This window comes from Pseudoalteromonas sp. SWN166 (genome assembly GCF_015864485.1).
Taxonomy (GTDB): domain Bacteria; phylum Pseudomonadota; class Gammaproteobacteria; order Enterobacterales; family Alteromonadaceae; genus Pseudoalteromonas.
Map to the genome: position 1 here is coordinate 1 of NZ_JADYXB010000018.1, position 57,671 is coordinate 57,671.

The 57,671-nt window shown below is 39.3% G+C and carries 56 protein-coding genes (1 of these 56 running past the window's edge); 25 read left to right on the forward strand and 31 right to left on the reverse strand.

Annotated features, from left to right (window positions below; translation table 11 throughout):
• Positions 1-349: 349 nt before the first annotated feature.
• From I6F49_RS20365 to I6F49_RS12025, 14 genes are all read right to left on the reverse strand, one after another.
• Complete coding sequence (locus I6F49_RS20365) at positions 350-556, reverse strand: hypothetical protein (RefSeq protein WP_231615090.1); 207 nt, start codon at positions 554-556, stop codon at positions 350-352.
• 52 nt (positions 557-608) lie between these two features.
• On the reverse strand, positions 609-962 hold the full coding sequence (locus I6F49_RS11965; RefSeq protein WP_197180678.1) for a substrate-binding periplasmic protein: 354 nt from the start codon (positions 960-962) through the stop codon (positions 609-611).
• A gap of 144 nt (positions 963-1,106) precedes the next feature.
• Complete coding sequence (locus I6F49_RS11970) at positions 1,107-1,316, reverse strand: cold-shock protein (protein ID WP_002959120.1); 210 nt, start codon at positions 1,314-1,316, stop codon at positions 1,107-1,109.
• A gap of 235 nt (positions 1,317-1,551) precedes the next feature.
• Positions 1,552-2,268 (reverse strand): hypothetical protein, encoded by a 717-nt coding sequence (locus I6F49_RS11975; protein WP_197180680.1) that lies wholly within the window; start codon positions 2,266-2,268, stop codon positions 1,552-1,554.
• A complete protein-coding gene (locus I6F49_RS11980; protein WP_197180682.1) occupies positions 2,265-3,005 on the reverse strand; it encodes an iron transporter in 741 nt (246 codons plus the stop codon). The genes I6F49_RS11975 and I6F49_RS11980 overlap by 4 nt, the downstream gene beginning before the upstream one ends.
• Positions 2,992-3,345: a cupredoxin domain-containing protein gene (locus tag I6F49_RS11985; RefSeq protein WP_197159957.1), complete on the reverse strand. Its 354-nt coding sequence runs from the start codon at positions 3,343-3,345 to the stop codon at positions 2,992-2,994. The genes I6F49_RS11980 and I6F49_RS11985 overlap by 14 nt, the downstream gene beginning before the upstream one ends.
• Positions 3,338-4,651, reverse strand: a complete 1,314-nt coding sequence (locus I6F49_RS11990; RefSeq protein WP_197180685.1) for an ATP-binding protein — start codon at positions 4,649-4,651, stop codon at positions 3,338-3,340. The genes I6F49_RS11985 and I6F49_RS11990 overlap by 8 nt, the downstream gene beginning before the upstream one ends.
• Positions 4,652-4,677: 26 nt before the next feature.
• Complete coding sequence (locus I6F49_RS11995) at positions 4,678-5,337, reverse strand: response regulator (RefSeq protein ID WP_197159953.1); 660 nt, start codon at positions 5,335-5,337, stop codon at positions 4,678-4,680.
• Positions 5,338-5,344: 7 nt separating this feature from the next.
• On the reverse strand, positions 5,345-5,992 hold the full coding sequence (locus I6F49_RS12000) for a hypothetical protein (protein WP_197159951.1): 648 nt from the start codon (positions 5,990-5,992) through the stop codon (positions 5,345-5,347).
• A 23-nt stretch (positions 5,993-6,015) separates the two neighbouring features.
• The gene (locus I6F49_RS12005; RefSeq protein ID WP_197180687.1) at positions 6,016-6,786 is read right to left on the reverse strand and encodes an SDR family oxidoreductase; all 771 of its coding nucleotides are present in this window, start codon (positions 6,784-6,786) and stop codon (positions 6,016-6,018) included.
• On the reverse strand, positions 6,783-7,472 hold the full coding sequence (locus I6F49_RS12010; RefSeq protein ID WP_165728806.1) for a TenA family transcriptional regulator: 690 nt from the start codon (positions 7,470-7,472) through the stop codon (positions 6,783-6,785). Before I6F49_RS12010 ends, I6F49_RS12005 begins: the two co-directional genes overlap by 4 nt.
• On the reverse strand, positions 7,465-8,934 hold the full coding sequence (locus I6F49_RS12015) for an AMP-binding protein (RefSeq protein WP_197180689.1): 1,470 nt from the start codon (positions 8,932-8,934) through the stop codon (positions 7,465-7,467). The genes I6F49_RS12010 and I6F49_RS12015 overlap by 8 nt, the downstream gene beginning before the upstream one ends.
• Positions 8,931-9,584 carry a thermostable hemolysin gene (locus tag I6F49_RS12020; protein ID WP_166421351.1) on the reverse strand — a complete coding sequence of 218 codons (654 nt, stop codon included), beginning with the start codon at positions 9,582-9,584 and terminating at the stop codon, positions 8,931-8,933. Before I6F49_RS12020 ends, I6F49_RS12015 begins: the two co-directional genes overlap by 4 nt.
• A 369-nt stretch (positions 9,585-9,953) precedes the next feature.
• Entirely contained in the window at positions 9,954-11,900 is a 1,947-nt protein-coding gene (locus I6F49_RS12025) for a TonB-dependent siderophore receptor (protein ID WP_231615091.1), read from the reverse strand.
• A gap of 302 nt (positions 11,901-12,202) precedes the next feature.
• Between I6F49_RS12025 and I6F49_RS12030 the strand changes: the two genes are divergently transcribed.
• The 5 genes from I6F49_RS12030 to I6F49_RS12050 all read left to right on the forward strand — a co-directional run bounded on the left by I6F49_RS12030 (position 12,203) and on the right by I6F49_RS12050 (position 16,435).
• Positions 12,203-12,826, forward strand: coding sequence for a fused MFS/spermidine synthase (locus tag I6F49_RS12030; protein WP_197180691.1), 624 nt, complete (start codon positions 12,203-12,205; stop codon positions 12,824-12,826).
• Complete coding sequence (locus I6F49_RS12035) at positions 12,819-13,703, forward strand: spermidine synthase (RefSeq protein ID WP_166421354.1); 885 nt, start codon at positions 12,819-12,821, stop codon at positions 13,701-13,703. The genes I6F49_RS12030 and I6F49_RS12035 overlap by 8 nt, the downstream gene beginning before the upstream one ends.
• A gap of 132 nt (positions 13,704-13,835) precedes the next feature.
• Complete coding sequence (locus I6F49_RS12040; RefSeq protein ID WP_166421355.1) at positions 13,836-14,303, forward strand: MarR family transcriptional regulator; 468 nt, start codon at positions 13,836-13,838, stop codon at positions 14,301-14,303.
• An 8-nt stretch (positions 14,304-14,311) separates the two neighbouring features.
• Complete coding sequence (locus tag I6F49_RS12045; protein ID WP_197180693.1) at positions 14,312-15,376, forward strand: HlyD family secretion protein; 1,065 nt, start codon at positions 14,312-14,314, stop codon at positions 15,374-15,376.
• 9 nt (positions 15,377-15,385) lie between these two features.
• On the forward strand, positions 15,386-16,435 hold the full coding sequence (locus tag I6F49_RS12050) for a DUF2955 domain-containing protein (RefSeq protein ID WP_166421357.1): 1,050 nt from the start codon (positions 15,386-15,388) through the stop codon (positions 16,433-16,435).
• A gap of 85 nt (positions 16,436-16,520) precedes the next feature.
• Here I6F49_RS12050 and I6F49_RS12055 read toward each other — a convergent pair whose 3' ends face one another.
• Positions 16,521-17,678 (reverse strand): benzoate/H(+) symporter BenE family transporter, encoded by a 1,158-nt coding sequence (locus I6F49_RS12055; protein ID WP_166421358.1) that lies wholly within the window; start codon positions 17,676-17,678, stop codon positions 16,521-16,523.
• Between the two features lie 379 nt (positions 17,679-18,057).
• Between I6F49_RS12055 and I6F49_RS12060 the strand changes: the two genes are divergently transcribed.
• Both I6F49_RS12060 and I6F49_RS12065 read left to right on the forward strand, forming a co-directional pair.
• Entirely contained in the window at positions 18,058-18,762 is a 705-nt protein-coding gene (locus I6F49_RS12060) for a hypothetical protein (RefSeq protein WP_197180695.1), read from the forward strand.
• 139 nt (positions 18,763-18,901) lie between these two features.
• Positions 18,902-19,645, forward strand: coding sequence for a zinc-dependent metalloprotease family protein (locus tag I6F49_RS12065; RefSeq protein WP_166421360.1), 744 nt, complete (start codon positions 18,902-18,904; stop codon positions 19,643-19,645).
• 89 nt (positions 19,646-19,734) lie between these two features.
• Here I6F49_RS12065 and I6F49_RS12070 read toward each other — a convergent pair whose 3' ends face one another.
• Positions 19,735-20,955, reverse strand: a complete 1,221-nt coding sequence (locus tag I6F49_RS12070) for an alkaline phosphatase family protein (RefSeq protein WP_197180697.1) — start codon at positions 20,953-20,955, stop codon at positions 19,735-19,737.
• A 185-nt stretch (positions 20,956-21,140) separates the two neighbouring features.
• Between I6F49_RS12070 and dgt the strand changes: the two genes are divergently transcribed.
• Positions 21,141-22,607, forward strand: a complete 1,467-nt coding sequence (dgt, locus tag I6F49_RS12075; RefSeq protein WP_197180699.1) for a dGTPase — start codon at positions 21,141-21,143, stop codon at positions 22,605-22,607.
• 83 nt (positions 22,608-22,690) lie between these two features.
• Positions 22,691-24,391: a cell surface protein gene (locus tag I6F49_RS12080; protein ID WP_197180700.1), complete on the forward strand. Its 1,701-nt coding sequence runs from the start codon at positions 22,691-22,693 to the stop codon at positions 24,389-24,391.
• A gap of 554 nt (positions 24,392-24,945) precedes the next feature.
• Here I6F49_RS12080 and I6F49_RS12085 read toward each other — a convergent pair.
• The 3 genes from I6F49_RS12085 to I6F49_RS12095 form a co-directional block, all read right to left on the reverse strand.
• Positions 24,946-25,824 (reverse strand): bile acid:sodium symporter family protein, encoded by an 879-nt coding sequence (locus I6F49_RS12085; RefSeq protein ID WP_197180702.1) that lies wholly within the window; start codon positions 25,822-25,824, stop codon positions 24,946-24,948.
• Between the two features lies 1 nt (position 25,825).
• Positions 25,826-27,817 (reverse strand): AMP-binding protein, encoded by a 1,992-nt coding sequence (locus tag I6F49_RS12090; protein ID WP_197180704.1) that lies wholly within the window; start codon positions 27,815-27,817, stop codon positions 25,826-25,828.
• 130 nt (positions 27,818-27,947) lie between these two features.
• A complete protein-coding gene (locus I6F49_RS12095; protein WP_197180706.1) occupies positions 27,948-28,754 on the reverse strand; it encodes a class II aldolase/adducin family protein in 807 nt (268 codons plus the stop codon).
• A gap of 90 nt (positions 28,755-28,844) precedes the next feature.
• Between I6F49_RS12095 and I6F49_RS12100 the strand changes: the two genes are divergently transcribed.
• Positions 28,845-29,774: a LysR family transcriptional regulator gene (locus I6F49_RS12100; RefSeq protein WP_197180708.1), complete on the forward strand. Its 930-nt coding sequence runs from the start codon at positions 28,845-28,847 to the stop codon at positions 29,772-29,774.
• On the opposite strand, the gene I6F49_RS12105 is transcribed toward I6F49_RS12100, so the two are convergent.
• From I6F49_RS12105 to I6F49_RS12115, 3 genes are all read right to left on the reverse strand, one after another.
• A complete protein-coding gene (locus I6F49_RS12105) occupies positions 29,758-32,157 on the reverse strand; it encodes a TonB-dependent receptor (protein WP_197180710.1) in 2,400 nt (799 codons plus the stop codon). The two genes, I6F49_RS12100 and I6F49_RS12105, sit on opposite strands and share 17 nt — an antisense overlap.
• A gap of 260 nt (positions 32,158-32,417) precedes the next feature.
• Positions 32,418-33,005 carry a uracil-DNA glycosylase family protein gene (locus I6F49_RS12110; protein ID WP_197180712.1) on the reverse strand — a complete coding sequence of 196 codons (588 nt, stop codon included), beginning with the start codon at positions 33,003-33,005 and terminating at the stop codon, positions 32,418-32,420.
• A 156-nt stretch (positions 33,006-33,161) separates the two neighbouring features.
• Positions 33,162-33,512, reverse strand: a complete 351-nt coding sequence (locus I6F49_RS12115) for a VOC family protein (RefSeq protein WP_197180714.1) — start codon at positions 33,510-33,512, stop codon at positions 33,162-33,164.
• A gap of 222 nt (positions 33,513-33,734) precedes the next feature.
• Between I6F49_RS12115 and I6F49_RS12120 the strand changes: the two genes are divergently transcribed.
• The 3 genes from I6F49_RS12120 to I6F49_RS12130 are packed head-to-tail and all read left to right on the forward strand — an operon-like array spanning position 33,735 to position 36,006.
• A complete protein-coding gene (locus I6F49_RS12120; protein WP_197180716.1) occupies positions 33,735-34,076 on the forward strand; it encodes a hypothetical protein in 342 nt (113 codons plus the stop codon).
• On the forward strand, positions 34,073-35,674 hold the full coding sequence (locus I6F49_RS12125) for a PepSY-associated TM helix domain-containing protein (RefSeq protein WP_197180718.1): 1,602 nt from the start codon (positions 34,073-34,075) through the stop codon (positions 35,672-35,674). The genes I6F49_RS12120 and I6F49_RS12125 overlap by 4 nt, the downstream gene beginning before the upstream one ends.
• The gene (locus I6F49_RS12130; protein WP_197180720.1) at positions 35,671-36,006 is read left to right on the forward strand and encodes a DUF3325 domain-containing protein; all 336 of its coding nucleotides are present in this window, start codon (positions 35,671-35,673) and stop codon (positions 36,004-36,006) included. Before I6F49_RS12125 ends, I6F49_RS12130 begins: the two co-directional genes overlap by 4 nt.
• 222 nt (positions 36,007-36,228) lie before the next feature.
• Here the strand turns inward: I6F49_RS12130 and I6F49_RS12135 are convergent, their stop codons facing one another.
• Positions 36,229-36,759: a lipocalin family protein gene (locus I6F49_RS12135; protein WP_197180722.1), complete on the reverse strand. Its 531-nt coding sequence runs from the start codon at positions 36,757-36,759 to the stop codon at positions 36,229-36,231.
• 97 nt (positions 36,760-36,856) lie between these two features.
• Here I6F49_RS12135 and I6F49_RS12140 point away from each other — a divergent pair, with 97 nt between their 5' ends.
• From I6F49_RS12140 to I6F49_RS12160, 5 genes are all read left to right on the forward strand, one after another.
• Positions 36,857-37,312 (forward strand): YaiI/YqxD family protein, encoded by a 456-nt coding sequence (locus tag I6F49_RS12140; protein WP_165727905.1) that lies wholly within the window; start codon positions 36,857-36,859, stop codon positions 37,310-37,312.
• Between the two features lies 1 nt (position 37,313).
• A complete protein-coding gene (locus I6F49_RS12145) occupies positions 37,314-37,874 on the forward strand; it encodes a DUF6942 family protein (RefSeq protein ID WP_197180724.1) in 561 nt (186 codons plus the stop codon).
• Positions 37,875-37,972: 98 nt separating this feature from the next.
• Positions 37,973-38,530 (forward strand): sugar O-acetyltransferase, encoded by a 558-nt coding sequence (locus tag I6F49_RS12150; protein ID WP_231611834.1) that lies wholly within the window; start codon positions 37,973-37,975, stop codon positions 38,528-38,530.
• Between the two features lie 371 nt (positions 38,531-38,901).
• Entirely contained in the window at positions 38,902-39,294 is a 393-nt protein-coding gene (locus I6F49_RS12155; protein WP_197119027.1) for an ACT domain-containing protein, read from the forward strand.
• 225 nt (positions 39,295-39,519) lie between these two features.
• Positions 39,520-40,815 carry a KAP family P-loop NTPase fold protein gene (locus I6F49_RS12160; protein WP_231615092.1) on the forward strand — a complete coding sequence of 432 codons (1,296 nt, stop codon included), beginning with the start codon at positions 39,520-39,522 and terminating at the stop codon, positions 40,813-40,815.
• 97 nt (positions 40,816-40,912) lie between these two features.
• Here I6F49_RS12160 and I6F49_RS12165 read toward each other — a convergent pair whose 3' ends face one another.
• Both I6F49_RS12165 and I6F49_RS12170 read right to left on the reverse strand, forming a co-directional pair.
• Positions 40,913-41,377 carry a hypothetical protein gene (locus tag I6F49_RS12165; RefSeq protein WP_197180726.1) on the reverse strand — a complete coding sequence of 155 codons (465 nt, stop codon included), beginning with the start codon at positions 41,375-41,377 and terminating at the stop codon, positions 40,913-40,915.
• Positions 41,378-41,504: 127 nt separating this feature from the next.
• On the reverse strand, positions 41,505-42,386 hold the full coding sequence (locus I6F49_RS12170) for a LysR family transcriptional regulator (protein ID WP_197180728.1): 882 nt from the start codon (positions 42,384-42,386) through the stop codon (positions 41,505-41,507).
• Positions 42,387-42,537: 151 nt separating this feature from the next.
• Between I6F49_RS12170 and I6F49_RS12175 the strand changes: the two genes are divergently transcribed.
• On the forward strand, positions 42,538-43,143 hold the full coding sequence (locus I6F49_RS12175; RefSeq protein ID WP_165727910.1) for a short chain dehydrogenase: 606 nt from the start codon (positions 42,538-42,540) through the stop codon (positions 43,141-43,143).
• A 99-nt stretch (positions 43,144-43,242) separates the two neighbouring features.
• The gene (locus tag I6F49_RS12180; protein WP_165727911.1) at positions 43,243-43,413 is read left to right on the forward strand and encodes a hypothetical protein; all 171 of its coding nucleotides are present in this window, start codon (positions 43,243-43,245) and stop codon (positions 43,411-43,413) included.
• A gap of 9 nt (positions 43,414-43,422) precedes the next feature.
• Here I6F49_RS12180 and I6F49_RS12185 read toward each other — a convergent pair whose 3' ends face one another.
• From I6F49_RS12185 to I6F49_RS12205, 5 genes are all read right to left on the reverse strand, one after another.
• A complete protein-coding gene (locus I6F49_RS12185) occupies positions 43,423-44,079 on the reverse strand; it encodes a class I SAM-dependent methyltransferase (protein WP_165727912.1) in 657 nt (218 codons plus the stop codon).
• 18 nt (positions 44,080-44,097) lie between these two features.
• Entirely contained in the window at positions 44,098-47,748 is a 3,651-nt protein-coding gene (locus I6F49_RS12190; RefSeq protein ID WP_197180730.1) for an AAA family ATPase, read from the reverse strand.
• Entirely contained in the window at positions 47,745-48,992 is a 1,248-nt protein-coding gene (locus I6F49_RS12195) for an exonuclease SbcCD subunit D C-terminal domain-containing protein (protein WP_197180732.1), read from the reverse strand. Before I6F49_RS12195 ends, I6F49_RS12190 begins: the two co-directional genes overlap by 4 nt.
• 78 nt (positions 48,993-49,070) lie before the next feature.
• On the reverse strand, positions 49,071-49,307 hold the full coding sequence (locus I6F49_RS12200; protein WP_002959190.1) for a hypothetical protein: 237 nt from the start codon (positions 49,305-49,307) through the stop codon (positions 49,071-49,073).
• A 134-nt stretch (positions 49,308-49,441) separates the two neighbouring features.
• Positions 49,442-49,678, reverse strand: a complete 237-nt coding sequence (locus I6F49_RS12205) for a hypothetical protein (protein WP_166421454.1) — start codon at positions 49,676-49,678, stop codon at positions 49,442-49,444.
• 294 nt (positions 49,679-49,972) lie between these two features.
• On the opposite strand from I6F49_RS12205, the gene I6F49_RS12210 reads away from it, so the two are divergent.
• From I6F49_RS12210 to I6F49_RS12225, 4 genes are all read left to right on the forward strand, one after another.
• Positions 49,973-52,420: a M1 family metallopeptidase gene (locus I6F49_RS12210; protein ID WP_197180734.1), complete on the forward strand. Its 2,448-nt coding sequence runs from the start codon at positions 49,973-49,975 to the stop codon at positions 52,418-52,420.
• The gene (locus tag I6F49_RS12215) at positions 52,420-52,914 is read left to right on the forward strand and encodes a DUF6702 family protein (RefSeq protein ID WP_166421452.1); all 495 of its coding nucleotides are present in this window, start codon (positions 52,420-52,422) and stop codon (positions 52,912-52,914) included. The genes I6F49_RS12210 and I6F49_RS12215 overlap by 1 nt, the downstream gene beginning before the upstream one ends.
• Before the next feature lie 319 nt (positions 52,915-53,233).
• Complete coding sequence (locus I6F49_RS12220) at positions 53,234-53,851, forward strand: HAD family hydrolase (protein ID WP_197180736.1); 618 nt, start codon at positions 53,234-53,236, stop codon at positions 53,849-53,851.
• A gap of 133 nt (positions 53,852-53,984) precedes the next feature.
• The gene (locus tag I6F49_RS12225) at positions 53,985-54,710 is read left to right on the forward strand and encodes a YebC/PmpR family DNA-binding transcriptional regulator (protein ID WP_002959197.1); all 726 of its coding nucleotides are present in this window, start codon (positions 53,985-53,987) and stop codon (positions 54,708-54,710) included.
• Positions 54,711-54,910: 200 nt separating this feature from the next.
• Here the strand turns inward: I6F49_RS12225 and I6F49_RS12230 are convergent, their stop codons facing one another.
• On the reverse strand, positions 54,911-57,100 hold the full coding sequence (locus tag I6F49_RS12230; RefSeq protein ID WP_197180738.1) for a malate synthase G: 2,190 nt from the start codon (positions 57,098-57,100) through the stop codon (positions 54,911-54,913).
• 241 nt (positions 57,101-57,341) lie between these two features.
• Here I6F49_RS12230 and I6F49_RS12235 point away from each other — a divergent pair, with 241 nt between their 5' ends.
• Positions 57,342-57,671, forward strand: partial view of an isocitrate lyase gene (locus tag I6F49_RS12235; RefSeq protein WP_197180740.1) — the beginning only. Its footprint extends 1,272 nt past the window's final position; the window shows 330 of its 1,602 coding nt (coding positions 1-330); its start codon is at positions 57,342-57,344; the stop codon falls past the right edge of the window.

Here is a 57,671-nt window from a genome sequence, read left to right on the forward strand (position 1 = left end):
ATGCCAATCCATAACTGGAATCTGACATTGTCGCAATTGGCCATCCACTTCGAAGGTAGGTTAGATGGTGTGCTAGATATTTAGCAATTTAGGCTGACACAGAATTCTGAACGCCCTCTTATCTTTCATTTTTAACTTTTTATATTCTTCATAAAATCGCTTTATAACACGCTCAGCTACTGACTTATTAAATGCTATATAATTGCCAGCAAACTTAGGAAGAGGCAATTCTTGCACTTAACTACTTCATTTGCTCTATATCCAAAGAGTTCTAGCTATACTTTATTGTAACTTTTGAGCCTAAAATTAGATCAATTTTTCTTTTTAAAAACAAATCTATATATTGTTTTTAGTCTTCAAAAACTAGTAAGTATTCAACCATTCTAAAACCAATTTCATCTACAAATGATTCGTATATATCCCCTATTACTATTCCTAAAGAAAACTGCTTTGCATCTTTTAGATTATTTATACCAATCCCAATAAATAGCTTATCTATTTTACTTACTAAAACAACCCATTTCTTTGTTGTAAATTTCGCAAAGGGAACAACCATTTACATCAATTTACGCCTAGAACTGAATTATTTTTTCAGCGTAAAATTTAGATCACATACTTAATGGAATTGGTATAACTTGCTTATTAGCTTTGAGTTTATAAAAGAAAGTTTGGCTAGATGCCAGCGGCCCAATCCAATTAAATAGAGGTTCACGTTCGGTGTTTTTAGCTATTGAAACAATGCCAGAATGAGGGTCTTTTTGAACTAAGCTATAAGCCCGCTTCCAAGGAAGTAATTTAAACTCGCAGGTTATAGCAATAATTGTACAAATATCTTTTACAATATCGAGGTTAATACCAACAAGCTGATCGTTGTCGTTTTTAAAATTGTAAGGGGAGAAATGATCGGTATAAATAACAAGCTTAAACTCATTTGCATTTGCACAATGACTAAGAAAAATCAAAACAAATATTAAGAGAGACTTGATAAGAGCAATACCATTTTTAGTTAATTTACATTAATAATAGGCGTTGCTTGGTTTGAGTCAAATTTCAGACACAAAAAAAGCGCCTTAAGCGCTTTTTTTCATTTTACTTAAAAAGTAAAATTATACAGCTGTGATGTTATCAGCTTGTGGACCTTTTTGACCTTGTGAAAGAGTAAACTCTACACGTTGGCCTTCAGCTAAAGTTTTGAAACCTTCGCTTTTGATTGCTGAGAAATGTGCGAAAACGTCTGGGCCATTTTCTTGCTCGATGAAACCAAAACCTTTAGACTCGTTAAACCACTTAACTGTACCTGATACGATGTTAGACATTGTAATATCCTGAAATAAAAATAAAAATATGCTCATAAGAGCGGGTGTAGCAAAAAATGAGATGGTACTTTAAAAACTTCAGGACGGTACTACAAGTATTACTTATATCGAAATGGAGATTTATAGCTTACATGCTTTCTTTCTAGCTGCGGCTTACTATATAGAGTTTAAAGAATATGTCAAGTACACATTTATGATCGGAGTGATAAACAACCAAAACTGCTTTTATTCATTATTAAAATTCAAATTCTAATGCGAGCCTAAAACTATGGTTTTTTTCTGATTGGCTTATTTCAGTGATGAAGCCCGCTTCCCATTTTAATTGTTTTTGTCCATCAAAACGTTGCAAACCTATAAAGCCTGGGCCAATTCCTACAAAATCTTCACCTACGTAAACCTCTATAGAAGGTTGAAAAGCAGAACGATACCGGTAGCGATATTGCGCTCTAAACTCACTTTCCCATTCGTTTTTAATATCCTGCCCCCATTCATAAACCAAAAAAGCGTTTAATGTTAGGCTTGTTTTTCCAAATTCTTTTTCGATAACAAAACCCGAGGTTGCCTCAAATACATCTTCGTTATGCTTTTTCTCAAGCTCAAATAATGCGCCCCAATCAGCCCATAACTTACCTTGCTCAATTAATTGCCAACGTAGCTCAAGCTCGTATGCTTCTAAGCCAAAATCGCCGTTATCGTCTCGCTCACCAACTATGTAACCTTCTAGTGCCATTGTATCGTTAATAGCACCACCGCCACCCAAACGCTGCGCTAATATATTGCCACTATCAGTTTGATGCGACACTAATCGCCACTCAAACTCACGCTCAAAAGGCAAAACATAGGGGTGATATACCTTATCAACAACAATACCATCAGCATTCGCTTGGGTTGGGAGTAACAACACACAAAAAGCGGTAAAACTAAGCGCTAAATATAAGTTGAGTGCTTTCATACACGTTCCTTAGTTATTGAAGCCGGAATAACATAACAAAGTAATAAAAATAACATGCTGCTTGTACTATATATAAGTACACTCATTAAATCAGGAGTGGCCTCGTAACCAACAAGCGCACGCAGTACGCGCCCAAGTTCAGAATTTTCACTTAGCACATCACGTAAATCCCACACTGTTGATGTGTTTGTAATTAAATCTATTTGGCTTGCCAAATCCAGTGCAACTAATAACTTAGCCGCGCTGTTAAAAGCAAGCAAAGTAAAAAGCGGATACATACCAAAGCGGTACTTAATTGTATTCATTAAAAAGTACAGCAATACGCTAAAACTTAAGCAAATCCCACTGCCTAATAAAGTGCCAATAAATAAGCTTTGCCCTGCATCACTATTTTGCCAAAAACTGGTGAGGTAAATAATATAGTGGCTTAAATAGAGCGTTATTGTGCTTATAACTGCGATATAAAATGCCGCTGACTTTTGCTTTAGTGCAAATACCAACACAGCAATAAATATAGTAATACATAGCCCTATTTGTGAGTACTCTAACCCTTGGTGTTCAAACCACTGGCTCACCCATGATGCGCTTTGCATGTACAGAAACGACATTACCGCGCCAATTAACACAGCAGAGCATATTCGCAAAGAGCTCTGTTTTTTTACTACTTGTAGCAGCACTAATAAAATAGCCACAGGTAGTAATTGATTAAGGCTCATGACTAAACTAGTTATTAACATGCTGCGCCTCTTCATCGCCAACTATTACAACGCCCCTTGCTGTATTTGGCGAAAACTCACCAAAAAACTCGTAATGCCCTTTACTTAGCGGTCCTATATAAATAATGCTTTTACGGTTTGGGTAGAGCACTTTTTCTCTGTTTAGATCAAAGCTATCAAACTCTTCTGGTGTGCTATCTTGGTTTTCTATTAATAGTTTTACTTTTTTATTCACGGGAATGGTAATTTGTGAGGGATAGAACAAGTGATCTTTTAAAATAATAAGGTACTCTTTACTCACCGCGTTAAACGATAAAAACAGTAAACAACAAAGGCATTGATTGAATAAACGTTTAGTCACTTTTTACTCCTGTAAAAGTAACCTTAACGGTTAGTCCACCTAAAGAGCTATTCGCTAAATGAATCTTTGCGTCATAAATAGCAATTATGTGTTGAACAATCGCCATACCTAAACCGGCACCTTGCTCGCCTGATGGATGCTGATCGCCCCCCACGCGATAAAAGCGATTAAATATTCGGTCTTTTTGCTCATCAGTCATGCCTGCACCAGAATCATCTATTTGCCAACTATAGTCATTATTACTTGATGCTAATTTAATTATAATTTGACCGTTACTAGGTGTGTATTTAATCGCATTACTGAGCAAGTTAGCGATGAGTGTGGTTAATGTAAACTCATCACCATTAATTACAAAATCATCACCTTCGAGGCTAATCGTTTGGTTTTTTTCGTCTATTTTATCGTATTGCTCCGACACAGCTTGTTGAGTAATAGTTAGCAATGACTGTTCACTAAACTGCTTTTGCCACTGTTCTGGCTGAGTGCGCCCTAAAATTAGCATTTGTTCAACAATATTACTTAAGCGATTAATGCCTTGTGACATTGCTTGTAATTCTTGATTATTTTGCGAGTTACTTTGCTTATTAGCTAAATTATGTACATTAATTTTTAAGCTACTGAGCGGGGTACGTAATTCGTGAGCTGCATCTGAGGCAAAAAAGCGCTCTCGTAAGTAAGCGGTTTCTACTCGTTTAAATAAGTCGTTTAAACGATTAATAACAGGTTTAATTTCTTCGTCGGTTACTTGCCAGTTAATTGGCGTAAAATCGTTTGCTTGGCGAGAAGCCAACTGCCTAGATAGTCGGGTAAGAGGGGCTAATGCGTATTTAACAAAAAAGCTTATAAAAATAGCAAGCAGGGGAACTGCCCATAACATAGGTAACATTGCCGATAAAATAACGGCTTCAGCTAATTCAAACCGCTTTGCTATAGGCTCAGCAATGATGACTTTACGAGTATTTTTGCTCATTACAAACACTCGCATACGCTGCCCTGCTAAATTTGCAGTTTGAAAGCCCTCGCTAAAACTAATTTGGTTATTTGTTAAACTAGATGAACCACTAAGTAAATGATTATTTTGCCAAATTTGATACAATAACTGAGCACTATTATTACTTACTTGCGCTGCATTTGTGGTTAGTGCCAATGGTTGTTCAATTAAAACGCCAGCCACTATTTTAAGCTCATTATCAAGCAAGTTTTCGCCGTGGTGCATGCTTTTTTGATAGCCTTTTACTAATGCTAAAAAACAAGTAAGCACCATCATTGAAAGTAAAATTAAGGTCAGACGTTTACGAATAGACATTTTCAACCTCGAAAAACAAACACACTCTAACGCTTACCAACCACGTAGCCAATGCCACGTAAGGTTTTAATAAAATCGCTAGGGAATTTTTTACGAAGATGATGAATATGCACCTCTATGGCATTAGAGCCAACTTCTTCACCCCATTGGTAAAGTTTGTTTTCGAGTTGTTGTTTTGATTGCACCCTTCCCTGATTTTCCATCAGCGCTTTTAAAAGCATGTACTCTTTTCGTGGTAGCGTAAGTGATTGCCCACTTAGTGTAACTGTATGAGCAGAAGTATCCATTACTACATCACTACAACGCAATAAGCTTGATTGCGTTTGGTTAATGCGCCGACTTGCTACACGTAAACGGGCAAATAACTCAGCGGGGTCAAACGGCTTTGCAAGGTAATCGTCTGCTCCCATATCAAGCCCTTGGACTTTGTCGTCAATACTGCCGCGAGCAGTTAAAATAACCACCGGAATAACTTTTTTTTGCGATTTAATATGCTTTAAAACTTGCGAACCATCGCCATCAGGTAATCCTAAATCGAGAATAACAAGCTCAATTTCACCACTAGAAAGGCACTCTAAGGCGTGCTTTACTGTACCACTATGCTCTACGCTGTAGCCCTCTTGACGCAAAGAGCGAATAAGCCCTTGCGCCACTAAATGATCGTCCTCAACGAGTAATAAATGCATTATGTGTTTATCTTTTTAGTTTTTTATCTACTTTTACCAATAGCTGGCTTATTGCTTGTTGACGATATTTATCTGCTTTTGCACGAGTATCACGAATGCCCGCAGCTTGTGCTACAAGTAGTCGTGCTTTAGCTTGTTTATAATCGCCTTCGTCATACAAGTATTCACCGTATAAGTAATTAGTATCAATGCCTTCGAGATTAAAAGCGAGCGCTTGTTTAAATAATTTTTCAGCTTTGTCGTCATCACCAAAACCAATTGGCCAACCAGGTACTTTACTGTAAAGCGTTGCAAGGCTTGCGTAAGCTGACCCATTTAATGCAGTACCATCTATTGAGAGTGCATTTTCAAGTGACACTTTTGCCTCTTTTGCTAAACCAAGTGCACCCAAGCCCCCTTTTGCACCTGCAAAGCTAGCTAACACAATTCCATTCCAAATATGTGTTTGTGCTGAGCTTGGGTAGTTTTTAACAAATAACGCGCTTTGCTCACTTAGTTGCGTAAACGCGTCTATTTGCGCATCGTCTTCAAGTTCGTAGTTGGCAATTGCCCACTTTTGTTGAATTGAGGTTAAGTCTTGCGCTTCATCTGCCTGTACTGCGGTCGTAAATACAGCCGTTAATATTAAATATAATGCGAGTGTAAATTTATACATAATTTTGCCCTTGTGTGTGTTTGTTAACTTAAAAAGCGTTTGATTTTAGGAAGTTGTTTTGCAATAGCGTTATCAACAACGCTTGGGAATGCGCCATTTATGCGTGCAAATAATTTTTCAGGAAAACCAATAAAGCGCCTTGTTTGGTTCGAACTTATAAGTGCTAATAACTCTTGAGCAACTAATTCTGGCGAGTCCATTTTATTACCGAGCTCTTTATTCATTGCCCGCGCTTTACTGCTATTAATAGAGGTATCTGTTGCTCTTGGTGCTAAATAGGTCACTTTAACGCCTGAACCATTTAACTCACGCGATAACGCTTCACTAAAACCACGTAAACCAAATTTACTGGCGCAATAAAGCGTTTGAAACGGATAGCCAATACTGCCAAACGACGATCCCACGTTAACAATGGTGCCTTTGGTATATTGTAACTGCCCTAAAAATAGTTGGCATAATTTAATAGGCACCGACAAATTAGTAGTCAGCATATTATCTATTTGCTCATTACTTGTGTGCTCAAGGCTTTGCATCGTATTTACGCCAGCGTTATTAATAAGTAATTTAACGCCACCGAGTTGCTTGGCTTTTATGGCTAAGTTAATGCGTGTTGTATCGTCGGTTAAATCGCCAGTAAATGTTTCACTGTCTGGGCATTCACGGCTCAGTTTTTCAAGAGCTTGCGTATTACGCCCTACAAGCAGTAACGTCCACCCTTTTGCATATAGGGCTTTAGCAATTGCTTGCCCTATTCCGCCTGTTGCACCAGTTAGCACACATAAAGAGCTGCTCATGCCGATTTGCCTTGTGCACTTGCTTTAAAAAACGGTTCATCATCGAGTCCACGAAATATATCGCCGTATAAACGATAAAAGCGCTTTGCACCATGAAGTATGGCTTCTTGATCCGCCTCATCTGTTATTTGGTTCATCAGGTTTTCAAAAAACTTTACATGCTCTATATCAAGTGCGCCGTGAGAGGTTAAATAACTAAATGCTTTTTTAGGTAAGCCCACAGCATTAGCAATGTTTGAAGCCGCACCATCAGCAAGCGCTATCGAAGTACCTTCAAGTACATGCACCATGCCAAAAAAGCTCAAAGGATTTTTACGTGCAATGGAGTCGTACGCATACGACACCATCATTTCGGTAGCAAATTGCGGCTGACTGCACCGCACTGTTTCTTTGTCAAAACCACAGGCTGCAATATCGTTAAGTACCCACTCTTGATGGCCTATTTCTTCTTCAATGTATTCTGCGACCGCTTCGCGCAGCCATTCTTGATCGTCAGTTAATCGCGAACCAACCGACATCATTAATGGCACTGTGTGTTTAACATGGTGATACGCTTGTGCTAAAAACGAGGCGTATTCTTCAAGTGATGCTTCGCCTTTAAAAACACGCTGGATAATAGGCGCTGCAAGCAGATAGTTTTGTTCTTGTTTAGTTTGCTCTTTTAGGGTGTTAAAAAAATCACTCATTAATTACTTCTCCAAGTCGGTAAAATTGCTCAAACACAGCATGGTACTGCTTACTTATGGCATCTCGTTTTGGACGATTATTTGTTGTTAATAATCCTTGTTGCACACTTAATGGGGCAGTTAAACGATGCCATTTTTGAATTCGTGCATAGTCGGGTAGTTGTTTATTAATTGCGTTAATGTATTGCTCTAACACTGGGTTACTTAGCTTTGTATCGGCGTAAATAATGGCACTCAGAAAAGGTTGCCCCTCACCAAATACAACCGCTTGTAAAATACCGCTTTGACTAAGTAATAGTGATTCAGGCCACTCGGCACTAATGTTGCGCCCCATACTGGTAATAATTAGGTTTTTTAGGCGGCCTTTAATAAATAGAGTATTTTGACGCTGCTCGACCAGATCACCGGTTGCATACCACTGGTTTTTGTCGTGTGGTTGATGATTTAAGTAACCTAAAAATAAGTCACCTTTTATAAAAAGCTGACCATTTTCAATTTTGGTTTGAATATGAGGTAATACAGAACCTGCACTGTGGAGGTTATCGTTTGTGGGTGTATTTAAACTAACGACAGATGCGGCCTCAGAAAGGCCATAACCTTGGTATACAGGTAAGTTTAAGCTACGCGCTTTAACTATTAGCATTTCGCTGACAAGCGCACCACCTACTGCAATAAACTGTAACGAACTAGGCGGTTGCCACCCATCTTCTGCAAAAGTAACTAAGCATGCTAATAGTTCTGGCACTAAAATAAGCGTATTTGGCTTAACTTTATCAATCGCAGCAATAAGTTGTGCGGGCTGTTTTAATGCAGTTCCAACAAAGCCTAATTCATTTAATGGCATTAAGTGTACTGTACCGCCACTTTTTAAAGGGGCATACACGCCAGCTATATTTTCAAGCAATACAGCAAGGGGCAATAAACATAAATGCACAGGCTTTTTAATATTAATCTTATCGCAAAGAGATTGAGCTACCTGCATTTGGCTCTTTGCAGATAAGCACACGCCTTTTGGTTGCCCAGTCGAGCCTGATGTAAACGTTACTTTTTGAGTTTCAGGAAAATAACTGACGGGTTTAGCTACAACAATTTCGTAAATATATAATGTGTAACACTCAAATAAATTGATTGATGCGGTCGGCTCCCCAAATAAAGGGTTTAGCGTGTCGCTCATAAATACATTAGCGCCGCATTGCGCTAGTACATATTGAGTTTGTTGTTCACTAAAAAAGTGAGCAATTGGCACAGCCACTTTATTAGAAACCGCAGTAGCGGCATCAATAACAAGCCAAGCTGGCGTATTATCGAGCTTATAAGCGACACATTTGCCGTTAAAGCTTTGTAGTATTTTTACTACTTTTTGTATTTGCTGGTTAAACTCATCACCGTTAATTTCACGTGTTAGATCTTTATTATGGGCAATAATTAATGGCGATACTGAATGAGTATTATAGTAGTTCATACATTCACCAATGCGTTTACCAAAGAATTGATATTTGAGTGGTTTTGCTGCATCAAACTATAAAGCATTGGGGTATTTAATACTTGTTGGTGAGCTTGCTCTAGGCTCACAATGCATACTGTTGGTTGGTTGGCGTAATAGCTGCCCCACTTTAATGGGTTCTCAACTACAAAACTGCTCGCAAGTGCAATTTCGGTACACGTAACACCAAGTAAGCGCAATAAAGCACGCACTTTGTTGGTTGCACAAAACACTAAATGTTTTGCCCCCACACTTTGCAGAGCCTCGTTAACAATAATGAAATGTGCCAGTGTTGCTCTTCGATTTGTAGAGCAGAGATTACCAAGTTCAAAAATTTTATTACGAGAAATACTCTCATCTAAAAAATCTTCAACAGGTGATGCTAAATATTGCTCAATAAACAATGGCGAAGTTGCTTGCCTTAGCCCTAACGTGCACTTTCCTTGCTCGGTAACATATTGGCAAAGTAGTGGCATAAAAGAAGTAAGCTTAGCGTTATAGGCAACTAAAAAACCTTCTTTTACTGTATTTTCGAGATTTTTTCGATGCACATCATTAATACGAGCACTAATAAACTGAGTGTTATTTTGTGTTAAACCTAATGATGTAGAAGTGTGGGCTAATTGCATAAGCTCGCTCGTTTAAACCTGTTTATATTTCAGGATTTAAACTTAACGAGTGAAACTTAAAGAAAACTTAAGAAATTTAATTTAAATGAAAAAAGCGCCTTAACCACTACATTAAGACGCTTTTGGATGAAAACAGTTTTATACCAATCCGCAATAATACTTAATCATTTTCGGGGTTAAACGTGTCGCTACCTGCGTTAAAAAATTCTCATTTACAACTGCATGAATGCAGAAGGTAGAGCAATGCAGGAGCAATTGCCGAGAACAACTAAATAGCGAATTTTTTGCCTAGCTATCAACACGTTTTTCCAGCCTCAAAATAGATCACTTAATTAAGCGAATTGGTATTAGTTTTTTATTAGCTTGCTGTTAAAACTTATAAGCTAATGACATTTTAAATTGCGTTGGTGCGCCAGGATAAACCCATAAAGCGTTATAGCTACTTTGAGCGTACTCTTCATTAAAAATATTATTAACGCTGATATTAAGCTCAGTTTTTTCAGTTAAGTTTAACTGTCCGAATACGCCCACCAATTGATAGCTTGGCAACCTAAAACTTAAATCGGCGGCATCACCTAAACGGCTGCTGGTATATTGGTAACTTGCACCAAACTCAAGCTCTTTACCCATTAAGGCTGCTTGATGGCTAAGCGTAAGGTTTAAGTTGTTTTTTGGTACATTTACCAGCGGGCTTCCCTTTTCAATTGGCACGCCCCAATCAGCATTAATAATATCGTTTGCGGTTGTTGCATCTATATACGCGTACGATAAGTTAAACGCTGTTGCATCGGTAATGTAAGTGCTTAAATCAAGCTCAAACCCTTTGCTATCGGCTTTACCTATGGGCGCTGAAAAACCAACGTTAACTGGATCTGCCACTAACATATTACTTTTAGAAGCATCAAAAAATGCCACGGTACCGTTTACGCCTTTGTATTCAAATTTAGCGCCAACTTCAAACGAGTCGCTGTATTCAAAACCAAACGGGTCGCCGCTTGCATCAGTACCGCTCAGTGGTAAAAAGCCTTCGGAGTAACTACTGTAAAAGGTTATTGCATTATTTAGCTCGTACACTACGCCAACACGTGGGCTTATTTGACTCTCAGAACTGGTTGAAAAAACACCGCTGTTAGTTTCTAAAATGTCTTGGTCAACGCTGTCAAACCTTAGGCCAACTAATAGCTTAAATTTATCGGTAATATCCATTTGGTCTTGAACATAAATACCGTATGCCTTTTGCTCTTCATCATTTTCGTAAAGTAGGCTTACTTCTGGGCGTTCACCATCGTAATTTGGCTCAAAAATATCAACCGTATACGTGCCGTTACCGCCACGGTAGCGTGAAAGCGCTGTACGTAAATCGTATTTATACGCATCGGCACCTATCAATAAATGATGCGTAATACCTGCTGTATCTAAACTTCCGCTAAGCTCAAACTTAATGCTGGTGTCTTCTACTTCGTAATCGCGATAGCGTTGTTGGCGGGTAAGTGTACGGCCATCGTCAAATAACGATTGGCGCGATGGAGCAAGTTCAGCATCTGACGAAAAACCAGTTAATGTAGAGCTGCGGTAGTTTGCACCTACTACTATTGCCCAATCATCATTAATATCGTGGTTTAAAGTTATTTGGTGACCACGAGAATAAACCTGCGTATCGCCATCGTTTGGATTACCCAAGTAGCGCGAACTTGGCACTGTATCAAAGTCGTTATCAAGTACTACAACGCCACGGTCGAATAACTGGGCTAAATCTACGTATTCAAACTCGTAAGTGACACTGGTCGATGCGTTTATTTGATGATAAATAGATGGCGTAATTACTTTCTTATTGGTGTAAACCTCATCGCGGTAGCTATCGCTATCTTGCCATGCGCCATTTATTCTAAATGCAGTAGTCTCATTAATACCTTGAGTGTAATCGCCTTCAACACGGTTAAAGCTGTCGCTACCTAGGCTTAGTTTTAGCTCACCTTGGGGTTCAAACTGTGGCTTTTTTGTTACAATATTTACTGTGCCGCCAGGCTCCGAGCGCCCATAAAGCGCTGAGCCTGGGCCTTTTAATACTTCAATGTATTCAATGTTTGATACATCACGTGGGCCGCTAAAACCACGACCACCACTAAAACCATTAACTAAATAACCCGATGGCATGTTTTCGTTACCCGAAAGGCCACGAATCGAAAAGCTATCCCAAAGTGCACCACTGTTGTTTTTACGCGAAATACTCGCTGAAAAATCAAGCGCATCTTGTAATTGAGTAATCCCTTTTTTATCAAGATCCCCACTATTTATACTGACAATAGATTGTGGCATTTGCTTTTGAGGAATATCGCCACGATAAGCTTGTTTATAAGTGACAGATATTTTTCGATTTCTTCTTTTTGATCTTGCGCAATACTTGGCGCACTAATACCTAGGCAGGCTAAATAAATTAATGAGTACTTCATGATGATTGGTTAACTAAGCAAGCGTTATAGTATAACAAAATTGTAGCATGTGTTACTTTATAACAAAACTTCTTTTTTTAAATTAAACTCAGGTTAATTATTACCCTAGCAGCTTTGTATGCATCACGTTAGTATAGTGTTCTACTTAAGTTACATAACGATAATTACATGACTTTAAAAACAAACGCGTTGATTTACTTTTTAGCTTTTTGCAGCGGCTTTTGCATTATGGGTATTGAGCTTTTAGGAGGCCGAATTCTCGCTCCCTTTTTTGGCAGTAGCGTACATATTTGGGGCAGTATAATCACTGTGTTTATGCTTAGTTTATCTTTTGGGTATTTGCTTGGCGGTAAACTAAGCACAAAAAATGCTTCCCTTACCAAATATGGTTTAATATTTTTGATTGCCAGTATTATGGTTGTGCCTATTACATTATTTTCGCAGCCAATAATGGAATTTATATTTACCCATATTGAAGATAGCCGCTACGGCTCGCTCTTAGCGTCGAGCGCTTTATTTTTTATACCCACCGTTATTTTAGGCATGATTTCGCCTTACTCTGTACGCTTACTAGTAACCGATAGCGATAAAAGCGGGCAAGTAGCAGGGCGTTTATACTTTGTAAGTACGCTAGGTAGCGCTTTAGGCACCATTATTACCTCTTTTTACTTTGTACTCGCGTTTGACGTAAACACAATTATTAGCGCCTTTGCTTTAACGCTTGGCTCACTCGGCTTAGTCGCTATAGCTATTAATACCTTGGTTAATAATAAGGAGCTTGCCCATGCTTAAATATTTATTGTTAGCTGCAAGCGTCTTTTCGGGCGCAGTAATGAGCGAGGTTATTCATGAAGAACGCTCGCTTTATCGCAATATTATTGTTGAAGAGACTCGCGACTTACGCTGCCTTAAATTTAATACTAAAAGTAGCCAAACAAGCCAAAGCTGTATGTATAAAAACGCTCCCGACAAGCTCGTTTTTAATTACACAAAATTGACGTTTGCTAGCCTTTTAGTAGCCGACAACCCTAAAAATGTACTTATTATAGGCTTAGGTGGCGGCACGCTTTCTAACGTTATTCATGAGTTATACCCCACTGCAAAAATTCATAATGTTGAAATAGATCCCGCAGTAACTAAAGTGGCACGCGATTACTTTAACTTTATAGAAAACGATTTAGTAACATCAAGCGTACAAGATGGCCGTATTTTTATAAAACGCGCCGCTATTAAAAAACAAAAGTACGATTGGATTATTTTAGATGCATTTAACGGCGACTACATTCCAGAGCACTTACTTACCAAAGAGTTTTTTGAGGAAGTGCAAAGCGTATTAGCCGATGGCGGCGTAATTGCAGCAAATACTTTTTCAAGTAGTAAGTTATACGAGCATGAGTCGGCAACGTACCACGCCGTGTTTGGCGATTTTATTAACGTAAGCCGTGCTAATCGAAGTAATCGTATTATTTTAGCGGGACTTAAATCAATACCGAGCGAAGCGCAAATTAACACGCGTGTAAATGATCTCGCCCCTAAATTAGTAAAATACGGTATAGATATAAAAGCGATTAGCCAATTTATGCAATTTACTAAAGACGACCAAGATTGGCCTGCAGATACAAAAGTACTTACCGATCAATACTCCCCCGCTAATTTACTTAACTTTTAAAACCTCGCTAAACCTCACCACTTTTACAGGTGTGGTTTAGCAGAAAATCAGTTAACCCCCATCAGCATACATTTACTTAGCGAGCTAAGTAATGATAAAATAGTTAGCTTGCTAACTATGTTGAGATGGCTAATGCCTACACAAAAACCTTTTCACGAGATGCTCGATTTAACAGTTATCGGTAATATGGGCCGAGTTCATCGCTTATGTCGCGAGGCGGTAACCATTGCCGTTGAGCCTTTGGGGCTTACTCAATCGCGCTGGACTGCACTAGTGCATATAAATATGCGTGGTGAAGGGCTAACACAACTTGAACTTGCTAATAGCTTAGGGATAGAAATGCCTTCACTTACTCGTACGCTTAAGCAATTAGAGGAGCAATCGTTAATCGTTCGCCGTATAGACAAACATGATAAGCGTAGTAAAAGACTCTATTTTACTGAGCAAAGTGATGCCATTTTACATTCATTGCAAGAGACTATTTCCGATATAAAAAATCAATTATACAGCGGTTTATCTGTTGAGCAGCTAGATGCCATTGCATTTGGTTTGATCAAAATAGAGCAAAACGCCCTTAAATGTATTCAAGTTAATAAGTAAGGCTAAAAATGACACCGGATCAAAAGTTTGCACGCTATGTAAGGTTTTCTCTCATAGGGTTTATCTTAGTATTTATTTACTATTTAGTGGCCGATATGGTTTTGCCTGTGACACCACAGGCACGTGTATACCACCCTGTTGTGCAAATATCACCGCAAATTAGTGGCCGAGTCACTAGTGTGCAAGTTAATAATAACCAATCTGTTAAAGCAGGCGATATACTATTTAGTATCGATGAAGGCCCATATAATTTAGCCAAAGAGCAAGCTCAACTAGCGCTTGATGATGCTAAATTACAAAATAAGCGTCTTGATACCAATGTTAAAGCGCTTGAGGCACAAATAAGTGCTGCAAACGCTAAACAATACGAGCAAAAACTATTAAAAAGCAGAGGCGAAAAGCTTTACAAGCAAAAGTCTATATCGGAACAAGAACTTGAAAGCATTCGTGCAAACTTTGAGGCCAGTAAAGCAAATGTTGCATCGCTTGAGGCGCAATTAGCTGAGGCTATTCTTGCTCGCGGCGAAAGCGGTTCTCAAAACCTTGCCATGCGTCATGCAGCTAACCAGTTAGCGCAGGCTGAGTTAAATTTATCCTACACCCAAGTGCGTGCACTAAGTGACGGCGTAGTTGCTAACTTACAATTATTAGATGGCGCGTATGCTGTTGCAGGTAGCCCATTATTAGCTATTGTCGCTAAAAAAGCCGATTTAGTTGCCGACTTTAGAGAAAAGTCACTCTCAAATATGAAACAAGGGACTCAAGCACGCGTAGTCTTTGATAGCCACCCAGGTGAAGTTTACGACGCAATACTTGAAACATTCGAAGCAGGTGTTAGCAACGGTCAACTTAGTGCAAATGGTTTACTAAGTACCACTGAGACCAGCAATCGTTGGGTACGCGATGCACAGCGCCAACGTATTCATTTAAAACTCGTAAATCATCAAGACTTAATAGCAAACATGCCAAGTGGTTCTCGTGCAACAGTACAATTATTGCCAGAATCGACTATTGGGCAATGGTTTGGCTCTGCACAAATTAGGTTTATTAGCTGGTTACACTACATTTATTAGGGAAGCTTTATGACTCAAATTGTTAGCCAAGGCCCACAATTAGACTCTAATGGCCTTCGCCAAGCATTGCGCATTGCAGGTGGGTGCACCCTTGGCTTTACTATTAGTAAATTAATGAACTGGCCAAATGGTATATTTTTTACCGTTTATCCTATGCTGCTATTAGGTATGGTACCTACGTTAAGCCGAGGGGTTATAAATCAATTTATAGCATCAGCGGCATTTAGTGCTTTTGTAGTTTTAATAATACAGGGGTTATTCTCCCATTTGCCAGTCGTTATGACACTGTTAGTGTTTGGTGTTTTTTGTATTTTATTTCATCAAATGAGTAGCGGTAGTGCCTTTTTATTTGGTGCTTTAGGTGTAGTTAGTCTTTCTATTCAACTGCACTTTTCGAGCTATGTGGATCAAGGAAGTAGTATTTATCCGTTAATTTTAACTAACGGTTTGGCTATTTTTTTAACCGTTATTATTGCAGCATTAATGCATGGCTTATTTCCTGATGTAACCGCACGTCCAGGGCGAGCTATGCCCGAAAAAGCAAAAGAAAGTATTCGCCATGAAGTATTGTTATGCTCAACCGTGGCTACGCTCTCCTTTGTGGTTTTTCAGATACTTAATTTACAAGACTCAATATCGGCGCAAGCAGCCTCTGTACTTATTTTATTTTCACTGTGTTGGAAAGCCGCAGGTATGGCTGCTTGGCAACGAGCAATAGGCACGCTTATTGGCTGTAATGCAGCGTTGCTATCGCAATTATTTTTGTATAGCCACTCAGACTTTTTACTTTTTCCGATGGCTATTTTATGGATACTTTCGTTTCTTTTTGCGCGTTTTCATATTTTAGGTGGAGGCATACCGGGCATTGGTTTTGGTGTGTTGACTACGTTTGGTATTTTATTTGGGAACTCACTAGCGCCAGGCCAAGACTTAACTTATAGTGCAATGTATCGGTTTAGTTCGGTATCTGTTGCTATAATATTAAGCCTGTGCGCCGTGTATGTTATGCATCATATACTTAATCGTTTTAGCGTTACTCGCCACCATACTTTTGATTAAATGAATCTTGTTTTATAAAACTAAAGGCTGCAATTGCAGCCTTTAATTTTATTTTTTAAACCTTATTTTTAAAGCAATAGTCACCTTAGTCTTTTCGGGTGATCATTACCGTAAATACACCTGCTATAATCCCCCAAAAAGCAGACCCTACTGAGAGCATGGTTAAGTCAGACGCAGTTACTAAAAACGTGACTATGGCAGCCTCGGTATATTCATTACTACCAAGGGCTTGCTGTAAACTATTAGCAATAGTGCCAAATAGCGCAATGCCCGCCAAAGCTAAAATAAGTGCCTGCGGTAAACTTGCTACCAACCCGACTAATGTAGCCGCGCACAGCGCCATTAAAATATAAAACACACCACCGGCAATGCTTGCCCAATAACGTTTGTCAGGATTTTTATCAGCCTCATCACTCATACAAATAGCAGCAGTAATAGCAGCTAAATTAATAGAGTAGGCTCCAAATGGCGCTGTGAATATATTCACAAAACCAGTCACGTTTAAGGTAGCCGATATAGGCGCTTTATATTTATGCGCTTTTAAAACAGCAATGCCCGGTAAATTTTGCGAAGTCATGGTAACTATATAAAGAGGTAAGCCAATGCTAATGCATGCCTGCAAGTGGAATACGGGTTCGATATAAGCAAATTCGCTCATTTTCCAGTGCAGTGCGTTGGTATCAATATGGCCCATTTGCCAAGCAAGTAGTACACCTATAATAAGTACACTTAACATTGCAAAACGAGCAAAAAAACGTTTACCAATAAAGTACATAACAACCATTAAGCCAATCACTAACGGCATGTCGTTCATAAAATTAAACACGTCTATGCCAAAGGTAACAAGTACACCTGCCAACATGGCACACGCCAGTTCACTTGGGATACGGTTCATTATTTTTTCAAACCAGCCCGTAACCCCCGATAAAAACACCAGCAATGCACTAAGCATAAATGCGCCAATGGCCTCATTTAAGTTATAGCCCTGCGCACTTGAAATAAGTAATGCGGCTCCGGTGGTAGACCACGCAATTAAAACAGGTACTTTGTAATAGTACGATAAGCCAATTGACGTTATGCCCATCACTAAACCGAGCATTAAAATCCAGCTAGCCACTAAATCTGGCGTACCGCCAAGAGTTATCACTACTTGATAAATCAGTGCAATAGAACTCGAAAAACCAATAATGACAGCCACAAGTCCTGCTGTAATTCGGTTGAGCAACTGATCAGACACTTTCATATATCCCTCTTAATTCCATTTATGCAGTACACAACATACGTGCCCGATAATGGCTTTGCAATTAGCGATTAGTTTACAAAGAGTGAAAAAAATTCACCTTTTATTTTTCATTGTAATTAGGACCAAAAAGACACTTTTAATCATTGTATTTAACGAAACAAATAAGTACCCATAAAACAGCCAAAGCCCGCATAGCCTCTACAAAAAACCAATACCAAAAAGAACAAAAAACACACCAAAAATAAATATCCTTATATTTTATAGGGGATTGTAAAATAGAGAATTAATTCTTTTCGGTTACATTTATTATCTTGATCTAATCTAATTAATAATATAAAAAGTAACAAACAGTTAACCAAAAACACTAAAAGAGAAACAAATGAAGAGATCTGTCATCTTATTAATTGCTATTCCATTATCGGCATTTGCCGTTTATGGGCTATTTTTTGATACAGATAAAGCGGTAGAGCCTATAGCGCCCGTTGCAATTGATTTTGTTCCTATTGATTTACAAAAAACGCGCAATACACACGCCCCAGCACCTATTGATATGAGTAAAGATCCTATTACCGTTAAGCCGGTTGTAACACCTGACAACAGCGTTCCATTTGAAGAGTTTGATGCCATAAATCGCCTATCCGACAAAGCAAAGCAAGTGCTTATAACCGCCAAGGTTTTACCTACCGATTTACATAACGAAGCCTATGTTGAATTTGATTTAGACTCTTTGCAGGCGTTAGAGACTGGCGAAAACTTTGATTTAGCTATTCCGCAAACAGCCGAAACATTTACCGCCGAAGTAACCAATGTGGTTGAGTCTGAAAACGGTGATAAAAGCGTGTTTGGCAAAATAGTGGGTGTTGATGGACGCATGCACAATACTGTTTTAACGGTAGGTAATGATGCCATATATGGTCAATTTACTGCCCCCTCTGGCAACTATGTATTCGAAAGTAAAGGTAAGTACGGATGGATTGCGGCAAAACGCGATTTATACAAAAGCCATATAGAGCATGAAGTAACAGCCCCAAAACCAAAATCAGATAAAAGCATCGATATATTTGCACCAAAAATTGATGACTAACCAAAAATTAGTAGCTAACCAAAAAATATAAAAAACAACCAAAGCCGCACTATAGGGCAGCGTTAGTGTGTCTGCTTTTCAGACAACCAAGCAAATTAAAAACAAGTTCCAACCACAACAAGAGTAAGGAAATACAACAATGAAAAAAGTAATTACTACAACCGCACTGGCTGCGGCATTATGTGCAGCAAGTATTGCTCAAGCAGAAACCATCGATATTGGTATTTTATATACCGATCAATCAGCGGCTGCAACTAGCAATATTGATACTAAAATCAATCAACTAATTGCCTTTAGTAACCAGGTATACAGCCAAAATGGCGTTGATATAACACTACGCTTAGCTGGTAAGCAAAACCTAGGTGACTACGCAGTAACGCCGTCTGAAGATTGGTTAGATTCAATTACAAATAGTAGCTACGTAGATGGTTTGCGCAGCGATTGGAAAGCCGACATGGTTGCCGTATTAGGCACTGGTCAAAGTGCTGGTAATGGGCTTATTTCATGTGGTTTAGCATGGGTTGGTCAAGGTGCGAATGGCAACCTATACAGCTCAATGAGCAGTCGTATGTACTCAATTACTGCTATTGATTGTGGTGCAACTACCTTCGTACACGAACTTGGCCATAATCAAGGTTTGGCGCATTCACGCAAACAAGGTGATACGTCTGGCGGTGTATATGTAGATGGCATGGGCCATGGCGTACAAAATGAGTTTGCAAGTATTATGGCTTACCCGCACGTATACGGTAGCGCTACACAGTACGATTACTTCTCTAATCCTAATTGGAGCGTAAACGGAACTGCATTTGGTATTACAAACCAAGCGTATGCAATTCGCACTGTTACTGCTACAAAAACAAGTATTGCTAACTTTAAATAAGTAGCCAATAAAAAGTGAGCTAAATAGCTCACTTTAAAGTTTTAACATGTTCTTCCCTGCAGAGCGCTTACGCGCTCTTTTAGATTAAGCTAATGCACAACCATTTTTTGCTTAATTGCTGGCATTAATGTTTTACCATCGCCATCTACTTTGTTTAATAATTTTAATCCCATCACCTTTGCAAGTACTGGGTAAATATCAAGGTTACTTACTTCCTTAAGGCTTACACCTTGTTTAAACGCGGGGCCAACAGCAATAAATGATGCTGCCATATCATCAGTATATGCATAACCATGAGTGCCTAAATAGGTTGGCTTTTTACCATTAGTAAATACCGCTGGCGCTGTAGTTTGCACCACAATATCGCCTACACGCGTACCTTTATTGTAATGATACGCTGCTAATTGCTCGTCAGTTAATACTGTATAACGACCGTTTGACGCATCTCGTAAACGTGCTTTGTAACCTTCAATATCAGCGTTTTTAGCATCAGGCTGAGTATAAATAAGTAAACGTGGGCCAGTATTTTTAACTAAAAAGTTTTCATCTTGAGGCAGTGTGGTTGTATCAATACTTTTATCTGGATCTATACTCGTCATACCGTGATCCGACACAATAACTAAGTTTACCTCTTGCTCTAATTTACTTAAGCGAGCTTGTAATTGCCCCATTAATTCATCAAGCTGTTTAACAGCATCACGCGTTTGCGGTGCGTCTGGTCCAAATTCATGGCCCATGCTGTCAACTAGCGAAAAGTAACTCGCAATAAAACGTGGGCGCTGTGCTTTTGGTAAGCTTAACCACTGAATAATTTGATCAACACGGCTTTGGTAATCGCTGTATTTAGAATAGTGATAAAAGTAATCTGGTGTTATGCCGTTAAATAATGCATCTGACTCAGGCCAAAAATAAGTAGCCGATTTAAGCCCCTGCATTTTTGCTAAATTCCAAAGCGGAATACCCTTTACCCATGTGCTATCGCCCAATGCTTTGCCCATGCTGTAACAGTCGTTTTTACGCGCTTTATCACAAAAGTTATTATCTACAATGCCATGGTTTACCGGCAGTAAGCCCGTAATAATAGAAATATGATTAGGAAACGTTTTAGTTGGATAAACAGGTATTAGCTTTTGTGCGCGAACACCGCGCTCGGCCATTGCTTTTAAATTTGGCGCGCCGTGTTTTTCAATATAATCCCAACGCAGGCCATCAATTGATACAAGCACCACAGTTTGCTCTTTTGCAGCAAATGCGCTGTTCATTCCTAACATTAGGCAAATTGATACTGCCTTTAAAATCCACTGTTTCATTATAAACACCTATAAATGCACAACAATTACTCAAAAAATTATTTTAAAGCAAGTTGTTACTTTATGATACAAACTGATAGATTAAACCCTGTATATTAAAGACGAATGACAACCGGTTACAAAAACAAATGACGATGTGCTAAAAATTATGCCAGTCATCAATGTAAACAAGGATAAAAGCAAAGATGACCATAGATTTTAGTAAAAAAATAACGCCAGCACGTATGTATCGCACCACCTCTAACTTACAAATGGCGCTAGAAAGCGACCGTGGTCGAATAATAAATAGTGCCGCTATTCGCCGCCTACAGCAAAAAACTCAAGTGTTTCCGCTTGAACGCAACGCAGCTGTTCGTTCGCGCTTAACTCATTCGCTTGAAGTACAACAAGTTGGCCGATTTATAGTGCAACGTATTTTTGCCAACTTAAATTATCAACAACAAAAAAGTTACGGCTTAACCGACCTAGAACGCCCGCTAGAAAGCCTAGTAGAAATGGCCTGCCTAATGCACGACATAGGCAACCCACCGTTTGGACATTTTGGCGAAGCAGCAATAAACCACTGGTTTAATAACAACCTAGCAAGCGTTACACCCGAGCGTTGTAAAGAGCCAAATACCGGTATTGGCGTTATTTTTAAACACCTTGCGCTTGATATTTGTAACTTTGAAGGCAACGCCCAAGGCATACGTATAATTCATTCTTTGCAAACGCTTAATTTAACGTATAGCCAAAGTGCCGGTATTTTAAAATACACTCGCCCTGCTGGACTTGATGTAAAAGACATTCCGCAAAATAAAAACTATTTAATGAAAAAAGTAGGTTACTACTACAGCGAAAAAGCCTTTGTTGATGCACTCCAAAATGAGCTAACTATAGAGCCTTACTGCCGCCACCCGGCGAGTTATATAATGGAAGCAGCCGACGACATTTCGTACTGCTTAGCCGATATAGAAGACGCCGTTGAAAAAGATATAATAAGCACCGAGCAATTATGCCAAGCTCTTAAAAGCCATTATAAAAAAGCATTAATAAACCTAACAATAGACGATACAGAACATCTAAACTTTGTAGATAAAGCCGTAGATTACGCACTCGATCGCGCCAAAGCACAGCCATATAATTTTAACAGTGAATTTTTTATATACCTACGCGTAGCACTTTTACACCCATTGGTTAATCATGCTGCTAAGCGCTTTATCGAAAATATAGAGCCTATTTATCATGGCGATTTTAACCACGCACTTTTAGAAGACAGAAGCCACTTACACGCTGTAACCAAAACGCTAAAACAGGTGGCGCTTGAGCATGTTTTTTCAAATAAAGAAGTCGAAAAACTAGAGCTACAAGGCTATCGAATAATCAACGGCTTACTCGATTGCTACAAACCGCTACTGCAATTAAACAGCGATGACTTTAAGCGTGCACTCAATGGCGATTCACGTTTATTAATAGAGTCGCGACTTGTTAAAAAGCTCTCTAAAAAGCACTTAAATAGTTACCAACACGCAATAGATGCGATGCAAGAAGAGCCCGATCACTTTGCTGCATACGAGTTTTATTATCGTTGTAGATTAATTCAAGATTATATAAGCGGTATGACTGACCAATTTGCTTACGATGAATATCGAAGCTTAATGGTCATCGATTAGCGGAACTTAAGTTAACTTACCCTAGATAATTTTCAATTTTGCGCTTAAAATCAAACTATTAATATTTAAGCGCACATAACTTTATGATATCAAAATTAATACAATTTACTCTTTGCTTTACCTTATTTTACAGTACGCAAAGCGCCGCCTACAACGAAGCTATGTGCATTTTAATTAAACAAGAAATGCAGCAAAATAGTAATAATAAAGCGAGTCAAAAGTATCGTAAAGCAGCGCGTGATTATAAAAACAACTGTAATAAGCCAAAAGAAATTCAAGTCCAACCTAAACCACAAATAATAGAGCAAGAACCCACTATTGTTATTCAGCCGCAACCTCAAGTTGTTGAACCTGCCCCCGTTATTGAACCTACTGAAGAAGCTGTTAAAGATAGCATAAACGAGCAAACGCTTAATTTAACTAATGATCAAAAACAACAAATAAACGATCAGCTAAATACCAACAGCAACAAAATAGTAATAGATGCTGAGCCAACAAAGGTAACAACCGAGCAAGTAATAACAGAGCAAAAAAGTGAAGATGTAATAGAACAAATAAAACCGGCGACGCCAGAGCAAAACGTTCAACCTACGTCTGAAAAGCCTATGCCTGTAAAACCAGCACCTGTGGTAACTAAACAAGCACCCGTTACTGCACCGCAGCCTGTAGCACAAAGCCCAAGCTCGTTACTTTTACCCACTTTAATACTTGTTATAGTGGTACTTATTGGCGCTATGGTTGTAGTGCGCCTGCGCCGCGCAAAACAAAGTAAAGCAACGGCAGCACCCGTTATGGCGATTCAACCTGAAGTTAAATCAGAAAAAACTCCTACGCCAGCTAAAGCGGAAATTAAAACAACCGCACCTGTAAAAACAACAGAAGAGGTTGATGCTGAGCCTGCTGAAATTAGTAAAGTAACCCAAGTAGATAAGATAGTTGAGAGCAACATAGCAGTAAACAAAGAGTCAGAGCCTACGGATATGGCGCAAAATGTTGATACTGATGTTGATGTTGATGTTAAAAGTACAGCTACACCAAGTACAAATGAGCCACACACCGTAACTGCTCAAGCGCAAACAAGCGAAGTGGAGCCTACACAGCTTGACTCAACACCTCTTAACCCAACTGATATATTAGAGCAAGCAAGTACCGCTACGTTTAACAAAGTAAAACAAAAACCTGAGCCTAACACTGCCGAGTTTGAAGCCGCCGCTAAAACAACCTTAGAGCGTATTAAAAATGCCAGCAGCTTTAATGAGCCAGAGGTACGCGACTTTGACCCAGATGCAAAACCAGTAAAAAAACAACGTAAACACCATGCTGCCCAAATAACGGAGCCTGCGTCAATAGAGGCTGAACATAACACTGTAGAGCCAGTTATTAGCACTCCTGAGCCAGTAACAGCGAGTGAACCGGTTGTAGATTTACATACGCCAGAGCAAATATCTGACGCTCAATCGACTTTGTATACAACTGAGCAAGACTTTAAAGAACCAGAAGTGCGTACATTTAACCCAGATGCACCATTACCTGGTGAAAAGCCAATGCCTAAAAAAGAAAACGCGGAGCCTGAGCAAGCACAAACAGCACAGCAAATTGATGAGCCACAAAATGAGCCTAAAAAAGCAGACAGTAGCAACCCATTTGCAAACTTATCGCTAGATTCAAGTTGGGATCCTGACTCAGCTGAAAAGCCTAAAATAGAAGAGAAAAAACGCGCCCCTAAATCGCAAGCATTGATAGATGCAGAAGAACGCGCTAAAAACATGCAAACCAAAGAGTAAATTTACTGTAGCGCCTTACAAAGTGAGGCGCTGTTTTAGTAACTAAATAATTAACTGCTTTTTCATCCCGTACTACTTACACTCTTGTGCCATCCTTAAATACGCTTTAGTAATTAGAAGCTTCGCTTCTCGCGCGAGCAAGCTGGGCGCCTACCGTAATATTCAAGCTTGCGAGTCTTTTGTAAGCGTATAACTTGTTGATGCGGTGGGCGTAGCTCGTAATTTATATGTTTTGGTGCCTTCTCATTTGCCCCTCTTTTACTTCTCTTTGTACAATAAGATTTTAAGTAACTTATTCACAAAGAGGTTAAGAGGACGCTGCGCTTTAGAGAAGCCAAAAGTAGGTAACAATCAGCTTTAAATATTAAAAGCTTCGCTTCTCGCGTGAGCAAGCTGGGCGCCTACCGTAATATTCAAGCTTGAAAGTCTTTTATAAGGGTTTAACTTGTTGACGCGGGGGCGCAGTGCATACATTTAACTGGTGGTATTTTTAGGCTGGAGTTTACAGCTACGTTATCCGTAGCCTTGAATTAAAATAACTTGGTCAACAGGTCTTAGTTAACAGCATGTGTTGTGCGCTTATTTTTAAGCTTTAACCCGCCAATTAATAGCAGTGGCCCTATAAACATAGCAAGGCCATACACGCCGCCAGTGACTGCATATTCGGGTTTATTTAAAAAGCTAATAGCAATTAATATGGCAAGCGATGCATTTTGAATCCCGACCTCAATAGAAAGCGTCAGCGAGTCGGTTACATCAAACCTAGAAAACTTAGCGATAAACCACCCTACTACCATAGAACCTATATTTAACGCTAGGCATGCCCAAAATACATCATCGAATGAGCTAATTAATAAAGCTCGCTCTTTTATTACCAGTGCGGCAATCATCATGAGCATAAAAAACAACGAAAAGCGCCTAAAAAACGGCTCTGTTTTAATGGCAAAATCACTCTTAAAATGACGTAGCCAAATCCCAATAGCCACTGGCACTAAAGTAATAAAAAACAGCCCGAGTGAAGTGGTTAAAATTGAAAAACTAGCATCGTCTGCTGGTGCAAATTGGTTTATAGCAAAGCCAATAATAAACGGCGTGGTTATTATGCTAATAGCTGTAGAAGCCGCGGTAAGGCTTACCGAAAGGGCTAAATTAGCTTTAGCGAGCTGACTCACTACATTTGACATAGTGCCGCCTGGGCACGCTGCTAATATCATTAATCCTATTGCTATTGGCGTGGGTAAATTAAGTAAATAGCATAAGCCTAAAGCAAGCAGCGGCATGGCAATAATTTGGCCAACCAAACCCATTACAATCGCAAGAGGCTTTTTAAAAAGCCGAGTAAAGTCATTTACAGTAAGTCCAAGCCCCATGCCAAACATAATAAGTGCTAGGGCGAGTGGAAGTACAACCTCTGTTAAAATTGATGCATTCAAATTAGGCAACCTCGTTTATTTTTGTTTTTATAACGAGTACTTCGTAATTAAATGAATAAGGCGTTAGTAGCGTTTTTATTTGCTCTTGTAGTGCACTAAACTCATCTTCATTTACTAAAATATTCGCTTTGATGCCTAACTTTTTATCAGCAAATACGTTTACCTGCACGGTTTTATTTTTTAAATTTGTGCTAATTATCTCTGTTATCGTTTGTTTAATTTCAAGACAAACTAGCTCTGGCTTATAAATTTTACCTACAGCGGTCAACGGTATTTCATCAATAATATAAATAGCTTTTGGTACTGCTGCACGTTCAGGTACGTTAGCACTAACGTACTCGGTAAGCTCTTCCAGAGTGAGTACACTTTGTGGTCTTAATGCCACGTAAAGTACCGGCACTTCGCCTGCGTAGCTGTCAGGGCGAGGAACTGCTGCTGCAAGTGTTACATCACTATGGCTTGTTGCAGCGTCTTCAATCATTTTAGGGTCAATATTATGCCCGCCACGAATAATCAGCTCTTTTTGCCTGCCGCATAACGATACATAGCCGTTGTCATCAATTTTTCCTAAATCACCGGTTCTAAAATAATTTTGGCCATTTTCGTCAACAACCCATGCATCTTGATTATGTACGTCTTCAACGTAGCCCGGAAATACGTTATTTCCGGTAATAATTATTTCGCCAACATCGAGCGTGTCGCATACTTTTATAAGTTTGCCTTGCTCGTTTATTTCGGCAATTTTAAGTGTAATGCCAGGTATTGGTAGCCCTACTGATGCCTCGGTATTTATTGGATTTACTGGCATTAAGGTACTTACCGAGCTGCCCTCGGTTGAGCCATAGCCTTCAACGAGTGGTGTATTAGTGAGTTTAGTAAATAACGCTTGTAGGTCTGATGAAAGCGGCGCTGCACCACAAATAGCAAACTTCATTTTAAGAGGCGGTACAGTAATTTTTTGCGAAGTAATTTGCTCAACCATGGCTGCGTATACCGTAGGTACTGCCGTCATTACGGCTACATCGTAATTATTAATTATAGTGAGCAAGTTTTGTATTATATTTTTACCCCTAAAGCCTGAAGGGCTTGCTAGTAAAATTTTACAGCCTTTCATTACCGAGGCGATGCCCGTTGCCACTGCCGCATTTACATGAAAAATAGGCAAGCCAACCAGCATGGTATCACCCGCATTTACCGGCGAAAGTAAATTAACTTGGCCTGCGTTTGTGAGCTGGTTTAAGTGTAAGTGCTTGGCAAGTTTTGGTAAGCCAGTTGTACCACCTGTATGAAAATACGCACACACGTCGCTTTGCTCAGGCAAAATAAAACTAGCCGTTTGAGTATTTTGCGCCGCTAATAACTTTTTAAAACCATACACCGGTACTTTATTATTTTGCGAGCAAGCAATGTCCTCACCAAATAAACTAATGACCGCTTTTAAACCGGGTATATGCTCTTTAATCGCCATTACTTTTTGCCAAATATCGCTACCTGGCACAGGCCCTAGAGCAATAATTACTTTGGTATTAGCAGAGATCATAATTTCTTTCATTATGCTTTCATCTAATAACGGATTGATTGGATTAGCAATACCAGCAGCTTCGGCTGCCCACAACGATACATACGTTTCAGGAAAGTTAGGTAGCACAAGTGAGGTAACATCTTTTTTAGTAATACCTAACGAATACAGACCATTGGCAAGCCCCGTTACGTTATTAGCAAGCTCTTTGTAGCTCATTTTACGATGCGGGTTTGCAAAACTCTTACCTTTAAAGGTCATTAAAATACGATGAATAAGCTTTTTAGAAAATGGAATTTGCGCTTCGCTGATACAATCGCCATCTAAAATATATTCAATTGCAGTGGCTTCACCAAAGTTTTTTGATGATTGTAAAATGGCATGATAAGTGGAGCGAGGAAGTTGCTCTGGGGATATTTCAGCAAGATTTAAATTGCCAACATCGGCGTGGTTTTTAATTGTTGTTATATTCATAAAACCCTCAACGTATTTTTATAATGTGTGTGTTTGTATGTGAGTGCATAGTTGTATAAACGCGACTGTGCTGTGTGGGCAACAACCGCGTAAAATTTAGTCTATCAAAAAATAGCTTACTGCCTATGGATTAATCTAAAAAGCTGTTGTCTTTTGCGGCAACCACCTGATACATAGGCTGAAAATTCCCCCATGTTACAAGTTCTGAACCATTGGCTTGTTTTGTATGTAGCGCTACGTCATGTGAAATTAGTTTTGGCTCGCCTGCAGCTTGCGCTAATAACTGGCTTTGGCAGCAGCTATCTAGCAATACAAAATGGGCGACTGCGGCATCAACCGACGAACCCGCAGTTAGCAAACCATGGTTTTGTAAAATAACAGCGCAGTTATCAGCAAGTGATTTTGCAATCATATCGCCCTCTTCGCTGTCGGCTACTACACCGCTAAATACATCAAACACACTATGGTTTTCGTAAAATACGCAGGCATCTTGCGAAATAGGTTTAAGTAGCTCACCTAATGCTGAAAATGCACGGCCATAGCGAGTATGTGCATGGGCAACTGCATTTACACTTGGATGCGCCATGTGAATACGCGAATGAATTGCAAACGCGGCATTATTAATGGGCGTACTGCCTTCAATAATATTACCTTTATGATCGACCCTAATTAGGTCAGACGCTTTAATATGCGCAAAGTGCATACCAACAGGATTTACCCAAAAAGTGTCAGGCTCAATGCAATCACGAAGTGTAATATGCCCGGCAAGGCCTTCATCAAAGCCATACATAGCAAAAACCCTAAATCCAGCGGCTAGTCGCTGTTTTTCGTAAGTGCGTTGTTGTTCAAGGTTCTCGAATTTAGGCGGCATAATAAGTTTAAATTTATCGCTGCCTATGGTCATTTTTGCGGCTTGTTGCTCAAGTGTACTGCTCATAATAATCCTAAATTAAACTCTGTTGACTTTAGTTTAGTCTCGCTTATGATAAATAGAAGTGATGTTAATTAATGGTTAAACATAAATACTATGCATGGAAAGATAGATTTAAACCTGTTTGTAATTTTAAAAACAGTATACCAAGAAGGCAATATTACCAGTGCGGCCGACAAACTACATTTAACACAACCTGCTGTTAGTCATGCACTTTCTCGCCTTAGGGATAAGTTTGACGATCCTTTATTCATTCGCCACGGCAGGCGTATGGTGCCCTCTCCTTTTTGCCAAAAAATAATACTGCAAGTTATTGAGTCGGTACAGGTGTTAGAGGCCACTATGAATAGCGAAAGGCTATTTGATATTGCCGCTTTTAAGCGTGAAATTAAATTTGGCTTTAGAGATATTTTAGAGTCGATATTTTTTCCACCACTCATGAATGACTTACTTACTAATACCCCTAATATCACTATTAATAGCCGTCAGGTTTCTCACGTTGATATGGAAAAGTCACTCGAAAATCAAGATCTCGATATAGTCATTGATGTACTTACGCCAACCAGCAACCACATAAAAAACACTTTTATTTGTAACGAACACTTTTCACTTATTTGCAGACGCGATCACCCAATATTAAATGATTTAACCATAGAGAATTACGCAAAAGCGTCGCATGCGGTTGTATCGTTAAAGGGGGCACAGGTAGATTTAATTGATATGGCGCTTGCTAAACATGCATTAGCGCGCAACGTAGTACTGAGGTGTGAGCATTATTTTGCGGCAACTAAAGTAATAAGCCAAAGCGACATGATAATGACCATGCCAAACTCGTACGCGCAGGTATTAAAACAACAATTGCCAGTACATGTAACCAGCTTGCCGTTTGATGTGCCGCTAATGCCTGTACACATGTATTGGCACGAACAAGCACAAAACGACTTAGTAAACAGTTGGATGCGAGATAAACTACTAGCTTTAGCGCAGCAGCTTATCCCAAAAGAAAAACTTAAAAACGGTAATTAAATTGAGCGTGATAGCTACGCCCGCGTTCAGACAAAAAACGATGTGCGTAGCTAATTACAGGCACGTCGTTCGCTTGCGAAAACGTTTGTTTATCGGTTAGGTTTTTAGCTAATAACGATACCGACCAATTCCCTTCACTGCTACCAAGCTCTACGCGTAAATTAAGTTTTTCGTAGGCGCTTTGCTGCGCTATTGGGTCAAGATCTTGTTCTAAAAAGTAATCATCACTAAAGTTAAGCGCCAAATTACTGCTTAGAGTAAGGTTTGAAAATACCTCTGTATTGTAATCAATCGCTATATTGCCTGAATAATCGGGAGCAAATGCGCCGGTTTTTCCTGTTAAATCTTGAAATTCCTGTCCAAGTAACTCACCTTGCATAACCGTTGGTGAAGCACTGGCGTATTGCTCGTATTCAAAATCAAGTAACGCAAGATTTGCCGATACCTGCCAGCTTTCATTTATTGCCCAGCGCGAGTCTACTTCAATCCCTTTTACTTTAGTTTCGGCAGCATTTTTAACCACAAACGCATTACCATTAAATTCAGATACTTGTAGATCGTCGTACAGGGTGTAAAACACTGTCGCGTTTACTTCTAATACATTTTTAATTGGCTCGGCTTTTATGCCAAATTCAAAGTTTGTGGCTTTTTCATCATCAAACTCAAAACCCGAATTTTCATCAACCGTATTACCTTGTGAGGCATTTAGTCCTGAGCCATCAAAGCCACCGGCTTTGTAACCTATGCCTGCGCTTGCAAATAGCATGGTGTCGTCAAACCCTAAATACTGCACACTAATATTAGGTGATAAGTGCGACTCATCACGCTTAGCAGCAAGGTTATGTACACCCGCTCCCGAAAGCTGCCCTGCAATAGTGGGCGCGGCCACATTAGCAAATTGCTGTACGGCTTGCGGTGTATTAGGCTCAAATACGCTATATACACTTTGCACACTACTCACTTCTTTTTCTTCTTTTTGATAACGCAGGCCAAAATTAGCGCGCCATTGCTCGTTTACATTCCACGTAAGGGCTGTAAATGCTGAGTAGCTTTCTTGGTCTTGATCAAACAACGCATTTACGCCCAGTGATGTGCCAGGCAACTCTGGAATAAGTAACGATGCGCCAAATAAAATATCGTTTGGGTGCTCAAGCTCGCTGCTCATATAAAAAATACCCGCAACGTATTCAAGCGTGCGTCCTGTTGGCGAACTGACCCTAAACTCTTGAGTAAACTGATTATAGTTTTCTAAGTAGTCTTGTTTTATAAGCGGGATTTCTGAAAAGTCGGCATCAAAAGTTGAGTCCCAATCATACTCGCTATAAGTGGTAACTGAGGTAAATTCGTATTCGCCATGATTATAGGTTAACTGTAATGAGGCATTATCAAGCGTGGTTTTACTTTGTTCATTAAGACCACCTGGGTGGCCATCTCCCGATACCGAACTTGTGTAATCAAGGCCCGTATCGTCACTAAGTAAAAATGAGCGATACCCCACATTCCCTGGGTTTGTAGGATCGCTTGCTATTTGTAAATCGCGGTTGGGTGTATCAATAATATATTGATAGCGCGAGCCATGCGATTCAAACTCACCGTGTTCCCACTTAAACAATGCGTTTATATCATCGTTTATTTGCCAATCTACAGACAAACGCGCCCCCGATGAATCGTTAGATTGCTCATCGCTTTGGCGCGCTTGGTTATATAAAAAGCCATCAACCGAGTGATCAAATGCGGCAATGCGTATGGCTAAATCATCATTTATAGGAATATTTATAACGCCGGTAAAACGCTTTTCGTTATCTGATCCAAACTCTGCCGACACATTGCCCTCAAACACATCGGTTGGCGAATTTGAAATCATACTAAATGCGCCTGCAGTGGCATTTTTACCAAACATAACCGACTGCGGGCCTTTAACAAGCTCCAGGCGCTGCATATCTAAAAATGGAAATTTAGCCTGGTGTCCGCGCCCTAAATAAACGCCATCTTTGTACATAGCAACCGATTGTTCAAAACCCGAATTAGTGCCTGAGCCAATACCGCGCACAAAAATACGCTTACTGCTTGAGGTTTCGGTTATATGTACGTTGGGTAGGCTTTCGCTTAGGTCGAGTAAATCGTCAACGCTATTTTTATCGAGGTAATCGCCAGAAAGTGCTTGAATAGAAGTAGGAATGTCTTGCAGTGATTGCACCCGCTTTTGAGATGTAACGGTGATGGTTTCTAGCTCGCTTTTATTTACTTTATTCTCGGCGGCTTGTGCCATGCCCACGCTTAATGCACTGAGCGTAAATAAAGTAAGTGCTTTGTGCTTTAAAAAAGAGTGTTTTAAAAAAGAGTGTTTTAAAATTGTGTGTGACTGTGTGTGTTCAGTTGTCATAGCTGCAACTCCATTATAGAGGTTATTTTTATTGGATAATTTTGCGTCTATTTCATACTGACGAGTCTTAAAATAAATAACAGTGATGTTTATTTATTCAGCACTATTAGTAATATTTATAGTTGCTCTCGTTTAGCAGGTAATCAAAAAAATAATTAAAGTAAAATTTATAGAGTTTAAAACCACTAATAATGTTTTATTTACTTAAAGCAATTCTGTAAAGCCCCTTTACAAGCGCCAGCCTTTTATAACTAATTTTACTACAGCTCTTTATTTAATATTGTAGCTACGCGCTCACTAAGCTCGGGGAGTACTGTTTGCTCAAACCATGGGTTCTTTTTAAGCCAAATATTATTACGAGGGCTTGGATGTGGGAGCACTAAATAGTTTGGCCAATACTCACGCCACGATTTTACCAACTCAGTAAGTGGCAACTTTTTAGTGTCAGGTAAGTGATACGCCTGCGCGTATTTACCAAGCACTATTGTCAGCTCAATATTTGGTAGTGCAGCTAATAATTGCTCACGCCATGCCGGTGCACATTCTTTTCTAGGTGGTAAATCACCCGACTTACCCCTACCCGGATAGCAAAAGCCCATTGGCAAAATGGCTATATTATTGGCGTTATAAAACTCATCACGTGTTAGCCCAAGCCATTCTCGTAGCCGGTTGCCGCTTGCATCGTTAAATGGCACTCCGGTTTCGTGAACTTTTATACCAGGTGCTTGGCCCGCAATTAAAATACGTGCGTTTGGGCTAAATTGTATTACTGGGCGAGCACCCAAAGGTAAATGAGGTTCACAGATCACGCATTTACTAACTTGATCCATTAATTGGTGACTATTCATGTTTATTTGGCCTTAAATGCTTAATATTTATCCTAAATGGCCATTTAGGATAAATGAGTTGGTAAAAAATCGGTTTATTTTATCTAAAACGAGCGTTAGTTAGTAAAATCGTGATCTTTAAGCTAAATCGAGCTACAGCCCTCATAAAACCTAATGCTAGTCTGCCCATACAGCAAACTCGTTCCCGCTTGGCTCAGCAAAATGAAACCGACAACCACCCGGAAATTCAAAAATGGGCTTTAATATTGTGCCGCCATGCAGTTCTATTTTTTTGTAGGTATCGTGAATATCATTACTATAAAAAACCAAGAGCGCAGCCCCGTTTTGAGTAAGCGATTTAAGCGGTGCGTTAAAAAACCCACCATCGAGCCCTTGGCCGCTAAACGCCGTGTATTCTGGGCCGTAGTCAGTAAACTGCCAATTAAATACATGACTAAAAAAAGCTTTAGTAGCAGGTAAGTCACGTGCTGGAAACTCAACGTAATTTAGTTTTTCGTGATCGCCCATCGTTATTTCACTCTTTATTTTTACTCAGTTTATTAACCTTAAGCTTTACATACGGTCTGTGCAATATCATTAAACAATAACAGATCAGTATTTTACTAAGTAAGGTAAAATAATTTACTTGAATATCAACATTGCAAATGAGAATAGCTATCTTTTGTATTTGTAGCATATATAATAGCGCCTTTGTTTTGTCCTCAGCTTTAAATAAAGGATTAATTAACTATGCAGGCACCTTTGCACAGTGCGCCATTCGATAAAATTAACGTTATTGCGCTTATAGTAAAAAGCGTAAGCAGTTATCGAGTGTTGGTATTTTTACGGTTTTTTATTGCCATCATTGGTGGCTATGCCTTTACGTCTGCAAGTACTGCTTTATTGTGCTTTTTAATGCCAATAGCTAAGCAAGACGCAGTACTGTTTAGTGTTTCAATCAGTATTTTAATTTATGCCGTCGTATTTATTTATGCCTTTAGTGTTAAATCATTAAAAACAGTGTGGATCAGTATTTTACTAAGTACAGGTACGTTCGCCGGGTTGCTTGCGTTGCTAAAGGATTGGGTATGAAAGACAGCTTTTTCAGATCAATGACTTGGTTACACACTTGGGTTGGATTACTTGTTTGTTGGTTATTATATTTAATATTTTTTGCCGGAACACTTAGCTTTTTTAGAGACGAAATAACGTTATGGAATCAACCTGCCATACATAATGTGCAAGCCCAAACACAGCGTATAGAAGCACAAAAACAACAAATAATTACCGGATTTGATTACCTAGCAAACCATGGAGCTAACTCACCAAGCTGGCGTATTACGTTGCCCGAGCCGCGTATTCCTTACCTAGTTTATGGCTATGCAAAACCAAAAGAACCTGGCCAGCGCCGCAGCCAGTTTGAAAACACACAGCTAAACCCTAATACCATGCAAGAGCTTGAGCCCTTTGTAGATACTAAAGGCGGTAACTTTTTTTATCGGCTGCACTATGACCTACATTATATGGATGTAATAACAGCACGCTGGATTGTATGCTTTGCTAGCTTTTTTATGCTGATTGCCATTATATCGGGCGTGGTTATTCATAAACGTATTTTTAAAGATATGTTTAGCTTTAGACGTAACAAAGGTAGCCGTACGTGGTTAGATGCCCATAATTTAAGCTCTGTGCTTGCCCTTCCTTTTCATTTAATGATTACTTACACGGGCATGATTACACTCATATTTATGTTGTTTCCCTATCCTGCGCAAACAGCTTACGATAACGGCATGCGTGGCTTTTTTAACGATGTAACCCCTCGCAATACTATGACCGATAAAGCCAAAGGCGAATCGTCAATGGTGCCGATTCAAAGTATTTTAGATCAGGTTTATACTAAGTGGCCTCATGCAGATATTACCCGTGTACAAGTCAATCAACCCAATATGGCAGCTTCAACAATTACCGTATTAGTAAGCGCAGGTAAAACACTACGTGACCAAGCACCACGCTTAATATTTAGTGGTGCTACAGGGCAAATGGTCGCTAAAACTGATGACGAACTAACTAATAGCAAAGCGCTTTACGAGTCACTAAATTCAATGCATACAGGCCGATTAGCTACGTGGTTATTGCGCTGGTTATACGTATTAGGCGGTATTGCAGGCTGTGTAATGATTGGCTCTGGTTGCATAATGTGGGCTAAACGAATTCGCGAGCGAACTAAAAATAACGTTAAACCTTCGTTTGGTTTAAAGCTAGTTGAAGGGTTAAACCTAGCCACGATTATGGGATTACCTCTGGCAACGTGTGCATTTTTTATTGCTAACAGACTACTTAGCCCAACAACTGCAGAGCGCGCCGATAAAGAAATACTCGCGTTCTTTTTAACATGGTTAGCAGTGGCTGTTATTGCCCTTTTAAAGCGCGATACACTGCAATGGCGAGTTATGGCTGCTATAAATACTGTTGCGTGCTTAAGCGTACCGGTTATTAATGCCCTTACAACCAACGGTAATATAGTTAGCTATTTGATGCACAAACAGTGGGCTTTATTTACTTTTGATGCACTGTTTTTATTGTTTAGTATATTGTTTTTTATACAAACCGAAAAATTACGTACTGCTAAAAACACCTCAAAAATAATTAGCCCTAGCCAATCTAATAATCTTAAAAGGAAAAAATCATGATTGATTTACTTGGTTTTAGTCTGTGTTTGTTTGGTTTTAATGGTTTTGCACTGGCTAAGTTTAATCATTTTAAAGATGTATTTAAAAAACGCCCTACAGAATCACAAAGTAAAAGCCTGTTATTTATTGCTTGGATCAGTATTTTACTAAGCTTAGTGCTTTGCGTAGCAACTCAAAGTGGTTATGGCGCGTTACTTTTTTGTGGGTTTATGTCACTAAGTGTACTGATTATAATGGTTTTTTATAATTTTTTAGTAGGCTACGTAAAGTGGTTTAGTGTTTTAAATAGCGTGTTAGTTGTACTAAGTGGGTTGTTTTTAGCATTAAACTAGCCTTAGTTAGTAAAAACGTGATCCGTTATTTTCCCATAAATTAGGCAAAAAAATGGCAAGCTATATAGCTTGCCAACAATAGGGGGATATTCAGTGTTCCTAATACTTACTGTCTCACTGTAAGTGCTAGCAATATAGCGTTTATATATTTAATTTACTTTACAGTTAGATGACGTTTTTATTACCACTTTAAAAGCGCATACAGCTAACTGTAAACCCCCTTTACATACTCTCTTGATTTACCCAAATTATTTCATCAGTAGCAAAGCCCAACTCTTTCGCTTTAGTTAAAAAGTGCTCTTTAAGCTCTTTGCTAACCGTTGGTGTACGTGATAGAAACCACAAGTAATCTTTGTTGTAACTGGTTATAAATGCATATTGGTAATCGCCTTGGTCAAGTTCAAAAATCACGTAAGCGCCATAAAATGGACCAAAAAATGACACTTTAAAATGCCCTGTATCGGTGTTTTCAACAAACTTAGCTAAGCCCTCAGCTTCATCCCACTTTTTATCATCCGTTAAATATCCTTTGTTAAGGACCTTAACTGTGCCGTCGTCGTTAATAGAATACGTAGCGGTAACTTGCTCCATACCTTCTTCAAATGAGTGATTGAGCCGCGCTATTTCAAACCATTTGCCTTTATACTTTTGTATATCAAAGTTTTTAACGGGTGTTATTCCCTCAGGAGGGCTGGTACAAGCACTAAGAAAAAATAGCCCAGTAATAAGTAAACCGTATTTTATAGCCTTCATGTAAGCTCCTTTTCAATTATGTAATTTATACTATTTCACAAGAATAAAATTTGCTATAGGATCATATTAATTCTAAAGCAATAAAAATGACCATAGCATGAAAATTTGGGTAGATGCAGACGCGTGTCCTGTCGTTATAAAAGAAATACTTTTTAGAGCGGCAGAGCGTATGAAAATCGACACTATTTTAGTGGCTAATCACGCAATGCGTATTCCGCCGTCAAAATACATAAGCCGCGTTCAAGTATCGTCAGGCTTTGATGTAGCCGATGATGAAATAGTGAAACGTATTGAAAAAGGCGATTTAGTTATTACTGGCGATATACCGCTGGCGAGTGAAGTAATTGATAACGGTGGGCAAGCGCTTAATCCACGTGGCGAGCTTTATACCACGGAGAATATTCGCTCAATACTTAACGTGCGCGACTTTATGGATACCATGCGCTCAAGTGGCGTAGAAATGAGTGGTGGGCCGCCTCCGCTTAGCCAAACCGACCGTCAAAATTTTGCTAATAATCTCGATCGTATTTTAGCGCAAAACAAGGCTAACTAACTTGAATACCCAATTAGTTGGCTTAGGCGATACGCAATTTAGCGTGGCAGTGTATGTAGCAAAAGCGCCGCCAATGCCGTTTTTTGAAACACTTCAATGCCTTGAACCGGTTATAAATGAGCAAATAAATACCATAAACCAGCACTGCGGTAATGGTTGGCGCAAAGTATTTAACGTGTACGCCAAAGTATTGTTTGCTCTACCAAGTGAGTATTACTCATTTGCTAAACAAGCGCCTACTTGGCAGCAATATCGCGATGAGTTTTTACTGCAAAAAAGTAGTAAAACCGCCCTGCTATTTAGCGCGCCTAATATTACTGTTACTTGTACAGATAAAGCTTCGAATAATAAAAACCAACTGCATATAATCGCAGGTCGTACGCACGCTAAAAGCTTACTCCAACAAGGTAAGCTTAATGCACAATTTGAGTGGCTCGACGACGAATTTGCAATAGATACAACCAACAACATTATTGTATGCCCGTATTTTGATTACAGGCAATTAAGTAATATAAAAATAGCTAGGCTTAGCGAGCTAGTTGCAAAACTAAAAAATAGTTAAAAGTAACTAAATGCAAACGTACTGAACAAAGGTAGTGGTGCTTAGCTTAAAAGCTGAATCTGCCACTTATAAAAAATATATTATTTGGATTTTAAATTATGACAGAAAAAGAAAAAATGCTATCTGGTCAGTATTATGACCCAAGTGACCCTGAGCTTATTGAATTACGATTAAAAGCTAGCTTAAAAACGGAAGCGCTAAACCAAACAAGCGTCATTAATTTGGATGAAAGAGCTCAAATTATACATGCGTTATTTGGCTCAACAGGAAAACAAGTTCATGTAGAGTCATCATTTAATTGTGATTATGGTTCAAATATTCATGTAGGTGAAAATTTTTATGCTAATTTTGGCTGCGTTATTTTAGACGCTGCGGAAGTTAATATTGGTAACAATTGCTTTATTGCGCCACAGGTTGGAATTTATACCGCTACACACCCTATAAACCCAATTGATAGAAGAAGTGGACTCGAATATGCAAAAACAATAACAATAGGAAATGATTGTTGGATTGGTGGTCATGCAGTCATAAATCCAGGCGTTACTTTAGGTAACAATGTAGTTGTTGCGTCGGGTGCTGTTGTTACAAAATCGTTTGGCGATAACGTTGTTATAGGTGGGAATCCTGCAAAAATAATAAAAATGATTGAAAGTTAATTTGCTCGATACAAAAACTAAGCGACTCTTTAAACTTACTCCTTTTATAGTATTTAATACCAATTCCATTAAGTATGTGATCTAAATTTTACGCCGAAAAAATAATTCAGTTCTAGGCGTAAATTGATGTAAATGGTTGTTCCCTTTGCGAAATTGACAACAAAGAAATGGGTTGTTTTAGCAAGTAAAATAGATCAGCTATTTATTGGAATGGTATAAGCTTAAACCAATCGCCAATAGAGCCTTAAAATTTGATCGGTGTTTGGGATATTGTCGAAAAAATAATAGTTAAACGAGATAGTAATTAAATTAAAAAACAGTTTGAAAATAGACTTACTTATTTGAATTGAATTAGGTTAATAGGAGCGACCATGGCCGGAATTTTAGAGTTAAACCAATTATTAAAATCAATGCAGCCAGAGCTTAAGCAAGGCGAGTATATTTTTTGTTGCTTGGCAGGAAAGCTCGCTGATTATATTCATTTAGAGCCACTTGCTACTTATGTAGAAGAAGAAGGGCTAACTCTTATATTAAAAGCTGAAACCGCCGACAAAGCAGGTATTACCTTTGAGAGTAAATATAATTTAATTACTCTTAACGTGCATTCGAGCCTTGAGGCAGTCGGTTTAACCGCTGCGGTATCTGCAAAGCTCACTGAGCATGGTATTAGTGCTAATGTGGTAGCTGCGTTTTATCACGACCACATTTTCGTACAAACAGATAAAGCACAAGCTGCTATGAAAGCACTTGGAGAGATTGGTTAAGGGTGTACATCAACAATAAATATATTTAGAAAAAGAGACGAAATAATATATGGATATAGCAAGCCACGCGAGCAAGTACATCGAATGGAAAGACACTTATAATTGGGATACATGTAAAGCGAATAGAAAAGAATTTGGACAATTTATTGCTCAGTTTCTTATATCAGAGAGTCGCGTAATTAACCTAAATGGTATTTCTCTGGTAAAACAGAGTTTATTAGACGCTTGTATGTAGAGCTTGCTCAACGTAACCATCCCGTTGTATATATTGATGTTTGGGAAAGTGACTTTTCAAATAATCCCCTTGCTGTTATTTGCAGCGAATTATTAGAGCAAATTGAGTATGTTTTTAAAGAAAAGGCTCCGAACGGAAAAGTTAAAGACAAGAAAAACGCTAAAGAAAAATTTAATGATTTAAAGAGTCGTTTAGGAGTTTGTTTAAAATACGCTGAGTCTGCTGTTTTGTTCTCAGGCGATCCTATTTCAATTGCAGCGACCAAAGCTGCATCCAAAGCAATTGAAGTGACTCCTAATTTTAATGCCTCGACACAATCGCAGAAGTACACTGAAACGATTCAAAAAAACCATATAGAATCTATTCAAGCAGTTAAAGATATAAAAGAATATTTAACCTATTTATCTGAACTAATTGAAATCATTTATGCTTTGAACATACCAATAGTTATTTTGATCGATGAACTGGACAGGTGCCGACCAAATTATGCGATCGAAGTTTTAGAGGTTATTAAGCACTTTTTTGAGACTAAGGGATGTACTTTTTTAGTTGCTACAAATACAGAAGTACTTGAGCACTCGGTTAAGTCAATATATGGGATTGATTTTGACGCTCAGCTCTATCTACGGCGGTTTTTCGACCGAAAAGTCAGCTTGCCAACAGTATCTTTGGTAGATTATTTACTTTCTAGAAATTTGGATTTTGATAAGTATAATAAAAAAAATGTATTACTTTATCCTTATGTTGTTAATCAGTTAAGTAATATAAATTTTTTTGCTAACTTATTTAAAATTAATAAAATTGAGTTAAGGGAAGTTGAACAAATCATAAATCGCTTTTTTGCAGCCTTAGATTATGCTGCAAAGCAATTAACAGCTTCTGATACTTTGATAAACACAGTTGTACTCATGGTAGGTCTAATAGAGCAGCACTTAGATAAACAAGTAGATAGAAATAATACAAGTAATATTCGTTTTACTATAGAGATTACTAACTCAGCTGTTGTAGGTGCTCCTTTGAGTTCATTCATAAAATCTATGTTTGACTGTGTGAGTATTACTCGCGGAATAAAATGTTTTTTAGAAAGTGGGCATACAATATTTCCCGAGCAGAGAAGTATGCTTCGAGTACAGTCGAAGAGTTTTTCGAATGCGCAGTCAGATGCAGGAAAAGATATAGCGAATATAATTTCAGAAATGATATCTTTTGAAAGCAATGGAAATTGTAATTATTGGATGTGGGATGATTATCAAAAAATAATTGAGCTATCTGGTCATATAGAATAATAAAAAGATCACTAGCATAAATCTGAGTAATGTTGATATTAGCTCGTCGGGTGGCGCTTCGCTTAACCGACCTACAAAAATACAAAAGCTGATATTGCTATAGAGCAACATCAGCTTTTTTGTGCACATTTGGACTATTTACGCAGTATTGTTTATCTACGGGCTCAAGCTTAATTTTACTTCCTGCATTTACCACTACGCATAGTGTATTTTTATTGAGTTTTTGTTTTAGAATAACCGTAAACTCGCCTTCGTTTGCAGCGTATAAATTATATTGATACGCATCGTTACCGCCTTCAAATAATGCGGTAAATAGTCCTCCGACTAACCCACCGATTATTGCTCCGCCTACCATTTCTTGGGTGTTACCATCTAAATTATCTACAAAGCCAAATCCAGCGCCTGCTGCTATGCCTGTGTCTACTTCTGATGAAAGCGTTACAGGTTGCATTGATTCTACCGAGGCGTAATAGCGTTTAATTATTTGATTTTGATTGTTACGGTCAACACCTTGTGATGCGCAACCCGAGAGGAGTAATACCACTATAAGATACTTTTTCATGCTGATTTCCCTTTTAATCATTTTAATAGGGAAATAATAAGTATCAGAGCATAAAAAATATGTGAGGACATTGTTTGTATCTGTCAGAAGTTGTAAGCGTGTGTAGTGAAATTAAACACACACTTTTTCACTCAACAATCAGCTTCGATACTACCCATTTATGAAGCGGGTTTTTACTGTAGCGCGGATGCCATGCGGCTATTACGTCAAACGGGGCTGGTAACTGTTGCAGCTCTATTTTTACTAGCTCTGAGCTTACTGCGCGTGAGGGTAAAAATGCAATAGAGTCGGTTGTTTCTAGGTACATCGGCACAATAGAAAAACACGGTGCCGACACCACTACGTTACGTGTTAAATCAAAGCTTTTAAACCAATCGTCAATAGACCCTTTAAAATTTGGACGCGAAGGCGAGGCAATAATACTTGGATAACTGGCGATTTCAGCAAGGCTTGGCTTAGTTCCTGCTATTGATGAATTCGGCGAGGTAACACAAATATGTTGCTCTTCAAACAATTTAATAATGGGATAAGTACTTGGGATATAGTCAGGAAATGCAATAGCAAGGTTTACTTTGCCGTTTTCCATTAAATCGTGCAGGCTGTCTATCTCGAAGTCTCTTATTATAAGCTTTAAATTTGGCGCTTGTGCCCGGAGTACTTTAACCAATGCTGGCAAAACGACTTGCTGTGCGTAGTCGGTAGCGGCTATTACAAACTCATCATTAACTGTTTTTGGGTCAAATATTTTAGGTGCTAATAATGCCTGAAAGTCGTTTAGGAGTTTGTCTATGTCTACCGACAACTCCTCTGCATAAGGTGTAGGCACAAAGCCAGTGGTTTTTCTCAAAAACAGCTGGTCGTCAAACACATCGCGTAACTTTTTTAGTTGCTCACTCACTGCTTGTTGGGTTAAGCCCAATTTACTTGCTGCTTTTGAGGCGTTCTTCTCGCGAATGAGCGCTTGGAAAATACGCAATTGTTTTATATCTAATCGGTCTAACTTGCTCATACTGCTGCCAGTGTTATTTAGTAATAATATTTAACTTATCACATAACCAAATTATCTTGTATCTCTTACATAAAAGGGTTGTTTCTAATTGTTAAAATACTCCCTTACTATGCTCCTACACACTAAAGTGAACAAATGATTGGAGCAAACAATGAAAACAGTAATATTAATAGGCGCACTAGGAAAAATGGGTCAAGCGGCATTAACCGGTTTATCTAAGCATAAAGTAATTACAGCGGGTCGTTCGGGCGATGTGGATCATATTGTTGATATTACCAGCGAGCAATCAATTACTGAGCTGTATGAAAAAGTAGGCCATTTTGATGCCGTAGTTAATACCGTAGGTTTATGTGAGTACGAAACGTTTGCAGATATGAGCGAAGCCCAGTGGATGAGCACTATTATGAGCAAAATGATGGGGCAAATTAACCTTGTACGCATTGGTCAAAAGTACATTGCCGATAGCGGTTCATTTACGCTAATTAGCGGTATTTTAAACGTTAAACCTATTCCGTTTGCGATTGCTGATGCAACAACTAGCGGCGCAATAGATACGTTTGCAAAATGCGTATCACTTGAAATGCCACGTGGCACACGTATTAATGTGGTTAACCCTACCGTACTTGAAGAAGCATGGGACGTATACGGCGAGATGATGCCAGGTTTTCAACCAGTACCAGGCAAGCTTGTAGGTAAAGCGTTTGAGCGCTCGGTTGATGGCTTTATTACTGGCGAAGTTATTTTTGTAGATGCATAACTACCCGCCATATTGGTGAGAGATGCTAGCAAACTAATAAGCGCTTTGTATTTACAGTAACTGCAAAGCGCTTTAAAACATATTTTAATAGGTGATGAAATGAAAAAGTTAATACCCGTATTTGCTATATTATTGGCTGCAGGTTGTGCCAACGTAGCCCCAAGCTCGCAATATGCTAGCGAGCCAGGTGCCGACTCTAATAAAGAATGTAAAACAATACCGCGCCATAAGCACACAGTTCAGTGGTGTAAGCCACATTCTTCTAAATAGATCGATAAATTAAACTACATACCCACTAAAACCTAGCGCTTTAAAATACAGCTTTGGAATACCAAATTTGCACTCGTTTAGCAGTTCGCTAAAACGCATTCTATCGAGTGGGTAAAACTCATTTTCTAGGTCGTGTCCCATTTGTGTTTTACCGGTTTCGGTTAAACCTAATTGCGCACATGTCGTAAGTTGGGCTTCGCGCTCAAACGTCGTTTCGGGGCGCATTAAATCAGCAATATAAAGGAGTGCATCTTTTTTAAGATTGCCCTTAATTGCTTTTAATAGCTGCTTTTTATCGCCATTGTCTTGTACAAAATGCATGACTAATAAACATAAAATGGCATCAGCTTTAACTGATAATTTATCAACAGGACCATTGTGAATCGTTACGCGGCTAGTTATGCCCTGCTCGTCAAATTGCTGCTTTGCAATTGCTAGCATATCGGCTGATGTATCTTGCGCGGTAAATTGCCATGTTGGGTTTAATGCAGCCAGTGCGAGCACTTCTTTACCTGTGCCTGCCCCTACTACTAAAACATGTGCATTGTCGCTTAGCGTTGCTTGTAGCTGTGCGTTAGTTAGTTGGTGTAATAACTCATAACCTGGGACTAAACGAGTAATGCGGCTATCGTATTGTGTTGCTTGTTCGCCTGTAAATGTTGGCATTTTTAAACTCCCTAATAGCTATATAACTTCAACTGTGGAATATCCACCTGGCTTTTTGGCTACATGCACTTGAGTGGCTACGCGCTCGCTCATTTGTGTTACGTGCGATATAACGCCTACTTTTCTACCTTGTGCTTGTAATGAATCAAGTGCGTCCATTGCAATGCTGAGGGTTTCGCTGTCTAACGTACCAAACCCTTCGTCAATAAACAAAGAATTGATTTGTACTTTGTTTGACGAAAGCGATGCTAAACCAAGTGCAAGCGCAAGTGATACTAAAAATGACTCCCCGCCCGAGAGCGTATTAACAGATCGTTGCTCGTCGGCCATGTCGCGGTCAATAATCGCAATGTCGAGCGTTTGTGCTATTGCCGTTAATTCGTAGCGTTTGTTGAGTGTTTTTAAATGGCTGTTGGCATAGTGCAGTAATATTTTTAACGTTTGCGTTTGCGCTAAGTTACGCATGGTTTTACCCGTTGCATCACCTAGTACTTTATTAAGCAAGTGCCACTGCTCAACCTGCGTTTTAAGCGTAGTTAACTCAGCTTGCTTACCTTCAAGCGCTTTTGCGTTTTGGTTGTGTTGCTCAATAGCGGTATTGGTTGCCAGTAATGAACTTTGCAGCTGCGTTTGTTGCTCGTTTAAGCTACTTAATTGGGTATTTAAAGCCTCTGCACTTTGCGTTGGTTTATCGCTACTGTTGTGTTTTTCAAGCGTAAGTTGCTGCTGTTTTAATGCGGCGTTTGCATCTGTTAGCGCTTGAGTTAACTGTTCGTGCTGAGTTAAATGCGCTTTAATAGTCTCGCTACTAAGCGTTAGTAAAATTTTGACCTGTTCGTGCGTTGCATTGCTAAATTGCGCTTTAAAGTCGCTAAACCACTCGTTATAACGTGCCTCAAGCGTTGCTAGCTCTTGGCTGTTTTCAAGTAAGCGTAGTTCTGCATTTTTAAGCGTTATAGCGTGCTCGTCTCGCTGCTTAATAGCATCGTCATGTGCTTTTTGACATGCTTGAACCAGCAATTGCTTTTGCTCTTGCTCGCTGACAAGTTTTGCTTGGTAGTCGTCTGCGCTTATTTGCTCGTTATTAAATAATGCTAAGCGCTCAGTTTGCACAGTGCTTAATAGCGCTTTAGCTTTTATGAGCTCTTCGTTGAGTGCTTTTAACGATTGTTCGTTGTTACATATAAGCGGGGTAAGTTGTTTTATTTGCTCATTAGCTGTGTCTTGACGTTTTTGGCTTTGCTCAAGTTGCGTTTGAGTGTGCTGGTACTGCGTAACCTGCTCGTGCAACTGGGTAAGCTCAAGCGTACTGGCTTGTAGTTGTCGCCAAAAATCACTGTTTTCAAATTGACTATTAAGCGTTGTATCCAGCTCGTTAATTTGCGCACTTAGTTCGCTATGCTTGCTCGTTATTTGGTTTTGCTGATGTGTAAGCTCAAGCTGTTTATTGCTAAGCTGCTGCTGTACTTGCTGCTCTGCTTTAAGTGCTGCTTGTAGCTCATTTACTTTGGTTTGCAGTGTACGCTGGCGTTTTTGTTGCTCAAAATACTGCGCTTTTTGCTCCGTTAACTGCTTATAAGTGACTTCAAGCTGATCAGGTGTTAAGTCGTTAAGCTCGTTACGTGCGCCTTGCATGGTATTTTTAATGTCGAGCTGTTTAGCTTTTGCTGTTTGTATTATTTGCTCAAGTTGTTTTTGCTCTGCGGTTAATACGGCATCTTGAGTTTGATGTTTATGCAGCTCGTTTTGTGCATGCTCAAATTGCTTTTTGGCGGTATTAAAAGCATTTTCAAAATCAGTAATTAAGTTATTTAATTGCTGATTTTGATTTACCGCGTACGGGTGCTCAGTGGCGCCGCATACTAAGCAAGGCTCATTAGGGCGAAGCTCAGTGCGTAAATGCTCTACGTTTTCGCTGGCTCTTAAACGCGCTTGATTAAGTGCGTACTCGGTGCTTTTAAGCGCTTGCTCACTGGTTATTAAATTTTGGTTAAGTAAAGCGTGAGCTTGCTGGCTTTCATTTAATTGCTGATTAAGTACTTGTTGGCGTTGCGTGCTTTGTTTTAGCTCTGCATTAAATTGCCCGTAACGCTCGCGCTGCTCTTTTAAGTAATCAATACTTTTTAGCTGTACATCACAATGCTCTGCATTAAACTCAGTCAGCTGGTTATTTAATACCTGTAATGCCGATTGATCATTATTAAGTAACGCCTCGCACTGCTGCACTTTATTATTTTGTGTATTTAAAAGCTCGTTCTGACTTGCAAGCTCGCTATTAAGAGTTTGGCTTTGCGTAACGTTTGCGGCTAATTGCTGCTGTGCACTTAAGTAGGTAGTAAAGCTTTGCTTATAATAACTCCAATCTTTTGCTAAAACATGCAGCTGCTCATGCTCATTAAGCCATTGCTGGCTTTTTGTAGAGTCGGTATTAGCGAGTTCTAACTCTTTACTGCTTTGCTTTAACTGCTGATTGAGCTCATCTAGCTGCGTTTGCTCTTTAGCTATTTGTGACTCAGTACCTTTTATACTTTGGCTTTGCAAAGCAATGTTGCTGTCGAGCTCGCGCGCTTTAGCGATAACGGGCGCTGCATTTTGTTTTTGCTCATTTGCGTTATTAAGCTGCTCGGTGTGTTTAGTAAGCGCGGTATTACACTCATTAATTACCGCTAAATGGTCAACACTTTTAAGCGTTGTAATTTGCTCATTTTGCGCCGTATTTTGATCTGTTAAAACAGTAAAGCGGCTGCGGTTGTCTTTTATTTCAAGCGCCTGTTTGGCTTGTTTAGCTTGCTCGCTTTGCTCAACGATACTTTCAAGCGCTGAACTTGCTTGTTGCTGCGTTTGCTGTGCTTGGAGTAAGTTTTGCTCAAGCACTGTTGCTTGCTGATACCAGCTAAGTGCTTTTTCGGTTTTGGTCAGCTCTTGTTTAGCGTGTTCGGTTTGCGTTTTTAAATCCGCTAACTTGGTTTGTTGTAGCTCAAGTTCTTCTGGTGTTAATAAGGTATAGCTTTCAAGGCCTGCTTTAAGCGCTTCAAGCTTTGCTACTTGCTCTTTATGGCGTTCAAAAATACGCACGCCAATACGGCTAAACTTATCGGTGCCTGTTAAGCACTCTAAAAGTTGCGCTCGCTCATCGCCAGTGGCTTTTAAAAACGCAGCAAACTCATGTTGCGCTAAAAGTACGGCACGGGAGAACTGCTCAAAGTTAAGCCCTATTTTACTCTCGACTTCTTTTATTGTGTGGCTTTTGTCTGCTATTAGGGTTTCGTCTGGTAGGGTTACTAAAGTGTGCTCTGCTACTTTAAGTTTGCCTGTTACTTTTTTATGGGTGCGTGAAATTGTATAGCGCGCACGATAAAGCTGTTTATCTTGCCCTAAAAAGTCAACCTCGGCGTAGCCTTCCCATGTACCTCTGCGCAGTAAGTTTCGCGCATCATTTAGCTTAATGCTGTCGCCGTTAAACTCTATTAAATTACCTTTATCGCCACGTAGCCGTGCTGTTTTTGTATAAAGCGCCAAACATATCGCATCTAAAAAGGTACTTTTACCTGCGCCGGTATCGCCTGTAATGGCAAATAAACCCGCGTCTTTTAATGGGGCTTTAGTAAAGTCTATTTCAGCGTCAACAATTGAGGCTAAGTTATGAATACGAACTGCGGTTATTTTCATAGTTGTTCTTGCTCCGTAAGCTCGTTTATTACATCACTTAAAAGTGCTTTTAGCTCATCGGGTACGCTTTGCCCTGCCATGTCTTTATCGTTTGCGAATGCTTGTTCTAATAGGTTTAATGGGTTGAGCATTTCAACTTCGCTTAAATCTTCAAATACGGTGTTGTCGTCATTGTTAGCTAATTGCTCACGTACACGTTCAATACCACAAAATTTAATATGCTTACCTTCAAGTGCTTGTTCTATTTGTTCTCTGAAGGTGGTGTCGGTATCGCTTGATTTAAGCTTTACACGTAAATAAGGCGCTACTGTATTTTGTGATGTGTCGAGTGCTTTAATTTGCTCGCACAGTTCACTTAATGGTACGCACTCCCCTTTTGGTAAAACAATTACATCGGCAGAGCGTGGAATGTAAAGGGGGTTTACAATTGTACTAATGTGTTGTTTTTCATCAGTAATAAACTCAACAATATTTATTTGGTGGGTGTAGTTACGCTCTGAAAACGACATTGGAATGGGTGTGCCGCTGTAGCGAATAACATCGCTTTTAGCAACTTGTTGCGCTTTGTGTAAATGCCCAAGGGCAACATAGTTAGCTTGTTTACCAAATACATTAGCTGAAATAGACTCTTCGCCGCCTATTACTAAGTTACGCTCAGAATCACTTGATATATCTCCGCCTTTAGCGTGTAAGTGCCCCATAACTATTAATGGTGAGTTTTGCTCATTTATATTAACAGCTTGATCTAGTGCAAGTTCGTAAGCTTTTGCAACGCCTTGTGCATAGCTAGAGCCGTTTTCAGTTTGGCTAAGTGAACTTACATCGCTTGCGCGTAAAAATGGCATAGCGACGATTACAGCGCGTTTACCATTAGTATTTATGGTAATAACAGTTTCATCGGGTGTTGCGACATCAAAGCGCCCTATTACGTGAGTATCAAACTGGGCTAGTAATGGCTGAGCTGCCAAAATACGATTTGCAGAGTCGTGGTTACCCGCAATAATCACTACATGTAATAGTGGGCATGCTTTTTTGGCATCTTTAATAAATTGATAAAGCTGATTTTCGGCGCTAGCACTTGGAGTCGCTGTATGATAAATGTCGCCAGCAACTAAAAGTAAGTCTATTTGTTGATCAACAAGAGTGGCTAATAGCCAGGTAAAAAAAGCTTGATGTTCAACACGGCGATCGTGTTCGTAAAATTGTTGGCCAAGGTGCCAATCTGAGGTGTGGAGGACTTTCATGTCGCGCTCTTAATAAAACCGTAAGAGCGCCAATATACCCAAGGCAGTTAAAGATGCAAGCCTAAGACCCGCATTACTTTAGGTTAAACTGTACCACGCTGAAAAAACAACCGGCAATGCTAAAAGTGCCATTAATAATGGGATTTTTAACGTTTTAGTTTGTTTTGCGTGTAGCGCCTTTAGTGCATTAGTTTCGTTGCACGCTGCTACTTTATCGATATAAAAATAACCCGAATCGAGATACTGCTTACAGTTATTCTCACTTGCTGGAATCGCAATTAGTTCTTGTTGTTTTTTTAGGATATAAAAATCCATAAGCCCACCGCATTTCTTGCTAGTAATCGATATTAATTTGAGGATAAATGTGACGAATTTATTTGCCTCAAATAAAAAGGTTGGCGATTTTAAATATAAACGGCACTAAAGATCAACCTAAAAATGCACTATTTTTAATTTATCGTACAAATAGTTAATATTACTGAAAACACAGCAATATTTGCGCCAATTAATAGCCACTTTTTACTGTGTTTTTGCTCAGTAGATAGGCGTTTAAGCGCATCTTGCTTATTACAACCCGATACCACATTTACATAGGAGTAATGGTTTGCTTGATAGCGCTCAAGTAATGCTTTTTTAGCAGGAATTGCTTCGAGCTGATGATCTTTTTTTACAATGTAAAATTTCATATCGTGCCCCTACAAATTGCGACTTACTTTTAATTTAAGCTATTACTATGAATTAGGCCTGAAAACCCTAAATTCAAGGGCTTGTTCCTGTTTTGACACTTTAAATCGAATTGCTGTTTGTAAACCCCCTTTACAGTTTTTATCCATTCGTATTTTGTTACAAATTAATTGTACTTTTTAACCTAAAAAACGAAGTGAACATCACCCTAAAAATACGGTATTTGGTCGCTAATTTATTGAAGCTTGCCGATATTTTTGTCAAAGTACGCTCACAAAATTATATTAGGACTAACAATGAAAAAAATAGGTCTTACGCTAAGTGCTTTAGTGTTGCCATTGGCAATATCGAGTGCAGCTATGGCGTCTTCGGTTGAGCAAACAAAAGGTTCTTTTGTTGATAAATTTCGTCAATTAGACGAAGCGCTGCCAACTCCAAACGTTTATCGTAGTGCCGCTGGCGAACCGGGTGAAAAATACTGGCAGCAACAAGTTAATTACGATATTGATGTAAAGCTAGATGAAAAAAAGCACCGTATTACGGGTAGCCAAAACATCGAATACAAAAATAACTCTCCACATACGCTTAAATATTTATGGTTGCAGTTAGATCAAAATATTTTTAAAAGTGACTCAATTGCCGAAACAACGAAAACGTTTAAAAGCACTTTAGAAAGCTTACCAGCTCAAAAGCCCGCTAAATTAAGTTTAGGCGAGCTACGTCGTCAACAGTTTATGAGCGACAACGAACTGGGTTATACAATTAGTGGCGTTAAAGATGACGACGGTAAAGAACTACGTGTAACGGTAGTTGATACCCTAATGCGCATCGATTTAAACGAGCCATTAAAACCAGGTAAAGAAGTCGAATTTAGCATGAACTTTGCCTTCAACATTGTTGAAGAAGATGCAGTGGGTGCACGTTCTGGTTACGAGCACTTTGAAGAAGACGGCAACGACATATTCTTAATTGCACAGTGGTTTCCTCGTTTAGCGGCTTATACCGATTACGAAGCATGGACAAACAAACCATTTTTAGGTTCTGGTGAATTTACGCTTGAGTTTGGTGACTACGATGTAGAGATTACCGTTCCTGCGGATCACATTGTATCGGCTACTGGTAAGCTTGATAATGCGAGCAAAGTACTTACAAGTACTCAACGTAAACGTTTAAAGCAAGCTGAAACATCTAAACGCCCTGTGTTTATTGTTAACGCAGAAGAAGCGCTAGAAAACGAAAAAGAAGGCACTGACAAAACTAAAACATGGCACTTTAAAGCAGAAAACGTACGTGACTTTGCTTGGGCGTCGTCTCGTAAATTTATGTGGGATGCAAAAGGCTATCAGCAAGGTGGCGATGTTCAACCTTTAGTTATGGCAATGTCGTTTTTCCCTAAAGAAGGTGGCGACTTATGGGAGAAGTACTCAACTGAAGCGGTAGTACACACAATGGAAGTGTACTCTAAGTATTCTTTTGACTACCCATACCCAACAGCTCAATCAGTAAATGGCCCTGTTGGCGGTATGGAATACCCAATGATTACCTTTAACGGTCCGCGTACTAAGTTGCAAGATGATGGTACACGTACTTATTCTCAAGCTGAAAAGCGCTTTTTACTTGGCGTAGTTATTCATGAAGTGGGACATTTTTACTTCCCAATGATTGTTAACTCAGATGAACGCCAATGGACGTGGATGGATGAAGGCTTAAATAGCTTTTTAGATGGGGTTGCTGGTCGTGAATGGGATCCAACTATTCCTTGGGGTGTTGAGCCTCGCGATATCGTAAGCTACATGAAGTCTGAAAACCAAGTACCTGTTATGACTCAGTCAGACAGCGTATTACGCTTAGGGCCTAATGCGTATACTAAACCTGCAGCCGCACTTAATATTTTACGTGAAGTAATTTTAGGTCGTGACTTATTCGACTTTGCATTTAAAGAGTATGCTCAGCGCTGGAAATACAAGCGCCCTACCCCAGCTGATTTTTTCCGTACCATGGAAGAAGCTTCTGGTGTTGATTTAGATTGGTTTTGGCGCGGTTGGTTTTACACCACAGATCATGTAGATATCTCGTTAGATAAAGTATATCAACTACGTTTAGACACTAAAAACCCTGATATTGACTACAACCGTTTACGCGACATTGAAGCAGACAAGCCTACGTCATTATTTGTTGAGCGTAACCGTGCAGAAGGTAAAAAAACATGGGTTGAGCAAAATACTGATGTTACCGACTTTTATGACGAAAACGACCGCTTTACTGTAACCAATAAAGAACGTAACTCGTACAATAAGTTTTTAAAAGGCTTAGAGCCGTGGGAGCGTAAAACGCTTGACCGTGCAGTAAGTGAAGATAAAAACTACTACGTTATGGAATTTTCAAACCTAGGTGGTTTGGTAATGCCTATTTTATTAGAACTAACGTATGAAGATGGTACTAAAGAAGAGCGTTATATTCCTGCTGAAATTTGGCGTCGTAATTATAAAAATGTTCAAAAGCTAATTGTTACCGATAAAAACAAGCCGCTTGTATCAGTAACTGTTGATCCAGGCTGGGAAACAGCTGACGTAGATGTAGAGAATAATAACTACCCTCGTCGTATTATTCCTTCACGTATAGAAGTGTACAAAAAGGAAAAGAGTAAAGCTAAGGTGAGTCGCGATATCATGCAAGATATTAAAACTGAACTTAAAACTGATGATAAAAAAGACGAAAAGGATGACGGTGAGGAGCAGCAATAATGCGCTTTTTGCTTATTATTGTTTGCCTTTTAGTTGCTGCGCCAAGTATGGCGCATCAACTAAAGTCGTCAGTTACAACCGTGCTTTTTAATAAACGTACGCATAATGTTGAATTAATGCATCGCTTTTATTTACACGATACCGAACATGCCGTAGGTACACTATTTAAAGGCAAAATCGATATTATTAATAATAAAGCCGATCAGCTTCGTTTTGCTAAGTATGTTGAATCGCATGTTGCTCTACAAACACTAAGTGGTGAGCCTTTAGCGCTTAGCTTTGTAGGGGCACAAGTTGATGGTAAGTTTTTTTGGGTTTACCAAGAAGCACCAATTCCTGAAAACATTGAAGGAATTAAAATGAGTAATGGCGCACTTCGTGATTTATGGCCATCTCAGGTAAATATGGTAAACGTTGAGGGCAAAGGTAAGATTAAAACCCTAAACTTTACCCAAGATGATACTTGGCTCGAAGCCCGCTTTGAGCAAAATTAATAGTTAAAACTTCCCCAACCGACGCGCACAGCAGTTTATGTGCGCGTTTTCTTCATACGTTTAAACTGCGTTCATATTTGATCTGTTATTTGTAAATTTACGTAAAAATTGGTAGTTCAATTTGTATATTTACCTTTTTTTGCGCATGATATATCAGGCACTTAAATTACTTTATTATCAATAGATTGATAATGGTGCGTATTAATATTTAAATATAGTTAGTTTCATTTATCCCTTTGTATTTACCGGCCTAGGGCATAAGCAGTAGAGAATTTTATGTTTAAATTTCATTTAGTAATAACTAAATTCAGGGAATGATATGACTACTCAGGTTGAGGCTATTTTTGGAGTAATTTTTGATTTAGATGGGACATTGGTTTCATCAGAATTAGATTTTGCATTAATTAAGGCCCAAATAGGTTGCCCTTGCGAGCAAGATTTACTTGATTATATTGCTCAGTTTCCCTCACCGTATATGCGTGAAGAGGCAATGAATATAGTTCACCAACACGAATTAATAGACGCTCAACATGCCACTATTTTACCCGGCGTGAGTGAAGCTATTCATGCTTTAAAAGCCAAAAATATCCCCATGGCAATTGTTACTCGAAATTTTGATAAAGCAGCGGCAATTAAATTACAAAATAATCCACTCCCTATCAGCACAGTTTTAACGCGAAGCGATGCCCCAGCAAAACCCGATCCCAGCGCTTTAAATGCCATTGCTACACTTTGGAACATTAACGCCAGAAATTTACTTTATGTAGGCGATTACCTTTACGATATTCAAGCTGCGCATAATGCAAACATGCGAGCATGTTTATATGCTCCAGAGTCAACGCCAGCCTATGCAGACCAAGCTGATTACGTTTTACATGACTTTATTGAATTAGTGACATTGGTTGAGAGTTACTCTAAAAAAATAGAGTTATGTTAAATAGCGTACTATTAAATTTATTTAAGAATAAGTGCTACGTTATTTAAATTACAAAATAACGTTTGTTCCTAGCCCAATACGTTTTGAATTGGTAAAATACCGCAAAACGTAACGTATTCATTAGGGGCACAAAATGGGCAGAGCATTTGTAGTTCGTCAAAGTTCTATGATCAAAACAGCCAATGCAAAAACAAAAGTAAACTCAAAGTATGGTAAAGAGATTTACGTTGCAGCAAAAAGTGGCGATCCCGATCCCGAAGTAAATCAAACACTACGCCGTCTAATCGAAAAAGCTAAAAAAGACCAGGTTCCGGCGCACGTTATCGAAAAAGCAATTGAAAAAGCAGCCGGTGGCGCAGGAGAAGATTACTCTGTTGCCCGTTATGAAGGCTATGGCCCTGGTAACTGCATGGTTATTGTTGACTGTTTAACTGACAATCCAAACCGTACTATTAAAGATGTACGCTTACCGTTTACTAAAACAGACTCAAAAATTGGTACTCCTGGCTGTGTAGCACATATGTTTGATCATTATGCGGTACTTGGCTTTGCAGGCGATGACGACGAAGTTGTGCTAGAAGCGCTAATGATGGCTGATGTAGATGTGAGTGATGTTGAAGCCGAGGACGGTAAAATATCGGTATTTGCACCGCCAACAGAATACTTTAAAGCTAAAACGGCCCTTGAAGACGCATTTGAAGGCATTAACTTTGAAGTAGACGAAATTACGTTTATTCCTCAAGTTAATATTGAAATTGAAGACGAAGAAGTTATTGCTAACTTTGATAAGTTTATAAATATGCTTGAAGATTGTGACGATGTACAAAATATTTATCACAATGCTATTGTAAAAAATTAGATTTAATTCGCTAAAAGCTTTAAAAAGCGTGTTTTGTGTAAGCAAAACGCGCTTTTTTACGTTTGAATAAATGTTAGATATTCATGTGTATTATCTATATACCTTTAAAATGCCTTAAAAGTGCTGTTATTCTAATTTTAGGCGATAAAAAACCAGCTTAAAAGCTGGTTTAGTACTTAATTTGAACGTTAGTTAAGCGGTTAAAGCGTATTCGTTTTTTGCGCTTTGTACTTTATACGGTAGCTGTGTAGTAGTGGTTCAGTGTAACCACTAGGTTGTGTTACGCCCTCTAGAACTAATGCAAGTGCAGCTTGATAGGCAATGCTGTTAGTAAGGGTTTCTTCGTTTGTTGCCATGGGTGTATACGCAGTGTCGTGTTCGTTTTGACCATCAACCACTTTGGCCATTTTAGCCATTGTTGATTCTATTTGCGCCTTTGAGCACACGCCATTTAGCAACCAATTAGCCATATGCTGGCTTGAAATACGCAGTGTTGCTCTGTCTTCCATTAATCCAATGTGGTTAATGTCGGGTACTTTAGAGCAGCCTACGCCCTGATCAATCCAACGTACAACGTAACCTAAAATACCTTGTGCATTGTTTTCAAGCTCACTTTGAATATCTTCTTTTGAAAGCGTTTTAGGGTCTGCCATTAATGGCGGTGTAAGCAGGTCATTAAGGCTTGCAATAGTGCGTTTAGCTATACTTTGCTGCTCAGTAAATACGTTTACATCGTGATAATGCATTGCATGCAGGGTAGCGGCTGTAGGGGAGGGCACCCATGCTGTATTAGCGCCTGATTTAGGATGCGCTAGTTTTTGCTCCATCATTAATGCCATTTTATCTGGCATTGGCCACATGCCTTTACCAATTTGTGCTTTATGACTTAAGCCACAAGCAAGGCCAATATCGACGTTGCGATCCTCATATGCGCTTATCCATGGTTGCTGTTTAATCTGTGCTTTTGGTAGTACAACACCCGCTTGCATAGAGGTATGAATTTCATCGCCGGTTCTATCTAAAAATCCGGTGTTAATAAATACCACACGCTCTTTAGCTGCATGAATACAGGCTTTTAGGTTTACAGATGTACGGCGTTCTTCATCCATAATACCCATTTTAAGGGTGTTTTTAGGTAAGCTTAACGCTTCCTCTACTAAGCTAAATAAAGTGTTAGTAAACGTCACTTCTTCAGGGCCGTGCATTTTCGGTTTTACTATATTGATACTTTGCGCGCTGGTATTTTTTATACCTGTTTTTTTGTTTAAGTCGTGCAGGGCAGCGGTGGCAGTAAACATCGCATCCATAATACCTTCAAATACCGGTTGATTGTACACGTCGGTAATAGCAGGATTCGTCATTAAATGGCCAACGTTTCTAACAAACATCATGCTGCGGCCTTTTAAAGTAACTGTGCCGCCATCAAGTGCGGTGTATATTTTATCACTTTGTAGGGTACGCTCTACGGTTTTATCGCCTTTTTTAAACGATTCAACAAGGTTACCTTGCATCAAACCAAGCCAATTTTTATAAACCTGTACTTTATCCTCTGCATCTACTGCAGCTACTGAATCTTCACAATCCATAATGGTTGTGAGTGCCGCTTCTAATACCACATCTTTTAAGCCAGCTTTATCAGCTTGACCAATAAGGTGGTGGTGATCGATATGGAGTTCTATGTGTAAGTCATTGTTTTTTAATAACACTACAGTAGGATTTTGCGCTTCACCTTGATAGCCAATAAGCTGAGATGGATTGGATAATGTGGTTTGAGAACTGTCACGCAACGTAATTAAAAGTGCGCCATCAACCACCGAATAGTTAGTACTCTCTATGTGTGAGCCGTTTTTAAGTGGCAATGCTTTATCTAAAAACTGACGAGCGTAAGCCATTACTTTAAAACCACGTACTGGGTTGTATGTAGTGCCTTTTTCGGCGCCATCGTCTTCGCTTAACACATCAGTGCCGTATAAAGCGTCGTATAACGAACCCCAACGTGCGTTAGCGGCATTAAGTGCAAAGCGTGCGTTACTTACAGGCACAACCAACTGAGGCCCTGCTGTAAGCGCTACCTCGGGTTCTACATTTTGAGTTTCAATCTTAAAGTTGGCAGGCTCTTTTACTAAATAACCAATATCTTGCAAAAAGGCGTAATACCTAGCGCTATCCCACGTTTTGTTAGCAAGATGATAGTCATCTATTTGCTTTTGAAGCAGTTCTCGCTTTTCAAGCAGCGCTTTATTTGTAGGGGTAAGTGTTTGCACTATATGTGCAAAGTTTTGCCAAAACTGCTGTTCACTTAAATGCGTGCCAGGGAGTAATTGGTTTTTAACGAAATCAGCAAGTTGTGTGTCTACGCTGAGTCCTGAATGTGTGAGAGTGTGGGACATAATTGCCTTCCTTAAACGGTCGCGATGTTGTTGTGTGCTTGTGCGTTAAGGCAACAATAACTCAAAAAAGCAATATTGAGTGCTTTTTAGCCATTCACAAAATGTATAGCCGCAATAATAACTATAAATTTACTAAATCTAAAAAATGAGCCTAATGTTGAATCAAGCGAAACGGAGCACACACTCCTAGCCACTCTCACAACATTTAAATAATTTACACACTCGTTCGAAGGATTTTATTATGACAACATATCAACGCGAAACAGACACTCTTTCTACTCTTTGCCAATCTCAAGGCAGCCCATGGAAAGCTATTAACCCTGAATACGCAAGCCGTATGCGTTTACAAAACCGCTTTCGTACTGGGATTGAAATTGCGCAATACACAGCAGACGTAATGCGTGAAGATATGGCTGCATATGACGCAGACACAAGCCAGTACACACAGTCTTTGGGGTGTTGGCATGGTTTTACTGCCCAACAAATGATGATGGCTATTAAGCGCCACCAAAAAACAACTAAACGCAGCTATGTGTACTTAAGTGGCTGGATGGTTGCAGCGCTTCGCTCT

Coding starts and splice junctions, on each gene's coding strand:
- I6F49_RS12175 (WP_165727910.1), top strand. CDS start 42,538: ATGAAAACAGTAATATTAATAGGCGCACTAGGAAAAATGGGTCAAGCG.
- I6F49_RS12215 (WP_166421452.1), top strand. CDS start 52,420: ATGCGCTTTTTGCTTATTATTGTTTGCCTTTTAGTTGCTGCGCCAAGT.
- I6F49_RS12045 (WP_197180693.1), top strand. CDS start 14,312: ATGACACCGGATCAAAAGTTTGCACGCTATGTAAGGTTTTCTCTCATA.
- I6F49_RS12170 (WP_197180728.1), bottom strand. CDS start 42,386: ATGAGCAAGTTAGACCGATTAGATATAAAACAATTGCGTATTTTCCAA.
- I6F49_RS12220 (WP_197180736.1), top strand. CDS start 53,234: ATGACTACTCAGGTTGAGGCTATTTTTGGAGTAATTTTTGATTTAGAT.
- I6F49_RS12100 (WP_197180708.1), top strand. CDS start 28,845: ATGCATGGAAAGATAGATTTAAACCTGTTTGTAATTTTAAAAACAGTA.
- dgt (WP_197180699.1), top strand. CDS start 21,141: ATGACCATAGATTTTAGTAAAAAAATAACGCCAGCACGTATGTATCGC.
- I6F49_RS12020 (WP_166421351.1), bottom strand. CDS start 9,584: ATGCAATTAGCCCACACTTCTACATCATTAGGTTTAACACAAAATAAC.
- I6F49_RS12035 (WP_166421354.1), top strand. CDS start 12,819: ATGCTTAAATATTTATTGTTAGCTGCAAGCGTCTTTTCGGGCGCAGTA.
- I6F49_RS12155 (WP_197119027.1), top strand. CDS start 38,902: ATGGCCGGAATTTTAGAGTTAAACCAATTATTAAAATCAATGCAGCCA.
- I6F49_RS12050 (WP_166421357.1), top strand. CDS start 15,386: ATGACTCAAATTGTTAGCCAAGGCCCACAATTAGACTCTAATGGCCTT.
- I6F49_RS12120 (WP_197180716.1), top strand. CDS start 33,735: ATGCAGGCACCTTTGCACAGTGCGCCATTCGATAAAATTAACGTTATT.
- I6F49_RS11990 (WP_197180685.1), bottom strand. CDS start 4,651: ATGTCTATTCGTAAACGTCTGACCTTAATTTTACTTTCAATGATGGTG.
- I6F49_RS11995 (WP_197159953.1), bottom strand. CDS start 5,337: ATGCATTTATTACTCGTTGAGGACGATCATTTAGTGGCGCAAGGGCTT.
- I6F49_RS12015 (WP_197180689.1), bottom strand. CDS start 8,934: ATGAACTACTATAATACTCATTCAGTATCGCCATTAATTATTGCCCAT.
- I6F49_RS20365 (WP_231615090.1), bottom strand. CDS start 556: ATGGTTGTTCCCTTTGCGAAATTTACAACAAAGAAATGGGTTGTTTTA.
- I6F49_RS12125 (WP_197180718.1), top strand. CDS start 34,073: ATGAAAGACAGCTTTTTCAGATCAATGACTTGGTTACACACTTGGGTT.
- I6F49_RS12130 (WP_197180720.1), top strand. CDS start 35,671: ATGATTGATTTACTTGGTTTTAGTCTGTGTTTGTTTGGTTTTAATGGT.
- I6F49_RS12150 (WP_231611834.1), top strand. CDS start 37,973: ATGACAGAAAAAGAAAAAATGCTATCTGGTCAGTATTATGACCCAAGT.
- I6F49_RS12225 (WP_002959197.1), top strand. CDS start 53,985: ATGGGCAGAGCATTTGTAGTTCGTCAAAGTTCTATGATCAAAACAGCC.
- I6F49_RS12200 (WP_002959190.1), bottom strand. CDS start 49,307: ATGGATTTTTATATCCTAAAAAAACAACAAGAACTAATTGCGATTCCA.
- I6F49_RS12005 (WP_197180687.1), bottom strand. CDS start 6,786: ATGAGCAGCTCTTTATGTGTGCTAACTGGTGCAACAGGCGGAATAGGG.
- I6F49_RS12025 (WP_231615091.1), bottom strand. CDS start 11,900: ATGCCACAATCTATTGTCAGTATAAATAGTGGGGATCTTGATAAAAAA.
- I6F49_RS12040 (WP_166421355.1), top strand. CDS start 13,836: ATGCCTACACAAAAACCTTTTCACGAGATGCTCGATTTAACAGTTATC.
- I6F49_RS12180 (WP_165727911.1), top strand. CDS start 43,243: ATGAAAAAGTTAATACCCGTATTTGCTATATTATTGGCTGCAGGTTGT.
- I6F49_RS12000 (WP_197159951.1), bottom strand. CDS start 5,992: ATGTATAAATTTACACTCGCATTATATTTAATATTAACGGCTGTATTT.
- I6F49_RS11975 (WP_197180680.1), bottom strand. CDS start 2,268: ATGAAAGCACTCAACTTATATTTAGCGCTTAGTTTTACCGCTTTTTGT.
- I6F49_RS12205 (WP_166421454.1), bottom strand. CDS start 49,678: ATGAAATTTTACATTGTAAAAAAAGATCATCAGCTCGAAGCAATTCCT.
- I6F49_RS12110 (WP_197180712.1), bottom strand. CDS start 33,005: ATGAATAGTCACCAATTAATGGATCAAGTTAGTAAATGCGTGATCTGT.
- I6F49_RS12185 (WP_165727912.1), bottom strand. CDS start 44,079: ATGCCAACATTTACAGGCGAACAAGCAACACAATACGATAGCCGCATT.
- I6F49_RS12230 (WP_197180738.1), bottom strand. CDS start 57,100: ATGTCCCACACTCTCACACATTCAGGACTCAGCGTAGACACACAACTT.
- I6F49_RS12190 (WP_197180730.1), bottom strand. CDS start 47,748: ATGAAAATAACCGCAGTTCGTATTCATAACTTAGCCTCAATTGTTGAC.
- I6F49_RS11970 (WP_002959120.1), bottom strand. CDS start 1,316: ATGTCTAACATCGTATCAGGTACAGTTAAGTGGTTTAACGAGTCTAAA.
- I6F49_RS12135 (WP_197180722.1), bottom strand. CDS start 36,759: ATGAAGGCTATAAAATACGGTTTACTTATTACTGGGCTATTTTTTCTT.
- I6F49_RS12195 (WP_197180732.1), bottom strand. CDS start 48,992: ATGAAAGTCCTCCACACCTCAGATTGGCACCTTGGCCAACAATTTTAC.
- I6F49_RS12070 (WP_197180697.1), bottom strand. CDS start 20,955: ATGAAACAGTGGATTTTAAAGGCAGTATCAATTTGCCTAATGTTAGGA.
- I6F49_RS12210 (WP_197180734.1), top strand. CDS start 49,973: ATGAAAAAAATAGGTCTTACGCTAAGTGCTTTAGTGTTGCCATTGGCA.
- I6F49_RS12105 (WP_197180710.1), bottom strand. CDS start 32,157: ATGACAACTGAACACACACAGTCACACACAATTTTAAAACACTCTTTT.
- I6F49_RS12030 (WP_197180691.1), top strand. CDS start 12,203: ATGACTTTAAAAACAAACGCGTTGATTTACTTTTTAGCTTTTTGCAGC.
- I6F49_RS12095 (WP_197180706.1), bottom strand. CDS start 28,754: ATGAGCAGTACACTTGAGCAACAAGCCGCAAAAATGACCATAGGCAGC.
- I6F49_RS12010 (WP_165728806.1), bottom strand. CDS start 7,472: ATGAGTGATTTTTTTAACACCCTAAAAGAGCAAACTAAACAAGAACAA.
- I6F49_RS11980 (WP_197180682.1), bottom strand. CDS start 3,005: ATGTTAATAACTAGTTTAGTCATGAGCCTTAATCAATTACTACCTGTG.
- I6F49_RS12065 (WP_166421360.1), top strand. CDS start 18,902: ATGAAAAAAGTAATTACTACAACCGCACTGGCTGCGGCATTATGTGCA.
- I6F49_RS12115 (WP_197180714.1), bottom strand. CDS start 33,512: ATGGGCGATCACGAAAAACTAAATTACGTTGAGTTTCCAGCACGTGAC.
- I6F49_RS12055 (WP_166421358.1), bottom strand. CDS start 17,678: ATGAAAGTGTCTGATCAGTTGCTCAACCGAATTACAGCAGGACTTGTG.
- I6F49_RS12140 (WP_165727905.1), top strand. CDS start 36,857: ATGAAAATTTGGGTAGATGCAGACGCGTGTCCTGTCGTTATAAAAGAA.
- I6F49_RS12165 (WP_197180726.1), bottom strand. CDS start 41,377: ATGAAAAAGTATCTTATAGTGGTATTACTCCTCTCGGGTTGCGCATCA.
- I6F49_RS12080 (WP_197180700.1), top strand. CDS start 22,691: ATGATATCAAAATTAATACAATTTACTCTTTGCTTTACCTTATTTTAC.
- I6F49_RS12090 (WP_197180704.1), bottom strand. CDS start 27,817: ATGAATATAACAACAATTAAAAACCACGCCGATGTTGGCAATTTAAAT.
- I6F49_RS12060 (WP_197180695.1), top strand. CDS start 18,058: ATGAAGAGATCTGTCATCTTATTAATTGCTATTCCATTATCGGCATTT.